General features: G+C 64.6%; 51 protein-coding genes (1 of these 51 running past the window's edge). 9 read left to right on the top strand and 42 right to left on the bottom strand.

The window, feature by feature from the left end:
* From MRBLMU1_RS29855 to MRBLMU1_RS29840, 4 genes are all read right to left on the bottom strand, one after another.
* A protein-coding gene (locus MRBLMU1_RS29855) for an aldehyde dehydrogenase (RefSeq protein WP_363510247.1) crosses the window boundary here: on the bottom strand, positions 1-149 show its start. The gene continues 1,339 nt to the left of window position 1, outside the view; the window shows 149 of its 1,488 coding nt (coding positions 1-149); it begins with the start codon at positions 147-149; its stop codon lies beyond the left edge, outside the window.
* 36 nt (positions 150-185) lie between these two features.
* Entirely contained in the window at positions 186-1,637 is a 1,452-nt protein-coding gene (locus tag MRBLMU1_RS29850; RefSeq protein ID WP_363509734.1) for an aspartate aminotransferase family protein, read from the bottom strand.
* A gap of 28 nt (positions 1,638-1,665) precedes the next feature.
* Positions 1,666-3,036, bottom strand: a complete 1,371-nt coding sequence (locus MRBLMU1_RS29845) for a glutamine synthetase family protein (protein WP_363509732.1) — start codon at positions 3,034-3,036, stop codon at positions 1,666-1,668.
* Between the two features lie 114 nt (positions 3,037-3,150).
* On the bottom strand, positions 3,151-3,909 hold the full coding sequence (locus MRBLMU1_RS29840) for a gamma-glutamyl-gamma-aminobutyrate hydrolase family protein (RefSeq protein WP_363509730.1): 759 nt from the start codon (positions 3,907-3,909) through the stop codon (positions 3,151-3,153).
* Positions 3,910-4,007: 98 nt separating this feature from the next.
* Here MRBLMU1_RS29840 and MRBLMU1_RS29835 point away from each other — a divergent pair, with 98 nt between their 5' ends.
* Entirely contained in the window at positions 4,008-5,525 is a 1,518-nt protein-coding gene (locus MRBLMU1_RS29835) for a PLP-dependent aminotransferase family protein (RefSeq protein ID WP_414646139.1), read from the top strand.
* A gap of 109 nt (positions 5,526-5,634) precedes the next feature.
* On the opposite strand, the gene MRBLMU1_RS29830 is transcribed toward MRBLMU1_RS29835, so the two are convergent.
* From MRBLMU1_RS29830 to MRBLMU1_RS29770, 13 genes are all read right to left on the bottom strand, one after another.
* The gene (locus MRBLMU1_RS29830; protein ID WP_363509726.1) at positions 5,635-6,480 is read right to left on the bottom strand and encodes an ABC transporter permease; all 846 of its coding nucleotides are present in this window, start codon (positions 6,478-6,480) and stop codon (positions 5,635-5,637) included.
* Positions 6,477-7,385, bottom strand: coding sequence for an ABC transporter permease subunit (locus tag MRBLMU1_RS29825; RefSeq protein WP_363509724.1), 909 nt, complete (start codon positions 7,383-7,385; stop codon positions 6,477-6,479). Before MRBLMU1_RS29825 ends, MRBLMU1_RS29830 begins: the two co-directional genes overlap by 4 nt.
* A 12-nt stretch (positions 7,386-7,397) precedes the next feature.
* On the bottom strand, positions 7,398-8,525 hold the full coding sequence (locus tag MRBLMU1_RS29820) for an ABC transporter ATP-binding protein (RefSeq protein WP_363509722.1): 1,128 nt from the start codon (positions 8,523-8,525) through the stop codon (positions 7,398-7,400).
* 101 nt (positions 8,526-8,626) lie between these two features.
* Complete coding sequence (locus MRBLMU1_RS29815; protein WP_363509720.1) at positions 8,627-9,997, bottom strand: glutamine synthetase family protein; 1,371 nt, start codon at positions 9,995-9,997, stop codon at positions 8,627-8,629.
* Between the two features lie 51 nt (positions 9,998-10,048).
* Positions 10,049-12,772: a molybdopterin-dependent oxidoreductase gene (locus MRBLMU1_RS29810; protein ID WP_363509718.1), complete on the bottom strand. Its 2,724-nt coding sequence runs from the start codon at positions 12,770-12,772 to the stop codon at positions 10,049-10,051.
* Between the two features lie 29 nt (positions 12,773-12,801).
* Positions 12,802-14,022 (bottom strand): NAD(P)/FAD-dependent oxidoreductase, encoded by a 1,221-nt coding sequence (locus tag MRBLMU1_RS29805; RefSeq protein ID WP_414646136.1) that lies wholly within the window; start codon positions 14,020-14,022, stop codon positions 12,802-12,804.
* Between the two features lie 14 nt (positions 14,023-14,036).
* On the bottom strand, positions 14,037-14,384 hold the full coding sequence (gene nirD, locus MRBLMU1_RS29800; RefSeq protein ID WP_363509715.1) for a nitrite reductase small subunit NirD: 348 nt from the start codon (positions 14,382-14,384) through the stop codon (positions 14,037-14,039).
* A gap of 11 nt (positions 14,385-14,395) precedes the next feature.
* On the bottom strand, positions 14,396-16,927 hold the full coding sequence (nirB, locus tag MRBLMU1_RS29795; RefSeq protein ID WP_363509713.1) for a nitrite reductase large subunit NirB: 2,532 nt from the start codon (positions 16,925-16,927) through the stop codon (positions 14,396-14,398).
* A gap of 18 nt (positions 16,928-16,945) precedes the next feature.
* On the bottom strand, positions 16,946-18,250 hold the full coding sequence (locus MRBLMU1_RS29790) for an MFS transporter (RefSeq protein ID WP_363509711.1): 1,305 nt from the start codon (positions 18,248-18,250) through the stop codon (positions 16,946-16,948).
* A 406-nt stretch (positions 18,251-18,656) separates the two neighbouring features.
* On the bottom strand, positions 18,657-19,328 hold the full coding sequence (locus tag MRBLMU1_RS29785) for a type IV pili methyl-accepting chemotaxis transducer N-terminal domain-containing protein (RefSeq protein WP_363509709.1): 672 nt from the start codon (positions 19,326-19,328) through the stop codon (positions 18,657-18,659).
* Positions 19,328-20,134, bottom strand: a complete 807-nt coding sequence (locus MRBLMU1_RS29780; RefSeq protein ID WP_315219336.1) for an ABC transporter ATP-binding protein — start codon at positions 20,132-20,134, stop codon at positions 19,328-19,330. Before MRBLMU1_RS29780 ends, MRBLMU1_RS29785 begins: the two co-directional genes overlap by 1 nt.
* An 11-nt stretch (positions 20,135-20,145) precedes the next feature.
* On the bottom strand, positions 20,146-21,042 hold the full coding sequence (gene ntrB, locus MRBLMU1_RS29775; RefSeq protein WP_363509707.1) for a nitrate ABC transporter permease: 897 nt from the start codon (positions 21,040-21,042) through the stop codon (positions 20,146-20,148).
* A gap of 29 nt (positions 21,043-21,071) precedes the next feature.
* A complete protein-coding gene (locus tag MRBLMU1_RS29770; RefSeq protein WP_363509705.1) occupies positions 21,072-22,244 on the bottom strand; it encodes a CmpA/NrtA family ABC transporter substrate-binding protein in 1,173 nt (390 codons plus the stop codon).
* Positions 22,245-22,522: 278 nt separating this feature from the next.
* Between MRBLMU1_RS29770 and MRBLMU1_RS29765 the strand changes: the two genes are divergently transcribed.
* Positions 22,523-22,666 carry a hypothetical protein gene (locus MRBLMU1_RS29765; RefSeq protein ID WP_363509703.1) on the top strand — a complete coding sequence of 48 codons (144 nt, stop codon included), beginning with the start codon at positions 22,523-22,525 and terminating at the stop codon, positions 22,664-22,666.
* A gap of 10 nt (positions 22,667-22,676) precedes the next feature.
* Here the strand turns inward: MRBLMU1_RS29765 and MRBLMU1_RS29760 are convergent, their stop codons facing one another.
* The 7 genes from MRBLMU1_RS29760 to MRBLMU1_RS29730 all read right to left on the bottom strand — a co-directional run bounded on the left by MRBLMU1_RS29760 (position 22,677) and on the right by MRBLMU1_RS29730 (position 27,920).
* On the bottom strand, positions 22,677-23,300 hold the full coding sequence (locus MRBLMU1_RS29760) for an ANTAR domain-containing response regulator (protein WP_363509701.1): 624 nt from the start codon (positions 23,298-23,300) through the stop codon (positions 22,677-22,679).
* A gap of 77 nt (positions 23,301-23,377) precedes the next feature.
* Positions 23,378-24,250, bottom strand: a complete 873-nt coding sequence (locus MRBLMU1_RS29755; protein WP_363509699.1) for an ABC transporter permease — start codon at positions 24,248-24,250, stop codon at positions 23,378-23,380.
* Entirely contained in the window at positions 24,247-25,104 is an 858-nt protein-coding gene (locus MRBLMU1_RS29750) for an ABC transporter ATP-binding protein (protein WP_363509697.1), read from the bottom strand. Before MRBLMU1_RS29750 ends, MRBLMU1_RS29755 begins: the two co-directional genes overlap by 4 nt.
* Before the next feature lie 4 nt (positions 25,105-25,108).
* Positions 25,109-26,128, bottom strand: a complete 1,020-nt coding sequence (locus tag MRBLMU1_RS29745) for an ABC transporter substrate-binding protein (protein ID WP_363509695.1) — start codon at positions 26,126-26,128, stop codon at positions 25,109-25,111.
* A 26-nt stretch (positions 26,129-26,154) separates the two neighbouring features.
* Complete coding sequence (locus MRBLMU1_RS29740; protein WP_363509693.1) at positions 26,155-27,024, bottom strand: TauD/TfdA dioxygenase family protein; 870 nt, start codon at positions 27,022-27,024, stop codon at positions 26,155-26,157.
* A gap of 152 nt (positions 27,025-27,176) precedes the next feature.
* On the bottom strand, positions 27,177-27,503 hold the full coding sequence (locus tag MRBLMU1_RS29735) for a nuclear transport factor 2 family protein (RefSeq protein ID WP_363509691.1): 327 nt from the start codon (positions 27,501-27,503) through the stop codon (positions 27,177-27,179).
* A 9-nt stretch (positions 27,504-27,512) separates the two neighbouring features.
* Entirely contained in the window at positions 27,513-27,920 is a 408-nt protein-coding gene (locus MRBLMU1_RS29730; protein WP_363509689.1) for a VOC family protein, read from the bottom strand.
* Between the two features lie 149 nt (positions 27,921-28,069).
* Here MRBLMU1_RS29730 and MRBLMU1_RS29725 point away from each other — a divergent pair, with 149 nt between their 5' ends.
* Positions 28,070-28,945: an AraC family transcriptional regulator gene (locus tag MRBLMU1_RS29725; RefSeq protein ID WP_363509687.1), complete on the top strand. Its 876-nt coding sequence runs from the start codon at positions 28,070-28,072 to the stop codon at positions 28,943-28,945.
* A 219-nt stretch (positions 28,946-29,164) separates the two neighbouring features.
* Here MRBLMU1_RS29725 and can read toward each other — a convergent pair whose 3' ends face one another.
* From can to MRBLMU1_RS29670, 11 genes are all read right to left on the bottom strand, one after another.
* Positions 29,165-29,842 carry a carbonate dehydratase gene (gene can, locus MRBLMU1_RS29720; RefSeq protein WP_363509685.1) on the bottom strand — a complete coding sequence of 226 codons (678 nt, stop codon included), beginning with the start codon at positions 29,840-29,842 and terminating at the stop codon, positions 29,165-29,167.
* A gap of 106 nt (positions 29,843-29,948) precedes the next feature.
* Positions 29,949-31,079, bottom strand: a complete 1,131-nt coding sequence (gene dnaJ / locus MRBLMU1_RS29715; protein WP_315219355.1) for a molecular chaperone DnaJ — start codon at positions 31,077-31,079, stop codon at positions 29,949-29,951.
* 127 nt (positions 31,080-31,206) lie between these two features.
* On the bottom strand, positions 31,207-33,156 hold the full coding sequence (dnaK, locus tag MRBLMU1_RS29710) for a molecular chaperone DnaK (RefSeq protein ID WP_363509682.1): 1,950 nt from the start codon (positions 33,154-33,156) through the stop codon (positions 31,207-31,209).
* 109 nt (positions 33,157-33,265) lie between these two features.
* The gene (gene grpE, locus MRBLMU1_RS29705; RefSeq protein WP_363509680.1) at positions 33,266-33,805 is read right to left on the bottom strand and encodes a nucleotide exchange factor GrpE; all 540 of its coding nucleotides are present in this window, start codon (positions 33,803-33,805) and stop codon (positions 33,266-33,268) included.
* Positions 33,806-34,074: 269 nt separating this feature from the next.
* Positions 34,075-35,184 (bottom strand): ferrochelatase, encoded by a 1,110-nt coding sequence (hemH, locus tag MRBLMU1_RS29700; RefSeq protein ID WP_363509678.1) that lies wholly within the window; start codon positions 35,182-35,184, stop codon positions 34,075-34,077.
* 315 nt (positions 35,185-35,499) lie between these two features.
* Positions 35,500-35,697, bottom strand: coding sequence for a hypothetical protein (locus MRBLMU1_RS29695; protein ID WP_363509676.1), 198 nt, complete (start codon positions 35,695-35,697; stop codon positions 35,500-35,502).
* A 166-nt stretch (positions 35,698-35,863) separates the two neighbouring features.
* Complete coding sequence (locus MRBLMU1_RS29690; RefSeq protein ID WP_363509674.1) at positions 35,864-37,807, bottom strand: PKD domain-containing protein; 1,944 nt, start codon at positions 37,805-37,807, stop codon at positions 35,864-35,866.
* A 95-nt stretch (positions 37,808-37,902) separates the two neighbouring features.
* A complete protein-coding gene (locus tag MRBLMU1_RS29685) occupies positions 37,903-39,831 on the bottom strand; it encodes a hypothetical protein (protein WP_363509672.1) in 1,929 nt (642 codons plus the stop codon).
* A 235-nt stretch (positions 39,832-40,066) separates the two neighbouring features.
* On the bottom strand, positions 40,067-41,719 hold the full coding sequence (gene recN / locus MRBLMU1_RS29680; protein ID WP_363509670.1) for a DNA repair protein RecN: 1,653 nt from the start codon (positions 41,717-41,719) through the stop codon (positions 40,067-40,069).
* 17 nt (positions 41,720-41,736) lie between these two features.
* On the bottom strand, positions 41,737-42,645 hold the full coding sequence (locus MRBLMU1_RS29675; RefSeq protein WP_363509668.1) for an NAD kinase: 909 nt from the start codon (positions 42,643-42,645) through the stop codon (positions 41,737-41,739).
* A 190-nt stretch (positions 42,646-42,835) separates the two neighbouring features.
* Entirely contained in the window at positions 42,836-43,834 is a 999-nt protein-coding gene (locus MRBLMU1_RS29670) for a DUF3667 domain-containing protein (RefSeq protein ID WP_363509666.1), read from the bottom strand.
* 133 nt (positions 43,835-43,967) lie between these two features.
* Between MRBLMU1_RS29670 and MRBLMU1_RS29665 the strand changes: the two genes are divergently transcribed.
* The 4 genes from MRBLMU1_RS29665 to gloA all read left to right on the top strand — a co-directional run bounded on the left by MRBLMU1_RS29665 (position 43,968) and on the right by gloA (position 46,597).
* Positions 43,968-44,219 carry a hypothetical protein gene (locus tag MRBLMU1_RS29665; protein WP_363509664.1) on the top strand — a complete coding sequence of 84 codons (252 nt, stop codon included), beginning with the start codon at positions 43,968-43,970 and terminating at the stop codon, positions 44,217-44,219.
* A gap of 52 nt (positions 44,220-44,271) precedes the next feature.
* Positions 44,272-45,603, top strand: coding sequence for a PQQ-dependent sugar dehydrogenase (locus tag MRBLMU1_RS29660; protein ID WP_363509662.1), 1,332 nt, complete (start codon positions 44,272-44,274; stop codon positions 45,601-45,603).
* Positions 45,604-45,697: 94 nt separating this feature from the next.
* Positions 45,698-46,129 carry an OsmC family protein gene (locus tag MRBLMU1_RS29655; protein ID WP_363509660.1) on the top strand — a complete coding sequence of 144 codons (432 nt, stop codon included), beginning with the start codon at positions 45,698-45,700 and terminating at the stop codon, positions 46,127-46,129.
* A gap of 60 nt (positions 46,130-46,189) precedes the next feature.
* Positions 46,190-46,597 carry a lactoylglutathione lyase gene (gloA, locus tag MRBLMU1_RS29650; RefSeq protein WP_330923657.1) on the top strand — a complete coding sequence of 136 codons (408 nt, stop codon included), beginning with the start codon at positions 46,190-46,192 and terminating at the stop codon, positions 46,595-46,597.
* 3 nt (positions 46,598-46,600) lie between these two features.
* Here gloA and MRBLMU1_RS29645 read toward each other — a convergent pair whose 3' ends face one another.
* The 4 genes from MRBLMU1_RS29645 to MRBLMU1_RS29630 all read right to left on the bottom strand — a co-directional run bounded on the left by MRBLMU1_RS29645 (position 46,601) and on the right by MRBLMU1_RS29630 (position 49,835).
* A complete protein-coding gene (locus MRBLMU1_RS29645) occupies positions 46,601-47,944 on the bottom strand; it encodes a TolC family outer membrane protein (RefSeq protein WP_363509658.1) in 1,344 nt (447 codons plus the stop codon).
* 86 nt (positions 47,945-48,030) lie between these two features.
* Positions 48,031-48,354, bottom strand: a complete 324-nt coding sequence (locus tag MRBLMU1_RS29640; RefSeq protein ID WP_363509656.1) for a rhodanese-like domain-containing protein — start codon at positions 48,352-48,354, stop codon at positions 48,031-48,033.
* A gap of 14 nt (positions 48,355-48,368) precedes the next feature.
* The gene (locus MRBLMU1_RS29635) at positions 48,369-49,022 is read right to left on the bottom strand and encodes a protein-L-isoaspartate O-methyltransferase family protein (RefSeq protein WP_363509654.1); all 654 of its coding nucleotides are present in this window, start codon (positions 49,020-49,022) and stop codon (positions 48,369-48,371) included.
* 168 nt (positions 49,023-49,190) lie between these two features.
* Positions 49,191-49,835 carry a TetR/AcrR family transcriptional regulator gene (locus tag MRBLMU1_RS29630; RefSeq protein ID WP_363509652.1) on the bottom strand — a complete coding sequence of 215 codons (645 nt, stop codon included), beginning with the start codon at positions 49,833-49,835 and terminating at the stop codon, positions 49,191-49,193.
* A 194-nt stretch (positions 49,836-50,029) separates the two neighbouring features.
* On the opposite strand from MRBLMU1_RS29630, the gene MRBLMU1_RS29625 reads away from it, so the two are divergent.
* Both MRBLMU1_RS29625 and MRBLMU1_RS29620 read left to right on the top strand, forming a co-directional pair.
* Complete coding sequence (locus MRBLMU1_RS29625; protein WP_363509650.1) at positions 50,030-50,860, top strand: hypothetical protein; 831 nt, start codon at positions 50,030-50,032, stop codon at positions 50,858-50,860.
* 490 nt (positions 50,861-51,350) lie between these two features.
* Complete coding sequence (locus MRBLMU1_RS29620) at positions 51,351-51,704, top strand: cupin domain-containing protein (protein WP_315219377.1); 354 nt, start codon at positions 51,351-51,353, stop codon at positions 51,702-51,704.
* 7 nt (positions 51,705-51,711) lie between these two features.
* Here MRBLMU1_RS29620 and MRBLMU1_RS29615 read toward each other — a convergent pair whose 3' ends face one another.
* The 3 genes from MRBLMU1_RS29615 to MRBLMU1_RS29605 form a co-directional block, all read right to left on the bottom strand.
* Entirely contained in the window at positions 51,712-54,195 is a 2,484-nt protein-coding gene (locus MRBLMU1_RS29615; RefSeq protein WP_363509647.1) for a glycoside hydrolase family 95 protein, read from the bottom strand.
* A gap of 68 nt (positions 54,196-54,263) precedes the next feature.
* Positions 54,264-56,231, bottom strand: coding sequence for a sialate O-acetylesterase (locus MRBLMU1_RS29610; RefSeq protein WP_363509645.1), 1,968 nt, complete (start codon positions 56,229-56,231; stop codon positions 54,264-54,266).
* Positions 56,232-56,285: 54 nt separating this feature from the next.
* Positions 56,286-56,570: hypothetical protein (locus MRBLMU1_RS29605; RefSeq protein WP_363509643.1), on the bottom strand; the 285-nt coding region annotated here is incomplete at its 5' end.

Genomic DNA, 56,570 nt, shown 5'->3' with positions numbered 1-56,570 from the left:
CGCGCCACCATGCCCAGCTTGCGGCCGTCGATCGGCGACAGGTTCTCGAACTGCTGCTCGTTCCTCGCCCATACGCGCTGGCCGCCGATAAAGGCGCGGCCATCCATCTGCAGGCTTGCCGCCCGCTCATGCCACGATGTTGCCACCATCTTTGTCGTCATTTTTCGCTCCAGTCCAATTCAGGTTTAGACCCAGCCGCGTTCCTTGATGTCCGCGTAAGTCAGATCCAGACACTTGCGGATCAGCGCCACCATCTCGTCGATCTGGGCCACGGTCATGACCAGCGGCGGCGCGATGATCATGCGGTCGCCGACGGCGCGCATGATCATGCCGTTGTCGAACATATATCCACGGCAGACCATCCCCACGCCCAGCGCCTCGTCGAACGACACGTTATCGTGCGGAACGGCGCCCTTGGTGCGCACCAGGTTGAGACCCGCGACAAAGCCGCAGCTGTCCGCGTATCCGACCAGCGGATGGTCGGACAGTTCCGCAAAGCGCTTCTTCAGGTACGGGCCGGTTTCGCCGGCGACGCGCTCGACCAGCTTCTCGTCTTCGATGATGCGGATATTCTCCAGTGCCGCCGCGCAGGCGACCGGATGGCCGGAATAGGTGAAACCGTGATTGAACTCGCCGCCCTGCCCGATGAGCACATCGGCCACGCGGTCGCCTACCAGCACGCCGCCCAGTGGCACATAACCGGATGTGACGCCCTTGGCGAAGGTGATCAGATCGGGCTTGATACCGAACAGCTCCGACGCGAACCACTTGCCGAGCCGCCCGAAGCCGCAGATCACCTCATCGGCGATCAGCAAGATGCCGTATTTGTCGCAGATGCGCTGGATCTCCGGCCAGTAGGTCGCGGGCGGGATGATCACGCCGCCAGCGCCCTGCACCGGCTCGCCGATGAAGGCCGCGACCTTGTCGGCGCCGACCTCCAGGATTTTCTTCTCCAGCCAGGACGCGGCCTCGATGCCGAATTCGTCCTCGGTCATGCCACGCCCCGCCTCCAGGTAGTTGGGCTGGCCGATATGCACGATGCCGGGAATCGGCAAGCCGCCCTGCGCGTGCATGCCGTCCATGCCGCCCAGCGATGCGCCGGCCACGGTGCTGCCGTGATAGGCGTTGTGGCGGCTGATGACGGTGTGGCGCTCCTTGTATCCCAACACGTCCCAATAGCGGCGGACCATGCGCAGATTGGTGTCGTTTCCTTCCGAGCCCGAGCCGGTGAAGTAGACGTGATTGAACTGCGGCGGCGATATCTTCGCCAGCTTGGCCGCCAACTGCACGGCCGGCACGTTTGTGGTGTTGAAGAAGCTGTTATAGAAAGGCAGCGTCTCCATCTGCCTGTACACCGCTTCCGAGATGCTGGTGCGGCCGTAGCCGACATTGACGCACCACAGGCCGGACATCCCGTCGAGAATCTTCTTGCCCTGCGAATCCCACAGGTAGATGCCTTCGCCGCGCACCATCACGCGCGCGCCTTTTTCGCCCAGCGCCTTGTGATCGGTGAACGGGTGCATGTAGTGGGCGGTATCCAGCTTCTGGATCGCGGCGGTGTCGTACACCTGCGGCGCGGCGGGACTTTTTACCGACGCGACCAGCGCGGCGCTTGGTGCCAATGAGTTGTTAGCCATAGTGATTCCTTGTTGGAGAGGTGGATGATCAGACGTGCAGCAGCAGGTGTTCGCGTTCCCACGGGCTGATGACGGTCATGAATTCCTGATGCTCCAGGTCCTTGATGGCGGCGTAGACGTCGATGAAGCGGCCGCCCAATACGCTGCGCAGTTTGTCCTCGGCACGCAGATGCTGAAGCGCCTCCGGCAAGCCTTGCGGCAGTTCGACCTTCAGGTCGTAGGCGCTGCCCACGGTCATCGGTGTCGGTTCCAGCTGCTCGGTCATGCCCAGATAGCCGCAGGCCAGCGTCACCGCCAGGGCCAGGTAGGGATTGGCGTCCGCGCCGATGATGCGGTTTTCGACGCGGCGATCCTGCACGCCCGATTCCGGCACGCGGAAGCCGACGGTGCGGTTGTCCATGCCCCACTGGATATTGATCGGCGCCGCCGTGTGGCGCACCAGGCGGCGGTACGAATTCACATACGGTGCGACGATCGCCATCGCCGATGGCATGTAGCGCTGAAGACCAGCGATGTATTGCTTGAAGATCGGCGCCGCCGATCCATCCTCGGCACTGAAGATGTTCATGCCCGTTTTGACATCGACCACGCTCTGGTGCACGTGCATCGCGGAACCCGGTTCGCCCGCCATCGGCTTGGCCATGAAGGTCGCGTACATGTCGTGCTTGAGCGCCGCCTCGCGCAAGGTGCGCTTGAAGAAGAACACCTTGTCGGCCAGTCCGAGCGGGTCGCCGTGCAGGAAGTTGATCTCCATCTGGCCGGCGCCGATTTCGTGAATCAAGGTGTCGACGTCAAGGTTCATCAGGTCGCAGTAGTCGTAGATGTCCTCGAACAGCGGATCGAATTCGTTGACGGCATCGATGCTGTAGACCTGGCGGCTGGTCTCGGCGCGGCCGCTGCGGCCGATCGGCGGTTTCAAAGGCAGATCGGGATCGGTGTTTTTCGCCGTCAGATAGAACTCCAGCTCCGGCGCGACGACCGGCTTCCAGCCCTTGTCCTCATATAGCTTGAGCACGCGGCGCAGCACGGAGCGCGGCGCGAAGTCGACCAGGCGGCCGTCGGAGAAATAGCAGTCATGGATCACCTGCGCAGTCGGATCGCTGGCCCATGGCACCATCGTGATGGTGGTCGGATCGGCCTTCAGGATCATATCGCGGTCGGTGCTGGAGATGGCGCGGTCGTAGCCCGCGTCCTCGGTGGGGTAATTGCCGGTCACGGTCATGCCCAGCACCGCCTCGGGAATGCGCATGCCGCGCTCCTGGGTGAATTTACCGCGCGGGAGGATCTTCCCGCGCGCCACGCCTGTCAGATCGGGCACCAGGCATTCGATTTCTGTGACGTGTTTTTCGTTCAGCCACAGATCCATGTCTGTGTACGTAAAGTTCTCGCGGATTGCCATGTAATTCTCTCATTGTTGTTTTGATCGTGCGCGGGGCCGCCTGTGGGGCGCCTGCTGTGGGATGACGCAAGAAGGGGCACTAAGGGACCCGCCGCGCCCACTGTTCGTAGGTCTTCATGCGTCTCTCCCTTGCTTGTAGATGCGGCAGGCCTCGCCGAAGGCCTGGAACAACTTGATCGAGTCGGGGTTCTCGGATAACCGCCACTCGGGGTGCCACTGTACCGCGAGCGTGAATCCCGTGTCGCCCGCCAGGCTGTAGGCCTCGACCAGGCCATCGTCGGCGCGGGCTTCAACCACAAGGGACGGCGCCAGTTTGGCGATGCCCTGCCCGTGCAGCGAATTGACCATGATCGTCGCTGCGCCATCCAGTATTCGCGCCAAACGGCCGCCCGCTTCCAAGGTCACGCGGTGCGACGCGGCGTACTGCTGCTCCAGCGTCAGCGTTTTTTGCTCGCGATGGTCGGACATGCCCGGGACATCGTGCACCGCCTGGTGCAGCGTGCCGCCCAGCGCCACGTTCATCTCCTGGAAGCCACGGCAGATCGCCAGCAACGGTATGCCACGCTCGATCGCGGCGCGTATCAGCGGCAGCGTGGTGGCGTCGCGCGCGGGGTCGCGCGGCAGCAGGGGATCGAGCACCGTCTGTCCGTACAGGGCGGCGTCCACGTTCGATGGGGAGCCGGTCAGCATGATGCCGTCGGCCAGGTCCAGCAGCGCGTCGAAATCGGTGGCCGCGCCCAGCGCCGGCACGATCAGCGGCGTGCAGCGTGCTCCGTCGGCCACGGCGGCGACGTACTTGAGATGCGCCGTGTGGCTGGCGTGGACGCCAACCAGATTGACGCAAGCGGGAACCAAAACGATGGGGCTGCGCATATTTATCGATTTAACATGAATTACATTTGATCATAGTCCTATTTTGGTATCATGGTGAGCACCACTTGTTGATATTTATTAGAACCACTTTGCGTTCCATCTCCCCCACTTCCGACCTGCTGGCCCAGACGCTGGCGCAAACCGGCTTCCATCCACGTTTGCCCCAGCAGCGCCGCCTGTACGAGGCGGCCAAGGCCGCGATTCATCAGCAGCACCTGGGCGCAGGCAGCAAGCTGCCGTCCAGCCGCGACCTGGCGGCCGACCTGCGCATCGCCCGCAACACCGTCATCGCCGCCTTCGAGCAGCTGGCGGCGGAGGGCTACGTCACCAGCCGGCTCGGAAGCGGCACTTATGTCGCCGATTTGCAAGCGCACAGCGCCAGCATGCGCGGCGGCCAGTCGCCCGTCCCGCATGGTGCGCGGGTGGCGCAGAGGATGCAGCGCGCCGCCAGACTGTCGAAGCGCGGCCAGGAAGTCGCGCGCATCGCGGCCGGCCCCAAATTCGAGATACAACCGTTCGCGCCGGGCGATCCGGACTTCTCATCGTTTCCGCTCAAGCTGTGGCACCGGCTGCAAAACCGCGTGTGGCGCGAGGTGGGTAGCGACCTGCGTTCCGACCTGCTGGATTACGGACAGGCCGGCGGCCATGCGCCGCTGCGCCAGGCCATCACGGAGTATCTGCGCTTATCGCGCTCGGTCAAGGTATCGGTGGAACAGGTGCTGATCACCGGGGGCACCCAGCAATCGCTCGACCTGTGCGCACAGCTGCTGGCCGATGCCGGCGATACCGCCTGGATCGAGGACCCCGGCTACTGGGGCGCGCGGCGCGTGTTCCAGGCGCGCGAGCTCAAATTGCATCCGGTGGCGGTGGACGGCGAAGGCATGGCGATCAAGGCGGCGGACCTGGCGACGAAACCACGCCTGATCTACGTGACGCCCTCTCACCAGTATCCGACCGGCGCGGTCATGAGCCTGGCGCGCCGGCGCGAGCTGCTCGATGTCGCCGTGCGCAAGGACGCCTGGATACTGGAGGACGACTACGACAGCGAATTCCGCTACACCGGCCGGCCGCTGGCGGCGCTGCAAGGGCTGGATAACGATGACAGGGTGCTTTACATGGGCACCTTCTCCAAGGCCCTCTACCCCGGCATCAAGATCGGCTACCTGGTGGTGCCGCCGGCGCTGATCGACGGCTTCAAGTCGGCGCTGTACGACCTGCAGCGGCCCGGCCAACTGATGGTGCAGGCGGCGCTGGCCGACTTCATCTCTCTCGGTCACTTCACCACGCACCTGCGCAAGATACGCCAGACCTATGGCGCGCGGCGGGAGCTACTGCGCCGCACGCTGGTGAACCAGTTCGGCCCCCGGCTGGGCGGCAGCGTCACCATCTCCCGCGAGGAATCGGGACTGCATCTCGTGGTCCAGCTGCCGGACGACGTCGACGACGTGGCGCTGGAGCGCAAGGCGGCGGAAAAGGGAATCCAGGTGAAGGCGCTGTCGACCTATTATCTGTCGCAGCCGGTGCGGCGCGGCCTGCTGGTCGGCTATGCCTATTGCACGCCGGAGCAGATCACCCATTACGGCAGACTGCTGGCGAGGATCATCATAGATACGTAAACACGCAATCACGTAGGGCGGATTAGCGAAGCGTAATCCGCCAATGCGTGCGCCGTCGGCGGCGCAACCATGGCGGATTACGCTTCGCTAATCCGCCCTACGTGTTATGTCAGCCTTTCGCAGCCGATGAGATCTGTTTCTGCCGCAGCCGCTCGTTGCGGGCGATATAAAGGCTCGATGCGATCACGCCGATGGTGACGACCAGGATGGTCAGCGCGGCCACCGCGTTAACGCGCGGGTCCAGTCCCAGACGGGCGCGCGAGAAGATCACGATCGGCATCGTCGACGAGCCGGGGCCGGACAGGAACGCCGACAACACCACGTCGTCGAGCGACAAGGTGAACGTCAACAGCCACGCGGAGCCCAGCGCCTGCTTGATGTTCGGCAGCGTCACCAGGAAGAACACCTGATAAGGCTTGCAGCCCAGGTCCATCGCCGCCTCTTCCAACGACTTGTTCATCTCCTGCAGACGCGATTGCACCACCACCGCCGCATAGGCCATGCCCAGCAAGGTGTGGCCGATCCAGATCGTCATCAACCCGCGCTCGGGGAAGCCGAACACCTTCTGCACCGACACCAGCATCAGCAGCAGCGATAGGCCGATGATCACCTCCGGCATCACCAGCGGCGCGCTGACCATGCCGGCGAACAGCGTGCGGCCCGTGAAGCGGTGATAGCGATCGAGCACGAAGGCGGCGAAGGTGCCCAGCACCACCGAGGCGCAAGCCGTCATCAGCGCGATCCTCAGCGACAGCCCCAGCCCGCTGATGATCTCCGCGTCGTTCATCAGCGCCGCGTACCACTGCAGCGAGAAGCCGCTCCACACCATGTCCTGGCGCGAGCTGTTGAACGAGAAGACCACCAGCACCACGATCGGCAGGTACAGGAACAGATAGCCCATCGACAGCCAGCCGCGCCCGAACCAGCGCTGCATAAAGGTGGTATTGCTTTTCATGAGCGGGCCTCCTGCTCTGCCTTGTACTTATTGAAGATCGCCATCGGCACCAGGATCAGCAGAATCACCACGACCGTCACCGACGACGCCAGCGGCCAGTCGTTATTGGTGAAGAATTCGTCCCACAGCTGGCGGCCGATCATCAGGGTCTCGGGACCGCCCAGCAATTCCGGGATCACATATTCGCCGATGGCCGGAATGAACACCAGCATCGAGCCGGCGATGATGCCGGACTTCGACAACGGCACGGTGATGCGCCAGAAGGCTTGCAGCGGCGTCGCCCCCAGATCGGCGGCGGCCTCCAGGAAGCGCGTGTCCATCTTCACGAGATTGGCGTACAGCGGCAGGATCATGAACGGCAGATAGGCGTACACCATGCCGATGATTAGCGAGAACTGGGTGTTCATCAGGTGCAGCGGCTCGCCGATGGCGCCGATCCCGATCAGGAAGTTGTTGACGATGCCGTTGTTGGCGAGGATGCCCTTCCAGGCGTAGATCCGCAGCAGGAAGGAAGTCCAGAACGGCAGCATCACCAACATCAGCAGCACCGGACGGACGGTCGGTTTGGCGCGCGCCATGAAGTAGGCGAACGGGTAGCCGATGATCAGGCATAGCGCGGTGGTGATAGCGGCGAACTTGATTGAGCTGAGATACGTCAGCACATACAGCTCGTCCTCCGCGATGAACAGGTAGTTCGAGATCTTGACCTTGAGCGTGATGACCCCGTCGGCCAATGTCATCAGCGTGCCGAACGGATTGCCCATGTCCGACTCGGTGAAGCTGATGCGCAGGACGATCAGGAACGGCACCAGGAAGGCGAACGCCAGCCACAGGAACGGCACGGCGATGACGACGCGGCGGCCGGTCAGCCATCGCAGGGTCAGTAAATTCTTCAGGAAGTTCATGACCACCCCACCTTAGCTGGTCAGCACGACGACGTCAGCGCCGTCCCACCAGGCGTAGACGCGCTGGTCGCGCTTAAGCGCGGCGTCGTCGTGACGGGCGGCGTTGGTGCGCGAGACCTTGATCTCCATGCCGCTGTCCAGACGCACGTGGTACAGCGTCTCGTTGCCGAAGTAGGCCATCGCGGTGATCGCGCCCTGCACGCAGTTGTATCCATGCTCGCTGGCGTTGGCGCGCTGCTCCAGCAACGGCGCCTCCGTTTGCAGGGCGATCTTCTCGGGCCGCACGGCCACCGCCACCGGCATGCCCATCGTGCCGGTGATGCCGTGGGTGACGTAGTGGCGCCCCTCGGGCGTGTCGATGATGACGTGGTCCGGTTCGTCGACCGCCACGCTGCCGTTGAACAGATTGACGCTGCCGATGAAGTCCGCCACGAATCGGCAGTTCGGCGTTTCGTAGATCTCGCCCGGCGGGCCGACCTGCAGGATGCGGCCTTCGCTCATGACGGCGATGCGGGTCGCCATGCTCATCGCCTCGTCCTGGTCGTGGGTGACCATCACGCAGGTGACGCCGACTTCCTCGATGATGCCGACCAGTTCCATCTGGGTACGCTCGCGCAGCTTCTTGTCCAGGGCGCCGAGCGGCTCGTCGAGCAGCAGCAATTGCGGCCGCTTGGCCAGGCTGCGCGCCAGCGCCACGCGCTGCTGCTGGCCGCCGGACAGCTGGTGCGGCTTGCGCTTGCCGTAGGCGGCCAGTTGCACCAGATTGAGCATCTGCTCCACGCGCGCGGCGATTTCGTCCTTCGGCAGGCCGTCGCGGCGCAGGCCGAAGGCGATGTTGTCCCACACCGACAGGTGCGGGAACAGCGCGTACGACTGGAACATCATGTTGATCGGGCGCTGATACGGCGGCACGCTGACGATGTCCTTGCCGGCGAGCGTGATCTGGCCCTGGGTCGGCGTTTCGAAACCGGCCAGCATCCGCAGCAAGGTCGATTTTCCGCAGCCGGAGCTGCCCAGCAACGCGAAAATCTCGCCCTTGTCGATGGCTACCGAGACATCATTGACAGCGCGGACACCGTCGAATTCCTTAACCAGATTGCGGATCAGGAGGAAGGGTTCAGCAGCTCGCTCTATGGTCATGTTATAGAAAGATAAATGATATTAATAATATATCCGAGCGGCCATCCGCCGGCCGCCCGATTTTTGGACACGTGATTATAAATGCTGCCACTTATTGTCGCCTATACATGCAGCAATAAGTGTTCCCGTTCCCATGGGCTGATGACGGTCATGAACTCCTGATGCTCGACTTCCTTGATCGCCGTGTAGACGTCGACGAAGCGTTCGCCCAGCACCTCGCGGATGCGGTCCTCGCGGCGCAGCCATTCCAGCGCCTGGGGCAACCCCTGCGGCAGCTCGGACACGTGATCATAGGCGCTGCCGGTGATCATCGGCGTCGGCTCCAGCTTGTCGACCATGCCAAGGTAACCGCAGGCCAGCGTCACCGCCATCGCCAGGTAGGGATTGGCGTCGGCGCCGATGATGCGGTTCTCCACGCGCCGCTGCTCGACGCCGGAGATCGGAATCCGGAATCCGACGGTGCGGTTGTCGTTACCCCACTGGACATTGATCGGCGCCGCCGTGTGACGCACGATGCGGCGGTACGAATTGACGTACGGCGCCATGATCGCCATGACCGCCGGCGTATAGCGTTGCAGGCCGCCGATATAGTGGCGGAAGTTCGCCGACGGCGAGCCGTCCGGCGCGCTGAAGATATTGCGGCCGGTGGCGGCGTCGCTCACGCTCTGGTGCACATGCATCGCCGACCCGGGCTCGTTGGCCATGGGCTTGGCCATGAAGGTGGCGTACATGTCGTGCTTGAGCGCCGCCTCGCGCAAGGTGCGCTTGAAGTAGAAGACGTTGTCGGCCAGCGCCAGCGGATCGCCGTGCTGGAAGTTGATGCCCATCTGGCCGGCGCCGGTCTCGTGGATCAGCGTGTCGACGTCGAGGTTCATCAGCGCGCAGTAGTCGTAGATATCCTCGAACAGCGGATCGAACTCGTTGACGGCGTCGATGCTGTAAACCTGGCGGCTGGTCTCGGCGCGGCCGCTGCGGCCGACCGGCGCCCGCAACGGCAGATCGGGATCGATGTTCTTCTCGGTCAGGTAGAACTCCAGCTCCGGGCCGACCACCGGCTTCCAGCCACGTTCCGCGTACAGCTTCAACACGCGGCGCAGCACGGAGCGCGGCGCGAAGTCGACCAGGGTGCCGTCGGCGAAGTAGCAGTCGTGGATCACCTGCGCGGTCGGATCGACCGCCCAGGGCACGGTGGTGATGCTGCCGGGGTCCGCGCGCAGGATCATATCGCGGTCGGTGGAGGAGATGGCGCGGTCGTAGGCCGCGTTCTCGATCGGGTAGTTGCCGGTGACGGTCATGCCCAGCACCGCCTCGGGAATGCGCATGCCGCGCTCCTGGGTGAATTTCGCGCGCGGCAGGATTTTCCCGCGCGCGACGCCCGTCAAGTCGGGCACCAGGCATTCAATTTCAGTGACTCGGTTCTCGTTGAGCCACTGATCCATATCGGCATCGGAGAAGTTTTCACGGATAGACATGTTCGCTCTCTGTAGTCATGATCAAGCGATCGATAGTCTAATTTACCATATTTACAACCTTGCCTCCGCCGCCTCCACACGCGTTTGTACAAGAATCTTCTTGATTTCGGGGACGCAGGAGCCGCAATTGCCGCCCGCCTTGAGGCAGGAGGTCACCTGCGCCACCGTCTGCAGGTCCTTCTCGACGATGGCGTTGCAGATCGTGTTGCGGCCCACGCCGAAGCACGAGCACACGGTCGGTCCGGTGTCGGCGCCCTTCTCCACCGGCATGCCGACCAGCAGGCCGACGCGGTCGATTTCGCTCAACTGCTCCTTGACGAACAGGCTGGCGAGCCAGGCGCGCGACGGCATGTCCTGGCGCGGGGAGAGGAAGATGCACTGCTCGATACGGTCGTTCACCACGTGCACGGCGCGGTACACGCCGGCGGTGCGGTCCTCGTATTCGAGCCAGTCGGCGTCGAGATCCTGCACACCGAGCACGCCGCGCGCCCACTGGCCGAAATCGGAGATGGTGTTGCGGCCGGCCAGCTCATAGCGGGCGAATTCGCGGCCCTGGATGCGGGTCCAATGGGCCACGCTGTCCAGATCGACCTCGGTGCGGCTCAGGATGAAGCTGTGCCAGTTGACGCGGAACTGCTCGATGCGCACCGGCGTATGCTTGAATTCCGGCTCGCCCGACACCGGATCGACCACCGGGTTGACTAGCGCGCCGACGCGGGCGTCGGACGAGGTCTGGCCCGACCAGTGGATCGGAATGAACACCGTGCCGCGCGGGATGCCGCCGCCGTGCTGCACACGCGCCACCATTGCGCCCCACTCGGAGCTGACGCGCGCCAGCTCACCTTCGCGCACCCCGTGCAGCAGCGCGTCCTGCGGATGGATGTCGACGAACGATTCGGAGATGTGATCGGCCAGGGTGAACGATTTACCCGTGCGCGTCATCGTATGCCACTGGTCGCGCACGCGGCCGGTGTTGAGCGCCAGCGGGAAGTCCTCGCTGATGGCGTTGACCGGCGCGCGCGGGGCGGTGACGATGAAGCGCGCCTTGCCGTCGGCGTGGGCGAAGCGCTTGTCGGCGAACAGGCGCTCTTCCACCTCGATGCCGCCGGCGGCGCCACGGCGCACCGGCCATTGGACCGGTTCCAAACCATCGTACTCGTTCTTGCTCAACCGCGCCAGGCCGGACATGTCGAAGGCGCGCGGCACGTCGGCGGCGCTGTTGCGGAAGCCGCTCAGGCGCGCATGTTCGTCGAAGACGCTGTTGGCGCCGGCGAAATCGAAACCGCTGAAGCCCATGCGCTGCGCGAACAGCGCCAGGATCTTCCAGTCTGCCATGGCCTCGCCCGGCGCCGGCAAGAAGGCGCGCTGGCGCGAGATGCGGCGCTCGGAGTTGGTGACCGTGCCCTCCTTCTCGCCCCAGCCCAGCGCGGGCAGCAGCACGTCGGCGTAGGCGTTGGTGTCGGTGTTCTGCATGATGTCGGTGGCGACCACCAGCTCGCACTTTTCCAGCGCGCGCCGCACCTGGTCTGCATCCGGCATGCTGACCACGGGATTGGTGGAGATCACCCACACCGCCTTGACCTTGCCGTCCTCGATCGCCTTGAACAGGTCGACCGCTTTCAGGCCAGGCTTGTCGGCCATCGCCGGCGATTCCCAGAACGTCTGCACGACCTCGCGGTGGTCGGCGCGGTCCAGGTCCATGTGCGCGGCCAGCATGTTGGCCAGGCCGCCCACTTCGCGCCCGCCCATGGCGTTCGGCTGGCCGGTGATCGAGAAAGGCCCCATGCCCGGCTGGCCGATGCGGCCGCCGATCAGGTGGCAGTTGATGATGCTGTTGACCTTATCGGTGCCTGAAGAAGACTGGTTCACGCCCATCGAATAGGCGGTGATGGTCTTGTGCGTGGCCGCGAACAGTTCGTAGAACTCCATCAGCACCGGCAGTTCGATGCGGCAGATCTTCGCCACGACCGCCGGATCGCTGCAATCGGCGTTGGCGGTGGCGAGCGCCGCGTCGAAGCCGTTGGTGTGGCCGGCGACGAAGGCCGGATCGACGGCGCCGATGCGGTTCAGATAACTGAGCAAACCGTTGAACAGCCAGACATCGGTGCCCGCCTTCACCGGCAGATGCAGGTCGGCCAGCTCGCAGGTCGCGGTGCGGCGCGGGTCGATGACGACGATCTTCATCTCCGGGCGGCTTTCCTTGGCCTTCAGGATGCGCTGGAACAGAATCGGATGGCACCACGCGGTGTTGGAGCCGACCAGCACCACCATGTCGGCCAGTTCCAGGTCGTCGTAGCACAGCGGCACCAGGTCTTCGCCGAAGGCGCGCTTGTAGCCGGCCACCGCCGACGACATGCACAGGCGCGAATTGGTGTCGATGTTGGCGCTGCCGATGTAGCCCTTCATCAGCTTATTGGCGACGTAGTAATCCTCGGTCAGCAGTTGGCCCGACACGTACAAGGCTACGGCGTCCGGGCCATGTTCGTCGATGATGGCGCGCCAGGTGCCGGCGACCTTGTCGAGCGCCTCGTCCCACGAGACGCGGCGCAGGCCTTCATCGCCGCGCACCTGCGGGTACAACAGGCGGCCGTCCAGGCTCACCGTCTCGCCCAACGCGGAACCCTTGACGCACAGGCGCCCCTTGTTCGCCGGGTGCAGCTTGTCGCCGGCGATGGAGACCGTGCCGTCGCCCTTGGGGGTGGCGCTCACACCGCAACCGACGCCGCAATATGCGCAGGTGGTGCGGACTGACAGATGGTCTTGGGACAGGTTCAAAATTCGCTCGCTTAGACTATGGACTTAAATCATGCGGCTCTGGCGCTGAGCGCCTCGCCGAATAACAGGGTTTGCCGGATCGAGGCGATGTCGGTGTTGTTCTGGATCAGGCCGAAATACCAAGGGCCGTCCTTGACGTCGCCATACAACACGGCGCCGGTGACGCGGTTATTCTTCAACACCAGCCGCTTGTAAACGCCGCGCCGGGCATCGCGCAGCACCAGGTCCTCGGTCCCCTCGCCACCGATAAAATCGCCGACCGAGTACAAGTCTACACCGGTGACCTTCAAGCGTGTGGGCGAAGTTTGCTGCACGTAGCGGCGCACGCCGGCGCCGGCCAGATGGGCGCCGCAAACGCGGGCCTGGTCCCAGATCGGCGCAACCAGCCCAAACGTCGCGCTGCGGTGCTGCACGCACTCCCCGACGGCGTAGATGCGCGGATCGTAGGTTTGCAGCGTGTCGTCGACGATGATGGCGCGGTCGCAGTGCAGGCCGGCCGATTTGGCCAGCTCGATGTTCGGACGCACGCCGGCGGTCATCACCACCAGGTCGGCCGGAATCTCGCTGCCGTCCTTGAAGCGCACCGCCGTGGCACGGTCGGTGCCGACGATTTCGGCGGTCTGCGCGTTCAGCATGAACGTCATGCCCTTGTCTTCCAGCGCCTTTTGCAGAAGCTGGGCGGCGGGCTTGTCGAGCTGCTGGTTCATCAGCGCGTCGGTCACATGCACCACCGTGACGGACATGCCCTGGCGCTGCAGGCCATTGGCCGCCTCGAGCCCCAGCAGGCCGCCGCCGATGACCACCGCGTGCTTGTGGTTGCGCGCCGCCTCCAGCATCGATTCCACATCCTGGATATCGCGGAAAGCCAGTACGCCCGGAAGCTGGTGGCCCGGCACCGGGATGATGAACGGTTTGGAGCCGGTGGCGATCAGCAAACGGTCGTAGCGTACTTCCAGGCCGGAGCGGGCGCGCACGATGCGCTTGCGGCGATCGATATGCTCGACCGGATCGCCCGCGTGCAGGGTGATGCCATGCTGGACGTACCACTCACGCGTATTGAGCATGATGTCGTCCATGGTCTTTTCGCCGGCCAGCACCGGCGACAGCAGGATGCGGTTGTAGTTACCATGCGGCTCGGCGCCGAACACGGTGATGTCGTACATGTCCGGATCGAGCTTGTGTAACTCCTCGACCGTGCGCATGCCGGCCATGCCGTTGCCGATGACGACCAGCGCAGGCTTCGATTCCACGCGCTCCGGGGATTTCATAGGCCTACCCAGACTTTGCCGTCGGCCACGCGGGCCGGATAGGTGCCGACCGAGTTGGCCGGGGCCTCCAGGCATTCACCGGTTTGCAGGTCGAAGTGCTGCTTGTAGATCGGCGAAGCGACGACGATGCGTTCGCCCAGACTGCCCACCAGGCCGCGCGACAGCACCGCCGCTTCCGAGTTCGGATCGTAGTTATCGATGGCGAACACGCGCGGGCCGCCGTCGTTGACGTGGAAGACGGCGATCTGCGCATTGTTCAGCAGGGCGCACACGCCGGTGTTGGGCACGATGTCGTCCAGGTCGCAGACGGCGATCCAGTTATCAGTTTGAATATCGCGATGCATTTGTATTCTCCTCAAGCTGCGCTGACGGCGATCGGAATCACGCGTTTGCGTTCTTCCACGGTGGCCGGACGAATCTGGCCGCGTTCTTCCATGAAGACGACGTTGTCGTCGCCCTTCTCGCTGTTGACGAAGGTGCGGAAGCGTTTGCGGGTTTCCGGATTCTCGACGGCCTCTTTCCACTCGCACGCGTAGGTGTTGACGACGTGCTGCATGTCCGCTTCCAGGTCGGCGGCGATGCCCAGCTTGTCCTGCACGACGACCTGCTTCAGGTAATCGAGGCCGCCTTCCAGGTTCTCGCGCCAGGTGCTGGTGCGCTGCAGGCGGTCGCCGGTGCGGGTGTAGAACATCAGGAAGCGGTCGATATACTGGACCAGCGTGGCCTTGTCCAGATCCGTCGCCAGCAGCTCGGCGTGGCGCGGCTTCATGCCGCCGTTGCCGCACACGTAGAGGTTCCAGCCCTTCTCGGTGGCGATGATGCCGACGTCCTTGCCCTGCGCCTCGGCACACTCGCGGGTGCAGCCGGACACGCCGAACTTGATCTTGTGCGGCGTGCGCAGGCCCTTGTAGCGGTTTTCCAGCTCGATGGCCAGGCCGATCGAATCGTCGACCCCATACCGGCACCAGGTCGAACCGACGCAGGATTTGACCGTGCGCAGCGACTTGCCGTAGGCATGACCGGATTCGAAGCCGGCGGCGATCAGCTCTTCCCAGATCAGCGGCAGTTGCTCGACGCGGGCGCCAAACAGGTCGACGCGGGCGCCGCCGGTGATTTTGGTGTACAGCTTGTACTTCTTGGCGACCATGCCGACCGCGATCAGGCCATCGGCCGTCACCTCGCCGCCCGGCATGCGCGGCACCACCGAATAGGTGCCGTCCTTCTGGATATTACCGAGGAAGTAGTCGTTTGTGTCCTGCAGGCTGGCGTGTTCCTTCTTCAGCACGAAGTCGTTCCACACCGACGCCAGGATACTGGCGGCGAGCGGTTTGCACACGTCGCAACCAAGGCCCTTGCCGTGCTTCGCCAGCAGATCGTCGAAGGTCTTGATCTGGCCGACTTTAATCAGGTGGAACATCTCCTGGCGCGAGTAGGCGAAGTGTTCGCACACGTGGTTGTTGACGGCCATGCCGAGCTTTTTCATTTCGGCCTTCATCACCTGCGTCACCAGCGGCACGCAGCCGCCGCACGAGGTGCCGGCGTTGGTGCAGCTTTTCAGATCGCCGATGGTGCAGGCGCCGGCGGCCACCGCTGCGCACAGCGCGCCCTTGGAGACATCGTTGCAAGAGCAGATCTGCGCGCTCTCGGGCAGTGCGTCCACGCCGAGACCAGGCTTGGCGGCACCGTCCGACTGCGGCAGGATCAGGAACTCCGGCGATTCCGGCAGCTCGATTTTGTTCAGCATCATCTGCAGCAAGGTGCCGTATTCGGCGGCGTCGCCGACCATCACCGCGCCTTGCAGGTATTTGCCGCAGTCGGAGACCACGATCTTCTTGTAGATCTGTTTGCGCTCGTCGGTGAACTGGTACGAGCGGCTGCCGGCCACGCTGCCGTGCGGGTCGCCGATGCTGGCCACGTCCACGCCCATCAGTTTCAGCTTGGTGCTCATGTCGGCGCCGGCGAATTCGCCCGCCTCGCCCAGCATGTGCTTGGCCGCGACGCGCGCCATTTCATAGCCCGGCGCCACCAGGCCGAAGATCAAGCCGCCCCACAGCGCGCATTCGCCGATGGCGTAGACGTCCGGGTCGGAGGTGACGCAGTTGTTGTTGATCTCGATGCCGCCGCGCGGGCCGACGCTCAGGCCGCATTCGCGCGCCAGCATGTCGCGCGGACGGATACCGGCCGAGAAGACGATCATGTCGGCGTCCAGGTGGCCGCCGTCGGCGAACTCCATGCGGTGCGTGCCATCGACGCCGTCGACGATGGCGGTGGTGTTTTTGCCGGTGTGGACGGTCACGCCCAGGTCTTCGATTTTACGGCGCAGAACGCGCGCGCCGCCATCGTCGACCTGCACCGCCATCAGGCGCGGCGAGAATTCGACCACGTGGGTTTCCAGCTTCAGGTCGCGCAGCGCCTTGGCGCATTCGAGCCCCAGCAGGCCGCCGCCGATGACGACGCCGGTCTTCGAGCGCTGGCCGCATTCCATCATCGCTTCCAGATCCTCGATGGTGCGGTAGACGAAGCAATCCTTGCGCTCCTTGCCCGGCAGCGGCGGCACGAATGGATAGGAACCGGTCGCCATCACCAGCTTGTCGTAAGGGAGCACGTCGCCATCGCCGGTGGTGACGGTCTTGGCGGCGGTATCGATGGCGGTGGCGCGGGTGTTCAGGCGCAGCACCATGTCGTCGCGTTCGAAGAAGCCCGGCTTCACCAGCGACAGGTCTTCCGCCGTTTTACCGGAGAAGAATTCCGACAGGTGCACGCGGTCGTAGGCGGGACGCACTTCCTCGCACAGCACCGTCACCTGCAGGTTGGTCTTGCCGCTGGCGGCCAGGCTTTCCAGGAATTTGTGGCCGACCATGCCGTGGCCGATAACGATGATTTTCATAGCGGGTTCCTTTGAACTTTAAGCTGCCAGTTTGTTGGCGATTGCGGATTCTTCGATGGCTGCGCTGCTGAAGCGGGCGGCCAGTGCGCACAGCGCGGTCGCGGCGACGACGATGCCCAGGATGCTCAGCGTCTGCTGCGTGTCGCCCAGGCCCTTCATCAGGAAGCCGGCGGCCACCGCGCCGACGTTGCCGCCGGCGCCGATGATGCCGGCCACGCCACCCAGGGCGCGCTTGTCGACGAACGGCACCACGGCGTAGGTCGCGCCGCAAGCCATGTGGGTGAACAGGCCGAAGATCAGCATCGCGCCGATCGCCAGCGTAGCGGTGCCGGCGTGGGCGAACATCAGCAGGCCGGCGCCTTCGCCCAGCATCAGCACGAACAACAGCGTGACGCGGTTATTCAGGTTGCCCTTGGCGGCGAATTTGTCCGAGGTCCAGCCACCCAGTGCGCGGGCGAACAGCGCCAGCAAGCCGAAGCTGCCGGCGGCCATGCCGGCCTGGCCCAGGGTCAGTTTGAAATGGTCGACGTAGTAGATCGCCGCGATGTTGTGGATGAAGATCTCGATACCGAAGCAGGCGCCGTAGGTGATGAACAGCAGCCATACGCGGTAGTTGGCGGCGGCCAGCTTGAAGCTCTCCCAGCCACCCTTCTTGCCGCCCTCGATCGGAATGCCGGCGGCGCGCAGGTCGCTGTAGTTACCTTGCGGGCAGTCCTGGGTGTAGCGGTAGTAGACGCCGGCCATGATGATCATCAGGATGCCCGGCACGATCAGCGCGGCGCGCCAGCCGAAGGTCTCGCTCACGCCCAGCATGACCATCGCGGTCATCAGCAGCGGCATGACAGCCTGCGCGACACCGCCGCCGGCGTTGCCCCAGCCTGCGGCCGCCGCGTTGGCGGTGCCGACCACTTTAGGGCCGAACATCACGGATGTGTGGTACTGCGTGATGACGAAGCTGGCGCCGGCCGCACCGATCCCGAGGCGGAAGAACAGGAAGCTCTCGTAGCTCTGTGCGAAGGCGACGCCGATCACCGGGATGGAGCCAAGCAGCAGCAGGCCGGTGTAGGCTTTGCGTGGGCCGAAATGGTCGCACAACGGGCCGACGATCAGGCGCACCAGGATCGTGATGGCGACGGCGGCGATGTTGATGTTGGCGATCTGCGAGACGCTCAGGCCGAATTCGCCTTTAATGACCGGCATCAGCGGCGCGCAGGCGAACCAGGCGAAGAAGCAGACGAAGAACGCCATCCAGGTCAGGTGGAACGCGCGCATTTGCGGCGTCGAGATCGAGAAGAGCTTGATGCTGGTAGCTTTGCTGGCCATTTTTTATCCCGTTCAGAAAACAAAAAGGCGTCCGCGCAACCAAGGTGTTCTAAACCAGGTCGGGCGGACGCCGTTGTCCTGCCGGTCCGTCTTTGGACCAGCGGTATGTATTTGGGAGGGATCGCCGTTGATCCCCTGCTCCTTCTAATGCAAGAGGCGTGCCAATGGTCGGGAGAGGGGTGCTACAGAGGGAGAATGCGGTTTTGAGGTTTCAGTAAAGAAATTACAAGCTTATCGTGGTGCGATGTTGCGGTGCATGACGCACGCTCACGGTGCGCGATGGCGGTGCGTTGTCTTATTCGCATCCCTAAGCGGGGGTCAAGTCTGGCATTCGGACAGGAGCACATCCGTAAAGGCCGCGATACGGTCAAGCCCGTGTCCGAATGTCAGACTGGACCCCAGGGGGTTAGCCGGCGGCGGCCAGCGCGGCAGCGACCATTTCGTCGATTTCGCCGCTGATGCTGGACAGGACGCCCGCCACCACCGAGAACTCCTTGCCGGCCGCCCCGGCGCGCGCGGCGACAGTGCGGGCGTTGAAGGCCACCATCCGTGCCTGGCGGTTGATCGTCTCTATATCGGTGATCACGCCGCGCAGCTGCTTGCGCACCAGGCGGGCATTCTGCTTGGCCTGCTCTTCGTAGATGCCGGTGATCTGGTTCAGTATTCCCAACGTGGGTGTTGTGATACGCACCAGTTCCGCCAGCAGTTCGGCAGCCTGCCCCGAACCCCGCGCGATCGCGTTCAGCGTGCGCTCGCCCAAGTCGGCGAAAGCGGCGATCCGGCGGTCGCCGTCCATCTTGCCGTAGTAGGCTTCGCGCAGCTCCGGGCAGAACACGCCCGGCAGGCCGTCCGCCTCGCCCAGCAGCGACTTGTGGGCGCCCCGGAACAGCGCCAGCGCCTCCCGCGCCGTCGCCGCGCCCTCTTCCTGCCCCTGCGACGCCAGCAGCGCGTACAGCACGATGCGCTGCGACGTGAAACGGCGCCGCCCCGACAGGTTGATCAAGGCGCTGAACACCTCGCCGCTCAGCGCCTTGCCGGCGACAACGGGCGGCGCCAGGGCGGGCGTGGACATGTCCATTACGCGGCTTCCTTCGCGGGATGCGCCTGTTTTCGGTACAAGAACTCCAGCACGGCGGTACGGTACTCGGTGTAGCGCGCGTCCTGCGCCAGCGCGACGCGGTCGCGCGGGCGCTCCAGCTGAACGTCGACGATCTCGCCGATGGTGGCGGCCGGGCCGTTGGTCATCATGACAATCCGGTCCGACAGCAGCACCGCCTCGTCGACATCGTGCGTGACCATCACCACGGTGGACTTGGTGGCGGCGACGATCTTGAGCAGTTCGTCCTGCAGGTGGGCGCGGGTCAGCGCGTCTAGGGCGCCGAACGGTTCGTCCATCAGCAGCACTTTCGGCTCCATCGCCAGCGCGCGGGCGATGCCGACGCGCTGTTTCATGCCGCCCGAGATCTCGTGCGGACGCTTGGTTTCGGCGGCCGTCAGGCCCACCAGCGCCAGGGCCTGCATGGTGCGCTCGCGCAGCTGCGCCTTCGATTCGGTCTTGCCGAACACCCGTTCGACACCAAGATGGATGTTCTCATAACAGGTCAACCAAGGCAGCAGCGAGTGGTTCTGGAATACCACCGAGCGCTCCGGCGACGGCCCGGCGATCTCGCGGTTGGCGCACAACAGCACGCCGTCGGTCGGCTTGAGCAGCCCGGCGATCAGGTTGAGCAGGGTCGATTTGCCGCAGCCCGAGTGCCCGATCAGGGTGATGAATTCGCCCTTGCGCACCGTCAGGTCGATTTCGCGCAGCGCGTGGAACACACCTTTTTTGGTGTGGAAGACCATCTCCACGCCTTCGACATCGATGAATTTTGGATCGTCCATGACAGTGCTCCTTAGTTGGATACTTGTTCGTAGGTGAAGGCGCGGGCCAGCGCCATCAGCGCCTGCTCCAGCAGCAGACCGACAAAACCGATCGCCACGATCGCGATGATGATGTGCGGGACGTTCAGGTTGTTCCATTCATCCCAGACCCAGAAGCCGATGCCCACGCCGCCGGTCAGCATCTCGGCCGCGACGATGACCAGCCACGCGGTGCCGATCGACAGGCGCACGCCGGTCAGGATGTAAGGCAGCGCCGATGGCAGCAGGATCTTGGTCAGCACCTTCCACTCCGACAGATTGAGCACGCGCGCGACGTTCATGTAATCCTGCGGCACGCGCTGCACGCCGACGGCGGTGTTGATGATCATCGGCCAGATCGAGCAGATGAAGATCGACCAGATCGCGGCCGGATTGGCCGACTGGAACACCAGCAGTCCGATCGGCAGCCAGGCCAGCGGCGACACCGGCTTGAGCAAACTGATAATGGGGCTGAACATATTGCCGATGAACTGCACGCGGCCGATCAGGAATCCCAGCGGGATGCCCACCAGCGCCGCCAGCCCGAAGCCGATCGCCACCCGCTGCAGGGACGCCAGCAGGTTCCAGCCGATGCCCTGGTCGTTCATGCTGTTGCGGTAGAACGGGTCGGAGAACAGCTTGATCGCCTCCTGCAAGGTCACCAGTGGGGTCGGGAAGGAGGTGTTCTTCACGGTGATGATCTGCCACACCAGCACCAGCAGCGCGGCGCCCAGCAACGGAGCGGCGATCTTCAGGGCGGTGGCGGAGACCTGCTTGCGCGCCCGCGCCGTCGAATTGGCGGCGAGCGGGCGGCGTGGACGGCGCGCCGGTTTGGTGTCGAGTGCAGCCGCTACCGGGGCGGCGCTATCGGGTTTGAGCATGGCGTTCATGGCATTCCTCTATCTGGCTAGGGAAGAAATCAGGCTTTGATCTTGAACGAGGCGGCGTACGCTTTCGGGTCTTTGCCGTCCCACACCGAGCCGTCCATCAATTTCGACGCGCGCAGCGGGCTTTTCGGAACCGGCGTCTTGGTCATCGTCGCCGCATCCTTGTACAAATCGATCTGGTTGACCGAGGTGGCCACGGCCAGGTAGTTCGGATCGTCCTTCAGCAGGCCCCAGCGGCGGTGCTGCGTCATGAACCACATGCCGTCCGACAGATAAGGGAAGTTCACCAGGCCGTCGTTATAGAACTTCATGTGATTCTGGTCGTCCCAGGTCTTGCCCAGGCCATTCTGGTAGCGGCCCATGATGCGCTGGTCGATCGCGTCCTTGCTGGTGTTGACGTAGGATTTGTCGGCGATGACCTCGGCCATCTTGTTCTTGTTGGCCAGCGAGGCGTCGATCCATTTGCTCGCCTCGAGGATGGCGGCCATCATCGCGCGGCAGGTGTTCGGGTTCTTCTTGGCGAATTCCAAGGTTGAGCCGAGCACCTTCTCCGGATGGTCCTTCCAGATGTCCTGGGTGGTGGTGGCGGTGATGCCGATGCCGTCCATGATGGCGCGGTGGCCCCACGGCTCGCCCACGCAGAAGCCGTCCATGTTACCGACCCGCATATTGGCCACCATTTGCGGCGGCGGCACGGTGATGACCTTGGCGTCCTTCATCGGATTGATGCCGTTGGCCGCCAGCCAGTAGTACAGCCACATGGCGTGGGTGCCGGTCGGGAAGGTCTGGGCGAACGTGTATTCGCGCTTGTCGTTGTTCATCAGCTTCGCCAGCGAGGCGCCATCGACGGCGCCCTTGTCGGCCAGTTTCTTGGACAGCGTGATCGCCTGGCCGTTGTTATTGAGGCCCATGAGCACCGCCATGTCCTTCTTCTGGCCGCCGATGCCCATCTGGACGCCGTACAGCAGGCCATACAGCACATGCGCCGCATCGAGGTCGCCGTTGGCCAGCTTGTCGCGCACACCGGCCCACGAGGCCTCTTTACTGAGCACGAATTTGACGCCGTACTTCTTGTCGAAGCCCAGCACCGACGCCATCACCACCGACGCGCAATCGGTCAGTGGGATAAAGCCGATCTTGATTTCTTCCTTCTCCGGCTTGTCCGAACCCGCCGCCCACACGCCACCCGTCGATAAACCCAACATACTTCCTCCCGCTACTAAACCCGCACCATGAATCACTTTTTGAATTGCCGCCCTGCGCGAAACATTAACGTCGCTGGCGGCTGGTGGCAAGGCGGAATCTGCTGGTAGCTTCTTATCGTTCATGACTATCCCTCTGTAGACAGTAAAACCGTTCGGACAAAAAAAACGCCTACCCCGCATGAACGCATTCATGTTTGGTAGACGTCGTTGTCTGGTGTGCCCCACCGCCGTTGGCAGGGCTCATCGGCGCATCATTGCGCTTGCCTACAGACTATGCAATGTCCGTGCCAGCACTGTGTACAGAGGGAGGAAAAGAAAGCGGCATCGGCCCGCGCACCGCCAAATGGCTGGCGCGCGGCGAAAAAAGCGCAGCGGCGGTGCGCATCGCATCATTTTGGACGGAGAATAAAATAAAGTACTAACACGGCGCGGTCAGCCGAGCAAATCCTCGACGTCGAGGATGCGCTGGGCGACCTCGGAGAGCTTGAGGTTCTTGCTCATCGCCATACCGCGCAGCTTCTGATAGGCTTGTTCCTCGGTGAAGCGCTGGCGCTCCATCAGCAGGCCCTTGGCGCGTTCGATGACCTTGCGCTCGGCCAGCTTGCTCTTGGTGTCGGACAGCTCGTCGAGCAGCTTCTGCTCGCGTTTAAAGCGCGCCAGCGCCACCTGTAGCACCGGTTTGATGCGCTCGCCCTGCAGGCCGGCCACGATATAAGCCGACACGCCGGCCGCCATCGCCGCCTCCATGCTCTCGGTATCCGCGCTCTCGGTGAACATGACGATGGGGCGGCGCTCGTCGCGGGTGGCGATGACGATGTGTTCGAGGACGTCGCGCGCGTCCGATTCGGCGTCGACGATGATCATGTCGGGCTGCAGCTGGGCGATCCGCTCGGGCAGGTACATGTCCGGCGGCAGCGAGGCGACGATGTCGTAGCCCGCTTCCAGCAGGCCGATACGCAGCACCCTGGCCCGTTCGACCTGGGCGCGCAACGACTCATCATCCTCGTCGCCGGCGTGGATGATGGCGTTGACAACCACGATACGTAAATTACGCATGGTCATACCAAACCGATAATTTTGATGTGCATGCGCAGATTCTAAGGCACAAAGGCCAAATCCTGCCAGCGTTCAAATTATCGTTGCATGCCCCAGCGCTTGACGGTGACGCTTTCGAGTGGTCGGAATACCACGTTTTCCACCAGCAGTCCGATGAGGATCACGGCTGCCAGCCCGGCGAACACCTTGTCGGTGTAGAGCTCATTGCGGTTCTGGAAAATGTACCATCCAAGCCCGCCCTGGCCGCCGGTGGTGCCGAATACCAGCTCGGCGGCGATCAGGGTGCGCCAGGCGAACGCCCAGCCGATCTTGAGTCCCGACAGGATGGACGGCAGCGCGGCCGGCACCAAGATGTGCAGCACCAGCCGCAGGCCGCTCAAGCCATAATTGCGGCCGGCCATGCGCAACGTCTCCGGCACGCTCTGGAATCCGGCATAGGCGCCCAGCGCCAGCGGCCACAGGACCGCATGGACGATGACGAAGATCAGGCTGCCCTTGCCCAGCCCGAACCACAGCAGCGCCAACGGCAGCAGCGCGATCGCCGGCAGCGGATTGAACATCGACGTCAGGGTCTCCAGCAGGTCGCGGCCGACGCGGGTGGACGCGGCCAGCGCCGTCAGCACGAAGGCGGCGGCGACGCCGGCCGCATAGCCCTGCAGCAGAACGGCCAGCGAGATGCGCACGCGGTCGAGCAACTCGCCGCTGGCGACGCCGTTGACGAAGGCGTGCGCCGTCTGCACGAAGCCCGGCAGCAGCAGGTCGTTGTCCTGCCAGCGGGCGACGCCTTCCCACAGCACCGCCAGCAGGATCAGGATGAGGCTCTTGCGCAGCCATGCCTGTTGCCACAGGCGGCGCGGGAACGGCAGCGGGATGTCGACGGCGCGCGGGGCGGCCGTGTTGGTGGCGTAGACGTACTCCTGGCGCACCGGCGGATCGAGGACGAGACTCATGACACGTGGCTCCTCTCATGCGGCGCGCCGGTGACGGCGGGCGCGGTCGCCGGCACGGCGGCCGGCTGCCCCTGCGCGGGAGCGCCGAACAGCAGCCCGTGGATGCGCTGCGTCGCCGCCTGGAAGTCGGCGCCGCCGGCGCTGTCCAGGCCGAACTGGTGGCTGTTCAGTTCCGCCCTCACCTGCCCCGGGTGCGGCGACAGCAGCAGGATGCGGTTGCCCACCACCAGCGCCTCCTCGATCGAATGGGTGACGAACAGCAGCGTGAAACGCAGCTCTTCCCACAACCGTCCCAGCTCCTCCTGCATATTGCGACGCGTGAGCGCATCCAGCGCGGCGAAGGGTTCGTCCATCAGCAAAATCTCCGGCTGCATCGCCAGCGCGCGCGCGATCGCCACGCGCTGCTTCATGCCGCCGGACAGCGTGTGCGGATGCGCGTCCTCGAATCCGCCCAGTCCCACCTTGGCGATCCAGTGCCTCGCGCGCTCCTCGGCGTGGTGGCGGTTCAGCCGCTTGGTCATCAGCAGCGGGAACATGACGTTCTCCTTGACCGTCTTCCACGGCGGCAGTTGGTCGAACTCCTGGAACACGACGATGCGGTCCGGCCCCGGCCCGTCGATCCGACGGCCGTCGATGCTGATGCTGCCGGCGGCGGGCTTGATGAAGCCCGCCGCAGCCTTCAACAAAGAGGACTTGCCGCAGCCCGAAGGCCCCAGCAGCACGAACCGGTCGCCGCGATAGACGTTGAAGCTGACATCGTGCGTGGCGCGCGTGGCGCCGTATTCAAGGCTCACGCCATCGGCGATCAGCAGCGGCGCGATGCCGGTGTTGGGACGAACCACCTGGAAGGCCATGACGTCACCCGCCTTTCGTGATGACGGGATCATCGAAGAAGTAATCGCGCCAGCTGGCCGGTTTCTTCTTGATCGCGCCGACGCGGTGCAGGAACTGCGCGAGGCCGAGCGTATTCTGCGGCTCGACGCTGAAGCGCACCTCCGGGTTCTTGAAAATCTTCAGCAGCAGATCGCGATCGACCTTGCTCTTCGAGACGCGGATGTAGGCATCGGCCGCGCCTTCCGGATTGGCGCTCGCATACTTCGCCGCCTCGGCCAGCGCGCCGGTGAACGCGCGATAGGTCTTCGGATTCTCGTTGCGGAATTTCTCGGTCGCGTACAGCACGGTGGCCGAACTCGGACCGCCCAGCACATCGTAGGAGTTGAGGATGATGTGCGCGTTCGGATTGCCGGCCAGTTCCTGGTCCTGGTACGGCGGGCTGCCGAAGTGGCCGTTGATCTCCGTACCGCCGGCGATGACGGCGGCCGCCGCATCCGGGTGCGGCAAGGTCTGGGTGAATTTATCGAGCCGCGCGAACTCCTTGTCGCCCCACTGCTTGGCCGCCGCGTACTGCAGGATGCGCGACTGCACCGACACCGTCACCGCCGGCAGGCCGATGCGGTCCTTCGCGGTCAGGTCGGCGATCGTCTTCACTTGGGGATTGGTGCTGACCAGGTAATAAGGGAAGCTGCCCAGCGACGCCACGCCCTTGACATTCTGCCGGCCGGCGGTGCGGTCCCAGATCGTCAGCAGCGGGCCGACGCCGGCGCCGGCGATATCGACCGCGCCGGACAGCAGCGCGTCGTTGACGGCGGCGCCGCCGGACAGCTGCTTCCACTCGACCTTGACGTCGACGCCGTGCTTCTTGCCTTCCTTCTCGATCAGCTGCTGGTCCTGCGCGACGTTGAGCAGCAGGTAGACCACGCCGAACTGCTGGGCGATGCGGATACTGCCCTCGGCCCGCGCGCTCGAGGTGGCCGCAAGGCTCAGGACAAGGGTGGATGCGACAGCGGCTGCAAGGGTGCGGGAAGTAAGTCTGGACATCGGATTCCTCTAAATATGTGGAGATATCAGAAAGGCGCGTCGCCCTCTATGGTGGTGCGATAGAGCTTGCGGCGCAGATGGTCCGGCGTGCCGCCAGCCAGGTGCATCAGCGAGCGGTTGTCCCAGAATACCAGATCGTGCGGCGCCCACCGGTGGCGGTAGATATGCGCCGGCAGCACGCTGTGCGCGAACAGCTCGGCTAGCAGCGCGCGGCTTTCGTCCTCGGGGATGCCGACAATGCGGGTGGTGAAATGCTCGCTGACGAACAACGCCTTGCGGCCGGTTTCGGGATGGGTGCGCACCACCGGATGCGTCACCGGTTTGACCTCGTCGATCTGCGCCTGCGTCAGCGCCGGGCGGAACGGACTGCGGCGGCGCAGTTCATCGTACTGGGCCAGGTAGCTATGCTCGGCGCGCGCGTCCTGCACCGCGTGGCGCAGCGCGGCGGGCAAGGTGTCCCACGCCAGATGCATATTGGCGAACAGCGTATCGCCGCCCTCCGCCGGCAGCTCCTGCGCGTGCAGCAGGGAACCGAGGCTGGGTTTCTCCTTGTACGATAGGTCCGAGTGCCAGAAGTGGCCGGCGTCGCCCAGGCCGATCGGCTGGCCGTCCTCGATGATGTTGGAGATGATCAGCACCTCGGGGTGCGAAGGCAGCTGGAAGTTGCGCAGCACGTGGATCTGCAGCGGCCCGAAACGGCGGCTGAAATCGACCTGCTGCTGTGGCGTGATGCGCTGGTCGCGGAACACCAGCAAGTGGTGATCGAGATGGGCTTTGTGGATGCGCTGGAACTGGCGCGGCGACAGCGGACGGCTCAGGTCCAGGCCGAGGATCTCGGCGCCGAGCGGCGCATCGAACAATTCGATGTCAAAAGCGGATTGGAGAACGGCAGACATGGCACACGCCCATTCAATGAGTAGTCGCCCAGTCTATGCCGTCCTCCATATAAACAAAACGAAGCTTATCCGATATCCATATGCGGTTAACGCTGGATGACAGAAAGAGCAGCGGGATCGCCGGTGCGCCAGATGTTATCGGCACCACCGCGCTATTCGAGATCCGCGTCGATACGCCCGATCAGACCGTCGGCGTCGGCCTGGATCTTGAGGGACCCGATCTCATGGCCAAAGTCGCCAGTGAAATCGACGCGTGCGATGGCCGCGAAATCATCCAGTCGCTCGAGCGACAGAAGCTGGCTGGAGGTTTTATAGCCAACGAAGAAGCGCTCGAGGTAAAGGCGAATTCCATCTGTGCCGACAAAGGCCTCGCCAACCGAAACGTCTTCGATGACAGCATCGGACGCGAAGAGGGCCAGCGCGCCGTCGACGTCGAAGGCGTTGGCGGTCCGGATGAATGTGTCAACGAGCTTTTTCATGGGTGATCCTCAGGCGTCGGCAACGTGCTGCCATTCCTTGTAGACGAATTCCAGGCTGTAGCCGTCCGGGTCGCGCACCTGCGCCGCGTAATAGCGCGGGTCATAGTGAAGCTGCGCTCCCGGTGGGTGGATTTCGGTGGCGCCCGCGGCCATCGCCGCCGCGAAGGCCGCGTCGACAGCGCGCTTGTCATTCGCGACGAAGCCCACGTGCGCGGCGCGGCCTTCCACCGTACCTTCGCGCAGCCAAAAGAACACGCGGCCGTTCGCGCCGAACCCTTTCAGATCGGGGTGGCCGGCGGGGCCCTGCCGGCCGTCGTAGTCCAGCGCATGGGTGATGCCGAGCGGCGCGAGCGCCTGCTCATAAAAGGCGAGCGAGCGATCGATATCGCCGACGGAGATGAAGATGTGGTCGAGCATGGTGTTCCCGCCTGTTTGTCCAATGAGAGAGTGATGGTACGACCGCCAACCACGGCGCGCCCACCCGATCCTCCTCGAAGCTTGCCTATTTCTGCTTTCGCGTTGCACGTCCAGGCGGCCTCTGTTAGTGTCTGACCATGGAACAGCAAATGCAAGAACTGAGGCGGCTGGCCTCCCGGGCCGAGAACCGGCGCACGGAGACCGGCATTCCGCGCGTCGCCATGGTGCAGGGTGAAATCCCCGAGCACCTGCTGGCCGCCGTCTACGATCCGATGATCAACCTGATCCTGACGGGGTCCAAGACGATGACGGTCGGCGAGCGGACCTTCCACTATGACCCGGCGACCTATTTCGTCATGTCCGTGGGACTCCCGGCCGTCGGCGCCGTCCACCCGGCGGCGACGGGCGAACCGTATCTGGCGGTCAGCCTGACGCTCGATCCCGCTATCGTCGCGGCGCTGATCTGCGACTTGCCGGTGGACGTCTGCCGCACGCTATCCGGTTCGGGATTCTCGGTCGCGCCGGTCAACGGCGAGCTGCTCGATGCCTGGGTTCGTATGCTGCGGCTGATCGACCGGCCGGACGAGATCGCGGTGCTCGCCCCCGCCTACGAGCGCGAGATCTTGTTCCGCGTGCTGCAGGGGCCGCTCGGCTGGATGCTGCGGGACGTCGCGTCGCCGGACACGGCACTTTCGCGGATCGGTGTCGCCATCGACTGGATACGCCGCAACTTTACCGAGCAGATCAGGGTGGAGGCGCTGGCTGACATGGCGGCGTTGAGCGTGTCGGCATTCCATCGTCATTTCAAGGCGGTGACGGCGCTGAGCCCGTTGCAGTACCAGAAGCGCATCCGTTTGCTGCACGCGCGGTCGCAACTGATCGCCGGCCAGGGCAGCGCGACGTCGATCGCCTTCAGCGTCGGCTACGAAAGTCCGAACCAGTTCAGCCGGGAATACGCCCGCCTGTTCGGCCTGCCGCCTTCCAAAGACCTGGTGAACGCCGCGCGGGCGCTTCGCGACGCATAGCGGGCGCGCCGAAAACGGCGGCCTCGCGGCGCGTCCAAGCCATCCCACCCAGCCCGGATGCCTTTCCGGGAAATCCTGGCTTACCTGATATCGATATGCGGACCGCTTCGTTGACGCAGGCCTGCAAATGAGGCACGCGAATGCCTGTCTCCATGCAACGACATTACGTTGCAAATCAGCGCTACCAATGACCTGACGCATTGCGTCAGGTCACCCAACTTAGCTCAACTGATCCTCATACTTACCCAGCCTGACGGCCGAACGCGGCGCCAACTCGTGGGCAGCGGTGACGGTCATGCCCAGGTCATGCAGCTTGCCGTCCTCGATACCGTAGACCCAGCCATGCACGGTGACGTCCTGGCCGCGATCCCACGCATCCTGCAAAATCGTGGTCTGGCAAACGTTCGACACCTGCTCGACCACGTTGAGCTCCACCAGCCGTTTCGACCGCTCCTGGCTCGGCATCACATCGCCCATATAGCGCCCGTGCTTCTGGTTGACGTCCTGCACGTGGCGCAGCCAGTTGTCGACCAGGCCGAAACGCTGGCCCGTCATCGCCGCGTGCACGCCCTTGCAGCCGTAGTGGCCGACGATGATCACATGCTTCACCTTCAGCACATCGATCGCGAACTGCAGCACCGACAGCGCGTTCAAATCCGAATGCACCACCACGTTGGCGATATTGCGGTGGACGAAAACGTCGCCCGGCGCAAGGCCCAGCAGCTCATTCGCCGGCACGCGGCTGTCCGAACAACCGATCCACAGATATTCCGGCGCCGCTTGCGTGGCGAGCCGGTTGAAGAAATCCGGATCGCGTTCCACTTCCGATTCGGCCCATTTGCGGTTGTTTTCCAACAGGCCGCGCAACGGGGAATTGCTGATGTCTTGATCGCTCATGAATGCTCCTCTTGTACATAAGAAGACCGCCGAGCCGCCCAAAAAATGGGCTGCACGGCGGTCCGATATTACGCGTCCTGTGTGACGACGGGGTTACACAAAACGGTTATTCAAAAAAGTCCTTCACCTTGTCGCGCCAGGTTTTGCTTTGCGGGCTGTGCTTGGCGCCGCCCTCGGTGGTCAGCTTCTCGAAATCGCGCAGCATGTCCTTCTGCTTCTCGGTCAGCTTGACCGGGGTCTCGACCGCCACGTGGCAGAACAAGTCGCCCGCGAAGCCGGAGCGCACGCCCTTGATGCCCTTGCCCTTGAGGCGGAAGGTCTTGCCCGATTGGGTGCCCTCCGGGATCGTGAACGATACTTTACCAGAGAGCGTCGGCACTTCGATCTCGCCGCCCAGCGCCGCCTTGGCGAAGGAGATCGGCATCTCGCAGTGCAGGTCGTCGCCCTCGCGCTGGAACACCGTGTGCGGCTTGATGTGGATCTCCACATACAAATCGCCCGACGGTCCGCCGTTGGTCCCCGGTTCGCCGTTGCCGGACGAGCGGATGCGCATGCCGTTGTCGATGCCGACCGGGATCTTCACTTCCAGCGTCTTGTTACGCTTGATGCGGCCCTGGCCCGCGCACGCGGCGCATGGCTCGGGGATGATCTTGCCGGTGCCGTGGCATTTCGGGCAGGTCTGCTGGATGCTGAAGAAGCCCTGCTGCATGCGCACCTGGCCGTGGCCCGCGCATGTGGTGCAGGTGACCGGCGAGGTGCCCGGCTTGGCGCCGGAACCGTGGCAGGTGTCGCACTTGTCCCACGACGGCACGCGGATGGTCGTGTCGAAGCCGTGCGCCGCCTGCTCCAGCGTGATCTCCAGGTTGTAGCGCAGATCGGCGCCGCGATAGACCTGCGGGCCGGCGCTGCGGCCACGGCCGCCACCACCGAAGATGTCGCCGAAGATGTCGCCGAAAGCGTCGCCGAAACCGCCGGCGCCGCCGCCAAAGCCGCCACCGCCGCCCATGTTCGGATCGACGCCGGCGTGACCGTAACGGTCATACGCCTCGCGCTTTTCCGGATTGGTCAGCATCTCGTAGGCTTCTTTGACTTCCTTGAATTTTTCTTCCGACTCTTTGCTATCCGGATTGCGGTCCGGATGGTATTTCATCGCCAGTTTGCGATAGGACTTCTTGATCTCGTCTTCCGACGCGTTTTTTGCGACACCAAGTGTCTCGTAGAAATCACGCTTTGCCATTTTGTCGGGACCTTGCTGTATTTATACTGTGTGCTGATTACGCTAAAAAGCCGAGCCGGCACCGCTTACACGGCCGCACGGCTCGGCGCTCGCCGCTTCGTAGGGGAAGCGGCGCTCTTGCTGACGATTACTTGCTGTCTTTGACTTCCTTGAAGTCGGCGTCGACCACGTCGTCCTGTGGCTTGGCCTGCTCCGCGCCGGCGCCCGGAGCACCCTGGCCAGCTTCGCCACCGCCGGCCGCAGCCTGCTGCGCCTGCATGTCGGCGTACATCTTCTCGCCCAGCTTCTGCGAAGCGGTCGACAGCGATGCGACCTTGGCGTCGATGTCGGCCTTGTCGCCCGACTTGATCGATGCTTCCAGTTCGGTGATCGCGGCTTCGATCTTCTCTTTCTCGCCCGCTTCCAGCTTGTCGCCGTATTCGGTCAGCGACTTGCGGGTCGAGTGCACCAGCGCGTCGGCCTGGTTGCGCGATTCGGCCAGTTCTTTCACTTTCTTGTCTTCTTCGGCGTTGACTTCGGCGTCCTTCACCATCTTCTGGATTTCCGCTTCGGTCAGGCCGGAGTTGGCCTTGATCGTGATCTTGTTCTCTTTACCGGTGGCCTTGTCCTTCGCGCCGACGTGCAGAATGCCGTTGGCGTCGATGTCGAAGGTCACTTCGATCTGTGGCGTGCCGCGCGATGCCGGCGGGATGCCTTCCAGGTTGAACTCGCCCAGACCCTTGTTGCCGGCGGCGATTTCGCGCTCACCCTGATAGACCTTGATGGTCACGGCAGGCTGGTTGTCGTCGGCCGTCGAGAACACTTGCGAGAACTTGGTCGGAATCGTCGTGTTCTTGTGGATCATCTTGGTCATCACGCCGCCCAGGGTTTCGATACCCAGCGACAGAGGCGTCACGTCCAGCAGCAGCAAGTCCTTGCGCTCGCCCGACAGCACGGAGCCTTGAATCGCTGCGCCGACGGCGACCGCTTCGTCCGGATTCACGTCTTTGCGCGGATCCTTGCCGAAGAACTCTTTCACTTTTTCCTGCACCTTCGGCATACGGGTCATACCGCCGACCAGGATGATGTCGTCGATGTCGGACACTTTGACGCCGGCGTCCTTGATCGCGGTGCGGCATGGCTCGATGGTCGCGTTGATCAGTTCCTCGACCAGCGATTCCAGCTTGGCGCGGGTCATCTTCAGGGTCAGGTGGACCGGCGCGCCGTTCGCCATGGCGATGTACGGCTCGTTGATCTCGGTCTGCTGCGACGACGACAATTCGATCTTCGCGCGCTCGGCCGAAGCCTTGATGCGCTGCAGGGCGATCGGATCTTTTTTCAGATCCAGGCCGTTGATCTTCTTGAACTCGTCGATGATGTAGTCGATGATGCGCTGGTCGAAGTCTTCGCCGCCCAGGAAGGTGTCGCCGTTGGTCGACAGCACTTCGAACTGCTTCTCGCCGTCCACGTCGGCGATCTCGATGATCGACACGTCGAACGTACCGCCACCCAGGTCATACACGGCGATCTTGCGGTCGCCCTTGTCGGTCTTGTCCAGGCCGAAAGCCAGCGCGGCGGCGGTCGGCTCGTTGATGATGCGCTTGACGTCCAGGCCGGCGATGCGGCCGGCGTCCTTGGTCGCCTGGCGCTGCGAGTCGTTGAAGTACGCCGGCACGGTGATGACCGCCTCGGTGACTTCTTCGCCGAGGTAGTCTTCGGCGGTTTTCTTCATCTTGCGCAGCACTTCGGCCGAGATTTGCGGCGGCGCCAGTTTCTTGTCGCGGACGCCGATCCATGCGTCGCCGTTGTCGGCTTTCATGATCGAGTAAGGCATCAGGCCGATGTCCTTCTGCACTTCTTTTTCGTCGAACTTACGGCCGATCAGACGCTTCACCGCGAACAGGGTGTTCTTCGGATTGGTCACTGCCTGACGCTTGGCCGGCGAGCCGACGAGAATTTCACCATCTTCTTGGTAAGCAATGATCGATGGCGTCGTACGCGCGCCTTCGGCGTTTTCGATTACCTTTGGCTGACCATTTTCCATGATGGAAACGCAGGAATTTGTGGTTCCCAGATCGATACCGATAATTCTACCCATGATTTTTCTTCCTCTTTGCTAAGTTCAGATGGTACTAATATGTGGAAAAGCTGTATGTTTTCAAGTGCTTAAGTTCGGCTGACGGCGAAAATATTTTTCGCCCCGGACATTACTTCGCTTGCGCGGCGGTCACGATGGCGGGACGCAGCAGGCGGTCCGCGATCATATAACCTTTTTGCAGCACGGAAACTACGGTGTTGGCTTCCTGGTCCGCCGGCACCACGGCGACGGCCTGGTGCTTGTTTGGATCGAGCTTCTCGCCCTGCGCCGGCTGAATTTCCAGCAGACGGTTTTTCTCGAACGCCGCGGTCAGCTGCTTGAGCGTCATTTCCACGCCTTCCTTCAGCGACTCGACCGATGGCGTTTCGACCTTCAAGGCCATTTCCAGGCTGTCTTTGACCGGGACCATGGCTTCGGCGAAGCTTTCAACGGCGAACTTATGGGCCTTGGCCACATCTTCCTGGGCGCGGCGGCGGATGTTCTCGCCGTCGGCCTTGGCGCGCATGAAGGCATCGTGCATTTCCGCAAGACGCGCTTCGGTGCTGGCCAGCTGTTCTTCCAGGGAAGGCTGCTGGTCAGGAGTCGATGGCGCGGCCGGCTCGGCGGCCGCTTCCGGATTAGGTACTGCTTGATTTTCCTGATCTTGCATCTAAAGACTCCTACTATCGTATTTGTTTGACATTACTTTTCTTACCGCACTGGCTGCAAGTGGGGCGATATCCTATGTTTTCAAGGGTTATTCTGCCCACGGTTTAATCAGCTTCGGCGCGGGCCCGCGCCGCGCATGGGCGACATCGGGCTGATCCAACAGCTGGCTATTTTAACAGGCTGGCACTCACCGACCGCAAGTGCTGATTGTCGCGGAACAGGGCGGGTGTGGTGTAGTTGTCACTTTTTCAGCAATTAGGGGACGCTGAATTACTCGGCGGCGCCCAGTTGCAAGGCGGCGGCGCGGCCGGTTTCGGCGTCCTTGCGGCGTTCCTCGTGCTGGACGGGCGACATCTGGGTCGGCCAGCCGATCATGTGCTGCTCGGCGATCTCGCCCAGCGCGGCGATCCACTCGGGCGACTCGTTCAGGCAGGGGATGTAATGGAACTCTCTGCCGCCGGCCTGCTCGAAGTCGTGCCGCACCTCCATCGAGATCTCTTCCAGCGTCTCCAGGCAATCGCTGATGAAGCCCGGGCACATGATGTCGACGCGCTTGACGCCGTCGCGCGCCAGCTGGGCGACGGTCGGCGCCGTGTACGGCTGCAACCACTCGGCCTTGCCGAAGCGCGACTGGAAGGTGACCATGTACTGCTCCGGCTTCAACTTCAACGCGGCGGCCAGCAGGCGCGCCGTCTTGAGGCACTCGCAGTGGTAGGGGTCGCCCAGCATCAGGGTGCGTTTCGGCACGCCATGGAAGCTCAGCACCAGCTTGTCGGGACGGCCGTTGGCCTCCCAGTGGGCCAGCACCGAATGCTGCAGCGCGCGGATATAAGCGTCGTGGTCGTGGTAATTGCGCACGAAGCGCAGTTCGGGGATGTTGCGCACCGAGCCGTAGTGCTGGAACACGGCGTCATAGATCGAGCCGGTGGTGGTGCCGGAATACTGCGGATAGGCCGGCAGCACCAGGATGCGCTCGCAGCCGTCGGCTTTCAGCTTGGCCAGCACCTCGGGAATCGACGGCGAGCCGTAGCGCATGGCCATGGCGACGGTCAGGTTTTCGTGGCCGCGTTCGCCGAGCGCGCCCAGCAGGTACATCGCCTGGGCGGCGGTGTGGGTTTTGAGCGGCGAGCCCTCGCGGGTCCAGATGGTGGCGTACTTCTTGGCCGACTGGCCGGAGCGGAACGGCAGGATGATCAGGTTCAGGATGAACCACCAGACCGCGCGCGGGATTTCCACCACGCGCCGATCGGACAGAAACTCCTTCAGGTAGCGGCGCACCGCCGAGCGGGTCGGGGCGTCGGGCGTGCCCAGGTTGACCAGCACGATCGCGCTGCGGCCGACGGTGCCGTGCTTGTAGGGAGGTTCTTTGGAAAAGGTCATGGGGGCCAATGGCGGTTTGAATAGGACAGGCCGCCATTATAGATAAGAAACCCGCTGGGCTGTGTTGCCCGCCGCCCCTACCGTCTAAGCAATCCAGGGATTAATGACGTGCACACCCACGGCTTCAAATGGCTTGGTATCCCGCGTGGCCACCGAGAACCCGTGGACGAACGCAATTGCCGCTATCTGGCCATCCGCGACCGAGACGGGACGGCCCAAAGCGCGTGCGCCGCACATGCTGATCAAGCCATTGTTGAACGCGGACATCTCCATTTGGCTTCAGCGGCTCCGAAACGACGTTGGTATCCAGGATGATCATTCAACCTCTGCGGGCTCAGGCGGAGTTTGATCGCGCAGGTTTTTCAGATCGATGCCGCCGTGGAGCCGTCCAAAAGCGGCGAGTTCGGTTCCTGCCTTTAAACGCCGTCGTTCGGATTTACCGCGCTCTTTGGGAAGGTCTGGCCGGTCGCGCTGCGGTTCACGCGGTGGTTTGGGATCGGTATCTGAGCTCATGTCGTCACCTCTCTAGCAAGTGCATATGATAGCGCGTTCCTCATTGAGAAAAGTCATCTTGAATTGAGTTACCTCAATCGGTATGGTGAATGCATTGCCCTCGCAAGCTAGTCGAAAAACCTGCACGGTCGAGCGCCACGATGGCTCCCGATCTGCCGCTCTCCCCTTATCGCCGCAGCGTCAGCCCGCCCTCCACCACGACGGTGCGATCGGCGCCGGCCAGCGGCCGCGCCGGCTCGTTGTCGTAATCGACCACTTCGGCGCCGGTGGCGGCGTCGGCGTGCGTCACCCGCAGCCGCAGGCGGTCCAGCCCCGCGCCCTGCACGGCGCCGCCATCGACGGCTTCGAGCACGAAACGATAGCCCGCCCGGCCATCGAGCCGACCCGTGCCGGCCACCCGCACCCGCCCCTCGCCGGTCCGGATGGCGCGCGTCACCGACTCGCTGCGGAAGTGGAAGGGGCCGGAGAACCAGGCCACGGGCGGGCCGGCGGCGGCGCCGTCGGCGGGCGCCGTCCCGTCCAGCGGGGCCCATAGCGCGAACCGCAACGGCGCCTGTTGACGCCCGTGGCGCCCGCGCCCGGCCGGCGCCGCGCCGCCGGCCAGCGCGCCCTCGCCGCTGAGCGCGGCCAGTCCGGGCGCATCGACGTAGACGTGGCGCCGCAACTCGGTGGCGCGCCCGCCCGAATCGGTGACCACCACCGTGACGGTATACACCCCCGCCGCGCAGAACCGGTGCCGCAGCCGCACCTGGCCGTACCCGCCGGCCTCGCTGACCGTGGGCGCCGGCGACGCACAACCGTCGGTCCAGACCGCGCTGGCGTTGTGGGTTTGCGCCCGGGCGTTGTCGACGAAGTTGATCGTCAGCGCCAGCTCCTGGCCCAGTTCGACCACGGTCGGCAAGCCGGCGATCGGGCCGAGCACCGGGGCGTCGGTGCCGCGCAGGCCGGGACGCAACATGACCAGGCCGGCGTTCGAGTTCGCCAGGATCGTGCCGCCGTCGTTGATCGCCAGGGCCTCCAGCAACTCCAGTCCCGCCGGCGCGCGGTACAGCCGCGTGTTCAGGTCGACCGGCATGGCGGCGAACGACGGCCAGCGCACCGCGCGCCGGCCCTCGCCGGTCGGGCGCAAGGTCACGCCGACGATTTCGCCGCGCTCGTTGATGTCGGCCGCGTGGCTGAACAGGCTCGCGTCCACCGGCAACCGCACCACCCCGCGCCCCACCGTCCACTGGAACGCCTTGCGCTGCTCGCCGGTCTCGCCGCTGCCGACCAGCTCGCCACGGTTGTTCAAGTCGCCCAACCGATGGTCGATGCCGGCGTCGATCCGCAGCGCGCCCGTGGCGCGGCTCCAAAATAAGCCGTTGAAGTCGGCGAAAGGCATGTCGGCGATGATGCCGGCCACTTCGTTGCGGTCGTTGATGCGCAAGCCGTACGCCAGGCCGCCGGCGAACGGCGTCAGGTCGGTCTGGCCGCCCGTTCGGTCCCACAAGACGGCGTGCGGCAAGGTATCTTCGCTGGCGCCGCTGGTGACGCCGGTCGAGTACCCGAGCAAGTTGATAGCGTTGGCCTGGGCGTACGGCGCCAGCGGCGGCCCGAGCTGGGTGACGCTGCCGTCCGGATTCCAGCGCAGCGCGCGCGAGGCGACATCCGGCCCCGACACCTGGCCGACGATCTCGTTGCGGTTGTTGACGTCCCGCGCCGCCGCCGGCGGCGGTCCCGGCAGCGCGCGCATGCCGCCGGCCAGCGTCCAGGCGTAGGCGAACGGGCCGGTTTCAGCGGCGTCGGTCGAGGCGCCCACCACCACGCCACGGCTATTCAAGCCGATCACGGACGTGAAGCCGCCGCCGAGCGAGCCGATCGGCCGGATGCGGTCGCCGTCGAAGAAGTGGCTGTTAGTGTCGGGAAAATTTTCGTCGGTGAACGCCGCCTGGCCGCGCTCGTTGAGCCGCGCCGCGGTCGGCTCCGGGCCCAGGTTGATCACCGTGTAGAGGCCGAACAGCGGTTGACCGGCCTGACTGGTTTGCGGATCGGCCGGCGTGGCATGCGCAGCGGCCCAGAACGGCAGCGGCGCGCACAACGCGGCGATGGCGCGTATCGATGGAAATTGCATGATGGCTTCTCCTTGCAAGAAGTTGGCGCGAGCGGGCGCCCGCGCTGACGGGACCGGGCCCGGCGCAACGGGAGGGCCCGGCCCATTCGATGCCGTTAGCGGCGCAGCGTCAGGCCGCCCGCCACCACGGCGGCGCGATCGGCGCCTGCGCCCGGTCCCGGCGCGCCGTTGTCGTAATCGACCACCTCGGCGCCGGTGGCGGTGTCGGCGTGCGTGACGCGCACCCGCAGGCGGTCGGCGGCGGCCGGACCGCTACCGCCATCGACGGCCTCCAGCACGAAGCGGTAGCCGTCGCGGCCGTTGAGCCGCCCCGTGCCCTCCACCCGCGCCCGGGCTTCGGTCGAGGTCGCGTGCGTCACCGTCTCGCCCTGGAACTGGAACGGACCGGAGAAGCGGACCACGGACTTGCCGGCGGCGGCCGCCGGCGCCTCGCCGAGCGGCGTCCACAGCGCGAAGCGCAACGGCGCTTGCCGATGCCCGGGGCCGGCGGTTGCCGCGCCGGCGGCCAGCACGCCCTCGCCGCTGAGCGCGGCCAGCGTCGGCGACACGACCAGGAAGTTGCGCCACGTTTCGGTGGAGCGCCCGCCCGAATCGGTCACCAGCACCTTGACGGTGTAGTAGCCGGCAGCGCAGAAATCATGTTGCAGCCGAACCTGGCCGGTGCCCCCGGCCCCGCCGACCGTCGACGACGACGACGGGCAGCCGTCGCTCCAGACGGTGCTGGCCGTGTGGGTTTGCGCGGCGTTGTTGTCGGAGAAGTTGAGCGTCATCGTCAGCTCCTGGCCGAGCTCGACCATGGCCGGCAGCCCGATGATGGGGCCGAGCACCGGCGCGTCGGTGCCGCGCCGGCCGGGGCGCAGCAAGACCAGGCCGGCGTTGGAGTCGGCCAGGATGTCGCCGCGTTCGTTGATGCGCCAGGCCGCGCGCAGTTCCAGGCCCGCCGGCGCCCGGTACAGTTGCGTGTTCAAGTCGATCGGCACGGCGGTGTACGACGGCCACAGCGCCGCGCGCCAAGGGGCGCCCTCGGCCGCGGCGATCGCGCCCACGATCTCGCCGCGGTCGTTGATGTCGTACGCCTGGCTAATGGTGCCGAAGCCGAGCGGTAACGGCACCACGCCGCGCCGCGCGGTCCAATAGAATCCCCGGGGCCGGCCGCCGATCTCGGCGCTGCCGACGATCCCGCTCCGGTTGTTGAGGTCGCCGAGGGCGTGTCCGGGGCCGGCGTCGATGCGCACCGTGCCGGTGTCACGGCTCCAGAAAAACCCCACGGTGCGGCCGGGGTAATTGAACACGCCGGCCACTTCGTTGCGCTCGTTGATGCGCAGGCCGAAGCCGTCGCCGCCGTCGAACGGGCCGAGGTCGGTCTGGGCGCCGGCCCGGTCCCACAAGGTGGCGTGGGCGCGGATATCGCCGTTGGCGACGCTCGTGTAGCCGGTCGCGTCGCCCCGGTTGTTGATGGCGGTGCCTTCCGACGACGAGGCTGGAAGCGGCCCCAACAACGTCGTGCCGCCGTCCGGATTCCAGCGGATGGCGCGCGCGGCCACGCCGGGCGCCGACACCCAGCCGACGATCTCGTTGCGCTCGTTGATGTCGAGCGCCGTCGACGGCGCGCTGCCCGGCAGCACGCGCAGGCCGCCGGCCAGCGTCCAGGAGAACGCCCGCGCATCGGTCTCGCCGGCGCTTCGCGTCGCGCCCACCGCCACGCCACGGTCGTTCAATCCGGTCACCAGCGTGAGGCCGCCCTCGGCCGGGCCGATCGGCCAGATGCGCTCGCCGTCGAAGAAGCGGCCGACGGTGTCGGAGGCATTGAAAGCAGTGAACGCCACTTGGCCGCGCTCGTTGAGCGCGGCGTTGGCCAGCTCCGGCCCCAGGTTGATCACCGTGTAGAGGCTGGCGCGCTGCTGGTCGACCGGCTTGGCTTGCGGCTCGGCGGCCGAGGATTGCAGCGACGTGAACAAGGCGCCGATGGCGGCGGCGACGAGGCGGCGGCGCGCGCCGGTGTTGCGGATCGATTGAGGTTGCATGATGGCTTCCCTTTGCAAGAAAGTAAGCGCAAGCAGGCGCTTGCACTGGTGCCACACGGATCGCGTCGGGCACGCGTGTCCGGTGCTGCCTCCAACTCTAGGCGCACGCGGCGGCGCGGCGCTGACGAGGCGCAAACGTACCGGCGACAGCGGCGCCGGTCTTTCGGGCAAGGTTGGAGAAGGGAATTTCGTCGGGCGGATGAGCCCGTGTAGAAATGGTGGACCTGACCCCGGATCAGGAGGCGAGCAGCTCGCGGGCGTGCTTGCGCGTGGTGGCGGTGATCTCCAGGCCACCCAGCATGCGCGCCACTTCCTCGACGCGCGCCTTGGCGTCGAGCACGTCGATGCGCGAGGCGGTCTTGCCGTTGTCTAAGGTTCCCTTGGCGACCTGGAAGTGCTGGCCCGCCTGGCTGGCCACTTGCGGCAGGTGCGTGACGCACAGCACTTGCCGCTCCTGCCCCAGGCGGCGCAGCAGCCGGCCGACCACTTCGGCCACGCCGCCGCCGATGCCGCTGTCGACCTCGTCGAAGATCAGGGTCGGCGTGGTGGTGGCGTTGGAGGTGATGACGGAAATCGCCAGCGAGATGCGCGCCAGTTCGCCGCCCGAGGCCACCTTGGCCAGCGGCCGCGCGGCCACGCCGGCGTGGCCGGCCACCAGGAATTCGACCTGCTCCAGGCCGTGCGCGCCCGGTTCGCCGGCGTTGAGCGCGACCTCGAAACGGCCGCCCGTCATGTTCAGTTCCTGCATCGCCTTGGTGACGGCCTCGCCCAGCTGGCGCGCGGCCCGCGCGCGCGTGGCGCTCAGGCGCCCGGCCACGTCCATGTAGGCGGCCTTGAGTTTTTCCTCCTGCTTGCGCAGGCCTTCGATGTCGCTGGCGTCGGCGATTTGCGACAGGCGCTCGGCCAGCTTCACGTGCTCCTCCGGCAGCTGTTCCTCGGTGACGCGGAACTTGCGCGCGGCCGAGTGGATCGCCTCCATCCGCGATTCCACTTGGCGCAGCCGCTCCGGGTCGAGGTCGACGCGGTCGAGGTAATCGTTGATCGCGTACACCGCCTCCTGCAGCTGGATGCGCGCCGGTTCGATCAAGTCGACGATGGCCTGCAGGCCGGTGTCGATGTTGGCCAGCTTGCCGAGTTTTTGATTGAGCGACGACAGCTGCGACAGGATCGGATGGTCCTCCGATTCCGACAGCGCCGCCAGCGCCTCCTGCGCGCCTTCGAGCAGGCTGGCGGCATGCGACAGGCGGCTCTGCTCATTGCTCACCTCGGCCCATTCGCCCGGCTTGACGGCCAGCTTTTCCAGCTCGTTGACCTGCCACTCGAGCCGCTCGCGTTCGTACAGCACGTTGGCGGCGTTGGTTTCGAACTCCTGCAACTGCCTGGCCAGCGCGCGCCACGCCTTGTGGCTGGCCGCCACCGCCTTGACGTCGGCGCCCGCGCCGGCCTGGCCGTCGAGCAGTACGCGCTGCGCCTCGGTTTTCATTAGCGACTGGTGCGCGTGCTGGCCGTGGATGTAGACCAGCATGTCGCCCAGCTCGCGCAGCTGCGACGCGGTGGCGGCGATGCCGTTGATGTAGGCCTTGCTGCGGCCGGCGTTGTCGATCACGCGGCGCAGCAGCGCGCCGCCCTCCTCCACCGAAAACTCGTTGGCGGCGAGCCAGTCGCGCGCCTGTTCGCTGACGGCGAAATCGGCCGTGATGTCGGCCTTGGCCGCGCCTTCGCGCACCACGCTGGCGTCGCCGCGACCGCCCAGCGCCAGGGTCAGCGCGTCGATCAGGATCGATTTGCCGGCCCCGGTCTCGCCGGTGAAGACGGTGAAGCCGGCGGAAAATTCCAGTTCTATCGAGTCGACGATGACGAAATCACGGATGGACAGGGTACGGAGCATGGATGCCTGGAGAGTGGTTAATTGAGTTTGCCTTCGCCCGACGGATACTCGTTCCAGTGGAGCTTGTCGCGCAGCGTGTTGAAGTAGTTCCAGCCCTCCGGATGCAGGAAGGTGATCGCGTGCGGCGAGCGCTGGATCAGGATCTGGTCCTGCGTTTGCAGGCTGGCGAAGGTCTGCATGTCGAAGTTGACGCTGCAGTCGCGCCCGCGCACGATCTCGATGACGATCTGGCTCGATTCGGGCAGCACGATGGGCCGGTTCGACAGCGCGTGCGGCGCGATCGGCACCAGCACCACGCCGCCCAGGCTCGGGTGCAGCAGCGGGCCGCCGGCCGACAGCGCGTACGCGGTCGAGCCGGTCGGGGTGGAGATGATCAGGCCATCGGAGCGCTGGTTGTACATGAAGTGGCCGTCGACGTCGACCCGCAGTTCGGCCATGCCGGCGCCGGCACCGCGCGCGACGACGACGTCGTTGACGGCCAGGCCGAAGTGGATGTCCTTGCCATCGCGGCGCACCCGCCCCTCGAGCAAGGTGCGGCGTTCGGCCTTGTAGCTGCCGCCGAGGATCTTGGCCAGCACGTCGAGCATGCCCTCGAGCGGGATGTCGGTCATGAAGCCGAGCCGCCCCTGGTTGATGCCGATCAGCGGCACGTCGAACGGCGCCAGCTGGCGCGCGATGCCGAGCATGGTGCCGTCGCCGCCCATGACAATGGCGGCATCGCATTCGGCGCCGATCTCGCTGGCGCTGAGCGCGCAAACGCCGTCGAAGGCGCCCGCCAGATGCTCGGCGGTCTGCTCCTCGAACACCACCGTGCGCCCGCCCCGGCGCAGGAAGTCGACCACGCTGCCCACCGATTCGGAGATGCCGTCGGTGTTCGGGCGCACGACCAGTGCTATGGTTTGAAAATCGGCGTGCATGGCGGGCATAAAAGTCTCGGCAAAAAGGTGGAATCGACGACACGCAGCAGAGTAACCCATAACGCCGGCTTCTGCCATCACCCGTCGGCCCACCCGTTACTGTACGTTTAGACAGTATTTTCCGCAGTATAGTGCGCGGGCCGCCAGACTGCAAGCACCGGCCCGCATTTGAACCGCCGCCATCTCGCCGCGGGGCCGCTCAGTGCAAGGTCATGATGCCGCTGGCCGCGCTCAGGGCGCTCGCCAGGAAGATGCAGATCATGAAGGACGTCATCAGCACCGCCCAGCGCCAGAAAGTGCCGAAGCGGCTGCGGTGGTAGACGCGCCGCATCGCCCACGGCAGATAGGCCAGCAGCCAGCACCACAGCACGAAGTCGATGATGCCCACATTGATCAGCAACATGGCGCAGAAGATGAAATAGGCGAAGGCGTTGGTGTGCAGTGCGAACAGCACGTGCTCGCCGAAGCGCCGTCCCGATCCAAGGTACAGGATCTTGAGGAACAGCGCGAACACCGGCATCAGGCAGAAAATCGCGTACGGCGCGTAGCGGTAAAAGGCGTCGGCGAACACTTTTTTCTGCTGCTCCTGCGGCAGCGCGGTGAACATATGCCATTGGTGTCGCACGCGCGGCCAGCCGCTCAGCAGGTCGTCGAACTCCTTCGGGCCGAACTCGTTGTCGGCCTCCGTCTTGCCGGCCTTGCGCTCGTTATTGTCGGGCGTGCCGGCTTTGAGCTCCTGTTCCATGTCGGCGATGGCCGCTTCGGCCGCCGCCTTGCCCCGCTGCGCGTCCGGCGCGTCGCGCCCGGCGGTGTGCGCCACCTCGGCGCCTGTCGGTCTTGCCTTCTCGTCGATCACCGGCTCGAAACCGCCGGTGAACTTGAGCACCGCGAAAAACAGCAGGCTCAAGGTGAGGTAGATGCGCAGCGGCTGCACGTAACGCACGCGGCGGCCACGGATGTATTCGTTGGTCAGCGCGCCCGGACGGAACAGCAGGCGCGACATCGTGCCCCACAGCTTGCCCTCGATCGCCACGTAATGGCCGATGAATTCGTGCAGGAATTCGCGCGTGCTGGCGTGGTGCAGGTGGGCCTCCTGGCCGCAATTGGCGCAAAACGCGCCGGTGAGCACCGCCTCGCAGTTGGGACAGCGGGAGGCCGGGGCGTGGCTGTCCGGGACGGAATGTGCGGCAGTGCTCATGCGTTCAACCCTGGTGGAAAAGTAGACTAAATGATAAACGAGTTCACCCTAATGTTGTCGATATTCAATCTAGCGACCGATGCAAAACCAACTCGTTACTATCGTTAAAACAACGATTCGAGGGAGAACCATCATGAAGGACCAACAAGTCAATACCGACGCCAAGGTGAAAAACGACGGCCAGAAGCGCATGCCGCACGAGCGCGACGAGTCGCCGGACAGCCAGGACATCGAGCCGCGCAGCGTGGGCAAACAGGCCGCCGCCGACGTCGACAGCGGCATGGTCGATACCGACGCACGCAACAAACCGGGCGTCGAGCATGTCAAGACGCCGGTGCCGCGCGAGGCCACGGCGCGGCCGCAACCGAACACCAAGCGCGACTGAGCCGCCGGCTCATCCGCCAACCATACAAATTACCAGGGTAACGAACATCATCATGAAAAACACCACCGCAGGCGCACTTCTGATCCTTGGCGCGGTGCTGGCGCCTCAAGCGGCGCTGGCGCAAGGCGCCTCCTATCCGGTCGGCTACGGCCCGAATCCGGCGCTGCCGGAGCCGGAGAAATCGCTGATCCCCACCGTCAACGTCGCGCCGGTGGACCGCTGGACCGCGCAGGAAACCCCGCAGCCGGCCGCCGGCTTCGCCGTCACCGCCTATGCGCGCGGGCTCGACCATCCGCGCTGGGTCTACACCCTGCCCAACGGCGACGTGCTGGTGGCCGAGACCAACGCCCCGCCCAAGCCGGACGACAGCAAGGGCATCAAGGGCGCCGTCATGAAGCACCAGATGAAGAAGGCCGGCGCGGTCACCGAGTCGGCCAACCGCATCACCTTGCTGCGCGGGCTCGACGCCAAGGGCGTGGCGCAGACCCGCACGGTCTTCCTCAAGGGCTTGAATTCGCCGTTCGGCATGGCGCTGGTCGGCAACAACCTGTACGTGGCCAACAGCGACGCCATCGTGCGCTTCCCGTACAAGGAAGGCGAGACCAGCATCACCGCGCCCGGCGTCAAGGTCATGGACCTGCCGGCCGGCACCTTGAACCACCACTGGACCAAGAACATCATCGCCAGCCCGGACGGCAAGTTCCTCTATGCGACGGTCGGCTCGAACAGCAACGTCGCCGAAAACGGCATGGAGGCCGAGGAAGGCCGCGCCGCGATCTGGGAGCTGGACCTGGCCACCAACAAGTCGCGCCTGTTCGCCACCGGCCTGCGCAACCCCAACGGCATGGGCTGGGAGCCGCAAACCAAAGCCCTGTGGACCGCCGTCAACGAGCGTGACGAGCTGGGCAACGACTTGGTGCCCGACTATATGACGTCGGTCAAGGACGGCGGCTTCTACGGCTGGCCGTACAGCTACTTCGGCCAGAAGGTCGACGCCCGCGTCAAGCCGCCCAAGCCGGATCTGGTGGCCAAGGCCATCGCGCCCGACTACGCGCTGGGCGGGCACACGGCCTCGCTGGGGCTGGCGTTCTACGAGGCCAAGCTGTTCCCGCAGAGCTACCAGGGCGGCGTGTTCATCGGCCAGCACGGCTCGTGGAACCGCAAGCCGCACAGCGGCTACAAGGTGGTGTTCGTTCCATTCAGTAACGGCAAGCCGTCGGGGCCGCCGCAGGATTTCCTGTCCGGTTTCCTCGACAAGGACGGCAAGGCGCAGGGCCGGCCGGTCGGCGTGGCCGTCGACAAGGCCGGCGCGCTGCTGGTGGCCGACGACGTGGGCAACATCATCTGGCGCGTGGCGCCGGCCGCCAAGACGGCCGCGCGCTGACGGCCGGACGCAGTGTGCGCCAGCGAACGGACCGGGCCGCACACTGCCGCCATGATGAGACTTCTATGTACAGACCCACCAAACGGAGATCACCATGAGCAACGAACGCGCAGGATCAGCAGTCTGGAGCGGCACCCTGAAGGACGGCGCCGGTAAGATTTCCACCGAGAGCGGCGCCATGGATGGCGTGCAATACGGCTTCCACACCCGCTTCGAGGACGGTCCCGGCACCAATCCGGAAGAGCTGATCGGCGCGGCCCACGCCGGCTGCTTCACGATGGCGCTGTCGGGCATCCTGGCCGACGCCGGCATGACCGCCAAGCATCTGGCGACCACGGCGACGGTCACGCTGGACAAGGTCGACGGCGCCTTCGCCATCACCAAGGTGCACCTGAACCTGATCGCGACGATTCCCGGCGCCGACCAGAAGAAATTCGACGAGGCGGCGTTGAAGGCCAAGCTGAACTGCCCGGTGTCGAAGCTGCTCAACGCCGAGATCACGCTCGACGCCCAGTTGCAGGGCTGAGCAAGAATGCGGCAAAACGCATAGAATCCCGGTTTCTCACTTCACCAACGAAAGACCACGATGCGTATTTTGCACACGATGCTGCGGGTCGGCGACCTTCAGCGCTCGATCGATTTTTACACCAAGGTGCTGGGCATGAAACTGCTGCGCACCAGTGACAACCCCGAGTACAAGTACACGCTGGCGTTCCTGGGCTACGGTTCCAATCCCGACCATGCCGAGCTGGAGCTGACGTACAACTACGGCACCACCAGCTACGACATGGGCAACGCCTACGGCCACATCGCCATCTCGGCCGACGACATCTATGCGGCGGCGGCGGCGGTGCGCGCCAACGGCGGCACCGTCACCCGCGAACCCGGCCCGGTCAAGGGCGGCTCGACGGTGATCGCCTTCGTCACCGACCCGGACGGCTACAAGATCGAGTTGATCGAGCGCAGTTTCGACGGCCAGGGCGCGGGGCTGTAAGGTTTAACGCGCCAACAGCGCGTTGACCGGCGCCAGATCCTCTTCCTTCAAGGTGCCGGCCGCCGACTTCAGGCGCAGGCCGTTCATGATGGTGTCGTAGCGCGCCTTCGACAGGTCTTTCTGCGTCGCGTACAGCTGGCGCTGCGCGTTCAACACGTCGATGTTGATCCGCACGCCGACCTGGTAGCCCAACTTGTTCGAATCGAGCGACGATTTGCTCGACACTTCCGCCGCCTCCAGCGCCTTGACCTGGGCCAGGCCGCTGTTCATGCCGAGGAAGGCCTGGCGCGCGTTTTGCGACGCCAGCCGCTTGGTCGATTCCAGATCGTTGCGAGCCTTGTCTTCCAACGCGATGGTTTCGCGCACCTTGCTGGTGATGGCGAAGCCGTTGAAGATCGGGATGTTCCAGGTCAGGCCGATGGCATTGGTCTTTTGCGTGCCGGACGCGGTCTGGCTGGTGTGCTGGGTGGCCGCCGTCAGGTTCGCGGTCGGCATGTGGTTGGCGCGGTTGCGCGAGATCTCGCGCTTGGCGATCTCCAGCGACAGCTGGGCCGAGATGACGGCGAAGTTCTGGCCTTCCGCCGAGCTGATCCACGGATCGACGGCGGCGGGCTCCGGCGCGGCGATCGTCACGCCGGCGCGCAGCGGCGCCAGTTCGCCCGGCGCCTGGCCGATGATGACCTGGAGCGCCGTGCGCTTGTTGTCGAGGTCGTTGATGGCGGCGAATTCCTGCGCCACCACCAGATCGTAGGCCGCCTGCGCCTCATGGGTGTCGGTGATGGTCTGGGTGCCGACCTCGAAGTTGCGCTTGGCCGAGGCCAGCTGCTCGGTGGTCGCCACCTTTTGCGCCTGGGTCGAGGTGAGGTTGTCCTGCGCCGTCAGCACGTCGAAGTACGCTTGCGCGACGCGGGTGATCAAATCCTGGCGCGCTTGGGCGAAGGTGGCCTCGGCCTGCGCCTGCGCCAGCTTGCTCTGCTCGTAGCTCTGCCACAGGCCCCAGTTGAACAGCGGCTGCGTCAGCGCCACGGTGTAAGTGTTGGTGTGGAAATCGGTGTTGCGCTTGTTGGCGACGACCGGCACGCCGCCGATGACGTCCACCTGGCCGACATTGAACGGCGTGAAATCGCCCGTGTTGCGGGTGTTGGAACCGTTGGCGCTGATGGTCGGCAGCAGGCCGGAGCGCCCCTGCGTGATCCGCTCGCGACCAGCTTCAACCGAAGAGCGGGCGCTGGCGTACGTGGCGTCGTTCGCGAGCGCTTGCTGATAGACTTGAAGAAGATCGGCCGCCTGTGCGTTGAGCGTCAAAAAGGCGCTGGTGATCAGCACGGCGATAAGGGGTCTCTGCATTGCATTCTCCGTTGGAGTCGTCAAAAAAAGTTGATCAAATCAAAAACAGTGCCGCCTCGGCGCCGCCGGCTGCGTCCCGCGCGGCCTTAGTACTTCGCCATCGCGGGATCGACCTGCAGCGCCCAGGCGTGGATGCCGCCGGTCAGGTTAACCGTCTTGCCGAAGCCGTTACGCTCCAGGAAGGCGGCCACCTGCAGGCTGCGCGCGCCGTGGTGGCAGATGCAGACGATCTCGGCGTCCTCATCGAGGTCGTCGATGCGCGCCGGTATCGTGTTCATCGGGATCTGTACCGAGCCGTCGATGCGGCAGGTCTCGAATTCCCAATTCTCTCGCACGTCCAGCAACACCGGCCGGGGACGCGCCTCGTCGGCCAGCCACGCGGCCAGTTCCGGAGCGGTAATATGCTGCATACGCCGCCCGCCGCTTAAAACTGGAAGGCCGACGGCGTCGTGGCCGAGGCCAGCGGTTTGACGCTGGTCTCGAACAAGGTGCGCGTGTCGTAGCCGGCTTCGCCGGTACGGGTAATCAATTGCGCCTTCATCGCCGGCGCCTGGCCGATGATGACGGCCAGGCGTCCGCCCACCTTCAGTTGCTGCAGCAGCGACTCCGGCAGCACCGGCAGCGAGCCCGACACGACGATCACGTCGTAGGGCGCGCCGTTCGGCCAGCCCTGCGCGCCGTTGCCCAGCTCGACCGTCACATTGGTCACGCCGTTGTCGGCCAAATTCTTTTCCGCCAGCGCCTTCAGTTCCGGCGAGATCTCCACCGTCGTCACGTGGCGGCCCTTGTGCGCCAGCAGCGCGGCCATGTAGCCGGAACCGGTGCCGATCTCGAGCACGTTTTCGTGCTTTTTCAGGTTCACGTCCTGCAACAGGCGCGCCTCGATCTTAGGCATCAGCATCGATTCGCCGCCCGGCAGCGGGATCTCGGCGTCGACGAAGGCCAGCGCCTTGTGCGCGGCCGGGACGAAATTCTCACGTTTAACCACGTGCAACAGCTCCAGAACGTCCGGGTCGAGGACGTCCCAGGGACGGATTTGCTGTTCGATCATGTTGAAACGGGCTTGTTCGATATTCATCTTATGACTCGGTCGGGATTAAATAATCCGTCATTTTATCGTTGAACTGGCATGGAGGCACATATTAACGAGTTGACGGCCGTATCGCGGGAAATTGCGACAGTCTGCAGTTTAAGGGGGATGAACCTACCAAATTGGCAACTTGGACGGAAAACGCCACGGGGCCGCTCACGACGCGACCGCCTCCAGGCCGCCCAGCGTGGTGCCGATGAAGGTGTCCATGAAAGCGTGCGGATCGATGGCCGGCATCTCGCAGGCCGGCATGAAGGAGTTGGTCCACATCATCAGCATCATCACCGGCGCGATCAACACCGGCGTCATGACGGCCGGATCGACCAGCCGGAACTCGCCCCGGCCGATGCCGCGCACCAGCACGCTGGTGATCAGGTCGCTGCCGCGCTTGACCACCTCCTCGTTGTAAAACTTGGCAAGTTCGGGGAAATTCTGGCCTTCGGAGAGCATCAGCTTGGTAATGCCGGCCAGGTGCGTGGTGCAGATCTCGTCCCACCAGGCCATCAGGATGGTGCGCAGCAGCTCGCCGCTGTGGCCTTCGAACACGGCCGCGTCCTGTTCGGCCTCGCCGATGGCTTGCACGATGTTCTCGCGCACGACGGCCTTGAATAGCTCTTCCTTGTTGGTGAAATACAGGTACAGCGTGCCCTTGGACACGCCGGCGCGCTTGGCCACGTCTTCAAGACGGGTGGCTGCGTAGCCACGTTCGACGAACTGCTCCAGCGCGGCTGCCAGCAACTCCTGCGGCCGCGCGTCCTTGCGTCGCTCCCAGCGTGGCTTGGTGTCTTGAGGGGCTTGCATGGGTGGGTTTCATATTAACTTACTTGTAAGTCATTAATATAAGCGCAAGCCCCCCCAGCGTCAAGCCAAGCGTCATTGTTACGGTGTCCGTTAACGGTGCATTGAGGCTCCAGCATCGATTTACTGGGGTACAATTGAACGTAACTGTACTGAACTGTACAGTTCAATTTCTTTTACCCTCACTGGAGCTAACTATGAACCACAGTAATTTCCGCGTTAACGAATATAAGTTCGATATACCAAATAGTGTGATCGCCGGTGCGCAACGCGCCTACGAAAGTTACGTAGCAAATACACCGATACCATCCGTGACGAACTTGACGACTGAAATTGTCAGCACCGCCGCGTTGACGGCCTCGACCGCCACCGCCTGGGACGCCTCGAACGCACGCGCGACATCGGTGCCGCCGGCGCTTGGCTATCCACACCCGGCCGGCGCCTTCGACGACCACGTCGGCTACAGCTTCACGGTCGAAGACGGCGCGGTCACCGCGGTGCAAATCACAACAAAGTTCGGCACCACGGCACTCAGTTCCACTTTGCCTATCGGGCCAACCACCACTTTCTCGATCGGCGCGGACGGTACCGTGACGGAGAATTCCGTGTATGGACACACCATCGAGCGTACCGATTTCAAGCTATCGAGCGAGACAGGCCTGTACACCAAAACCGACGTGATGGTGAGCGATATCCCTGCGAACGGTGCGGCCACGCTGCTGGACGTGGCACCATATGCCCGCGCCACGTTCACTTTCGACGCCAACGGCGCCATCAGCGCCGCGCAGCAGGTGCTACCTGACGGCAATAAGCTAACGATTACCCCCGGCGGCGGCCTCGCCTACAGCTCACTCGAGCCAGGTTATGTGCTGGAAACGCGCTCCGTGGGCGGTTACACCTTCAATGAGGTTTATCACGACGGCAATGGGGACGGGATCTATACAGCGGTAGCGCACGGCAGCGGCAATACGGTCGACATTGTCGGGCTGAAGGCGCAAATTACCGGCGCCATCGATAGCGTGCTCTGACACGACGGCGCTGTACGGCGGTCGGATATTCTCTCAAGCGCCTGGGGGAGCGGCACGGTCCTGGGCCGCCTCCCCATGCTTGGGAGATGCTTCGCCCTTCGGCGGCCGCGCGGCGGCTGAAAGAGGAGCACGAAGGTTGCTGGAACGTGCAGCCTTTTGCTTAACTGCGGCTACGATTACTTGCTGAAAATCGTGGCGCCGAGCGTGGCCCATTTCCAGGCGCTTGGAGCGGCTCCTGGAAGACGATATCGGGATCGAAAAGTTTTCCAGCCGAATCGTCCCGCGCGAGCCGTTCGCGGCGCGCAACGTCCCGCCGAGCGGGATCGAAACCGGAAAAACCGCTGGACGTGACGCTCGGTGCGCCGCCGCATATTCTGGCATGGAACGCCCCGTGTTAAACCGATTGTGTCGCTGCCGATGCATATACGGCAGCGCGCGCCGATCGCGCGCGCCTATACTTTGTGGACATTCTATTCAAGGGAGAGGCGGCATGACGCGACTGTTAGTGAAATTCGAACTGGACCAACTCGGCGAAGCGCGTGAATACCAGCCGCCGGCCGAGCGCGTCATCGAGGGCGACATCCGGTGCAAAAACTGGGATATCGACAGCGCCAAGGACGGACTGGTGCGTGCCGGTGTATGGGAGTCCTCCCCCGGCACCAACCGCTCGATCAAGGGCGAAACCTGGGAGTATTGCTGCATCCTGGCGGGCGTCGCGGAAATCACCGAAGACGGCCACGCGCCCATCATCGTCAAGGCGGGCGACCATTTCATCATGAAGCCCGGCTACACGGGGACCTGGCGCACACTCGAAACCATCCGCAAAATCTGGGTGCTCGCCTGATCGACCGCTACATCACCGCCCCAGCCCCTTTCTTATCCAGCACAACCTGGATCAAGCGGTCGCGGTAGCGCACCCGCACCTTGTCGTGCGGCTTGCCGCGCAGGCGCAGGCGGTGCATCCGGCCGTCGGCCCAGTCCAGATCGAGCTCGACGCCGCCCTTGGCGCGCACGCCGCGCAGCGAGCCTTCCGGCCACGCCTTGGGCAGGGCCGCGAGGATGTGGATCTCGCCGCCCCACGACTGCACCAGCATGTCCAGGATCGCCGCCGCGCCGCCGAAGTTGCCGTCGATCTGGAACGGCGGATGGGAGTCGAACATGTTCGGATAGGTGCGCTCCGGCCCCAGTAGTCCTTGAAGGATCGCATAGGCGCGCTCGCCCTCGCCCATGCGCGTCCACAGCGCCAGCCGCCACGCCGTCGCCCAGCCGGTCGATTTGTCGCCACGCGTGTTGAGCGTCACTTTCGCGGCGGCGATCAACTCCGGCGTGTCGCGCACGTTGATTTGCTCGCTCGGATACACCGCGTACAAATGCGAGACATGGCGGTGCTGCTGCTCCGGCGCGCCGGCGTCCCAATCCTCCAGCCATTCCTGCAACTGCCCCTGCGCGCCGATGCGGTCCGCCGGCAAGCGGGCGCGCATCGTCTCCAGGGTGGTGGCGAAGGCGCCGTCGCCATCCTTGAGCAGCGCATGGGCCTTGAGCGTCCAGCCAAACAGGTCGCGCACGATCTGGCGGTCCATGGCCGGGCCGGCGCAGGTGGCCACGCCTTTGTGATGCTCATTCTCGGGCGAGATCGACGGCGATGTGACCAGTCCCCTGCCCTGAGGATCTTCGACCAGCGTATCGACGAAGAACAACGCCGCCCCTTTCAGCAGCGGATAAATCCGGCGCAGCCAGGCCTGGTCAGGATTGTATTCGTAGTGCTCCCACAACGCCTGGCACAACCACGCGCCGCCGCACGGCCACATGCCCCATTTCGGGCCGTCGATGGGCGCGGCGGCGCGCCATAGATCGGTGTTGTGGTGCGCCATCCAGCCGCGCGCGCCGTAGCCCTTGCGCGCGGTGACGGCGCCGGTGACCGACAAATCCTCCACCATGCGCACCAGCGGCTCGACGCACTCGCCCAGGTTGGCCGATTCGGCCGGCCAGTAATTCATCTGGGTGTTGATGTTGATGGTGTACTTGGAACCCCACGGCGGATTGGTCCCTTCGTTCCAGAGGCCCTGCAGGTTGGCCGGCTGGCTGCCGGGGCGCGAGGACGACATCAGCAAATAGCGGCCGTACTGCACGTACAGCGCCGCCAGCGCGGCGTCGGGGCGCGCCTCGACGGCGGCGATGCGTTCGTTGGTCGGCGCGGCCGCGGCGGCATTGGCGCCCGCGCCGGAGCCGATGCGCAGCGACAGCCGGCGGAACAACTTCTGGTGCGCGGCGAGGTGCGCGGCGCGCAGCCGCGCGTACGGTTTGGCGGCGGCCGCCTCGGTTTGCGCGCGCACGGTCTTGAGCGGATCGCCACCGACATCGGCGTAGTTGACATAGCTGGTCGCCGCCGCCACCAGCAGCGTCACCGTGCGTGCGCCGCGCACTTCGATGCGGTCGCCGCGCGGCGTGATCGTGCCGTCGCCGACGGCCTTCACGCGCACCGCGTAGCGCAGCGCCGCCGGAATGCCGGCCGCCTCGATATTGCGCCCTTCGACCAGCAGCGCGTCGCCGCCATCGGCGCGCACGGACAGGGTGGTCGGGCGCTCCCCGGCGCGCGGCGGTTCACGGTAGTCCCACGCCACGCCTATCGGCGCCGCAGCCTCTTTCTGGCGACCGTCATAATCGGTGTCGCCGTACTTGGCGGCGGCAGGATGACGATAGCCGAGATCGAAATCGAGCGTGCCGCCCTGGGCGGTCAGGCGGATCACGAGCACCTGGTCGGGCGCGCTGGAAAACACTTCGCGCAGATGCCGCGCCTTGCCATCACTGAAGCGAGTGGTGGCGATGGCGGTGTCCAGTTCGAGGGAACGCCGGTAGTTGTCGGCGCCCGCCATGCCCACGAAGTCGAGCAACAGGTCGCCGGCCGCGCCGTAAGGCATCTGTATCAACGGTTTGGCCATCATCGAGGAGGAGATCATGTCCGCCGCCTCGGCCAACTTGCCTTGATCGACCAGCTTCCTGATCTCCGGCAGCGCCTCCAGCGAACGCGGATTGTTCGGGTCATACGGCCCGCCAGCGAACAGCGTGTCCTCGTTCAGCTGGATACGCTCCTGCGCGACCCGTCCGAAGCACATCGCTCCCAGGCGGCCATTACCCACCGGTAGCGCTTCGACCCAAGCGCCGGCCGGGCGCTGATACCACAATTCGAGGTTTTCGCGGCCGCCGCCCGCCGTGGTGGCGACCACCGTGGCGCCGGCCAGTCCCGGAAACGCCATCGCCAAACCGGCCGACACCAACAACTGCCTGCGGCCTTCCGAGATACCTTTGTCCACACCGTTCGTCTTCTTCTTGTTCAAGTCATCCTCCAGATGGATCTGATTACCATTTATTGAGACGCGGGCGGCGCCGGGCCGCCCGTCGGCGCTTATTTGACCTCCAGCTCGAACGGCGCCGCCGGCAAGTCTTCGGCGCTGTAGAGATTCACGTAGGGCGCATCGGCCCAGGCATAACGGACACGCGTGGTGCCTGGCAGGTTGGCCCCTTTCAAAGTCACCGTATCGCCTTGCGGCACCGCCAGCACATACCGGCATTCGGCGCCGGCGCACGCCTCGAAACCGGTCGCGTGGCCGGCGCCATAGCTGCGCAAACCGCCGCCGGCGTTCTTGAATTTGACCACCAGATCCTCGCCCGTCCGCGCCACGCCGACCGCCTCGGGTCCGCCGGGCGCGATCGCCTCGCCGTACGCCAGCGCGCGCGCCGCCAGGGCCAGGCGCTCCCCCACGACCGCTTTCTGCGGCGGATGAATATCGGTGCGGTCGCCGACATCGATGGTGACGGCCAGGCCGGCATGCGGGTCGTTGCGCACGGTTTTGGCCTGGGCCTCCCGCAAGCGCGCCCAGTTCGAATCGACAGGCTTGGTCGGGACCTGGCCGAACGCCGACAGCTGGGCGACCAGGAAAGGCAATTGCGGCTGGCCGAAGGTCTTGCGCCAATCGGCGATCAGCAGCGGCAGCAGGGTCTCGTATTCCTTCGGTTCGCCCGCGTTGGACTCGCCCTGATACCACGCCGCCAGTTTGAACTTGTAGCCGGCCAACGGCGCGATCATGGCGTTGTGCAGAGTCGACAGGCTGGTCGGAATATCCCACGGCGCCGGCGGTATCGACAGGCCCTTCAGACGCGTGCCCGCCTGGTATTTCCATGGCGCCGACAAAGCGATGAACTGGCCATCGCCGGTTTTGACGCCGCGATATTCCGGCTGCCCGGTCAACCCGCCTCCCGTGCCGCCGCCGAGCACGTGGACCGCGATCACGTTGCGGCCCGGTTTGAACACGCCGGCCGGCACCGGATAATCGCGCCACACCCAGGCGGTGCTGCCGCCGCCGACGCGCACGCCGTTGACCCAGGTACTGTCGTACGTGTCGATGGGGCCCAGCTGCAGCGTGTTCGCCGCCCGCGCCTGCGCCTCGTCCAGGGTTACCGTGGTACGGAACCACGCGGCGCCGTCGAAGTCCGCCAGCGCGGGGATGCCGGCATCCTTCCACGATCCCTTCGGTGTCAGGCTCGGCCACGCGGAGTCGTCGAAGTCCGGCGCGCTCCACTTGCGCTGTGCCTTGGCCTGCGGGTCATGGGCCTCCCACCATTGCTGGTGCCGGCGCGCCTCGCCGGCCATCGCCTTGGCCGGATTCGACGCCATCCCGGCCAGCGCATCGAGCCGTCCGGCATAGGCCGGCAGCGTCTTCAGCGATGAAGCGCCGATCCAGCCCTGGATGGTCGTTCCGCCCCAGCTTGAATTAATGAAGCCGACCGGCACCTTTTGGCGCTGTTGCAGCGTGCGCGCCATGTAGTAGCATACCGCCGAGGCCTCGCCGGCGGTCTTGGGCGACACCACCTGCCATTCCAGCGGCCGCTTCAGATCGTCCTGGACGGCGGCTTCGCTGACGTTTTGAATATTGACGAAGCGCAGGTCCGGATTGGCGGGAAAGTCCGGCCACGCGCCGGTCGACAGCCGCGCCGGGAACGCCATGTTCGACTGGCCGCCGCACAGGTAGACGTCGCCGATCATGATGTCCTTGAGGGTGGCGCCGCCGCCATTGCCGGCGACCGACAGGGTATGCGGTCCGCCGGCCGGCATCGCCGGCATGGTCAAGCGCCATCGGCCGTTCGCCCCCGCGCTCGCTTCGACGGTCGTGCCGGCCAGGCTCACCGTCACGCGTTGGCCGGGGCTTGCCGTGCCCCATACGGTCAGCGGCTCGCCGCGCTGCAACACGGCGTGGTCGCCGAAGATGGCCGCGAAGGCAGGTGGCGTGACCTGCGCCATCAGCGGGGCGGCGACCGACGAGGCAAGCACAAGGATGAGCATGCCGGCGATGCGGCGGCGGGATGGATTTTTCATGTTGTCGCCTGGAATAAGCAAAAGTTATCGTGGCATGAAGTGTCGCCGGATTTCCTATTGTGCAATAGCCCGTTTCAATAACGAAAACCGCCATTTACCGTTATATTTTTTACCAGGCTGTTTCAGCCGCCAAAACAGTTCTTGATGGTGAAATCCGCCAACTCGTATCGCGTCGCGCCGCGCGAGGCCGGAGCGACCTTGAAATGCCCCATGGTAATCCCCCCTGCAAATGATCGCCATCAGAAGTAGAATTTTCTCAATTAGCTTTTTGAAAGTTCTGCAATGAAGACTTCCCGATTCACCGACAGCCAAATCATCGCCATCCTGAAGCAGGCAGAA

Origin of the sequence: Burkholderia sp. LMU1-1-1.1, from assembly GCF_040675865.1 — a bacterium.
Taxonomy (GTDB): domain Bacteria; phylum Pseudomonadota; class Gammaproteobacteria; order Burkholderiales; family Burkholderiaceae_D; genus Rugamonas.
Note: the sequence above shows the minus strand (reverse complement) of the source record. Positions and strands in the feature narration are given on the sequence as shown.

Excerpts from the sequence above, each read along its gene's own strand:
- MRBLMU1_RS29850 (WP_363509734.1), bottom strand. The coding sequence starts at position 1,637 with ATGGCTAACAACTCATTGGCACCAAGCGCCGCGCTGGTCGCGTCGGTA.
- MRBLMU1_RS29845 (WP_363509732.1), bottom strand. The coding sequence starts at position 3,036 with ATGGCAATCCGCGAGAACTTTACGTACACAGACATGGATCTGTGGCTG.
- MRBLMU1_RS29840 (WP_363509730.1), bottom strand. The coding sequence starts at position 3,909 with ATGCGCAGCCCCATCGTTTTGGTTCCCGCTTGCGTCAATCTGGTTGGC.
- MRBLMU1_RS29830 (WP_363509726.1), bottom strand. The coding sequence starts at position 6,480 with ATGAAAAGCAATACCACCTTTATGCAGCGCTGGTTCGGGCGCGGCTGG.
- MRBLMU1_RS29825 (WP_363509724.1), bottom strand. The coding sequence starts at position 7,385 with ATGAACTTCCTGAAGAATTTACTGACCCTGCGATGGCTGACCGGCCGC.
- MRBLMU1_RS29820 (WP_363509722.1), bottom strand. The coding sequence starts at position 8,525 with ATGACCATAGAGCGAGCTGCTGAACCCTTCCTCCTGATCCGCAATCTG.
- MRBLMU1_RS29815 (WP_363509720.1), bottom strand. The coding sequence starts at position 9,997 with ATGTCTATCCGTGAAAACTTCTCCGATGCCGATATGGATCAGTGGCTC.
- nirD (WP_363509715.1), bottom strand. The coding sequence starts at position 14,384 with ATGCATCGCGATATTCAAACTGATAACTGGATCGCCGTCTGCGACCTG.
- nirB (WP_363509713.1), bottom strand. The coding sequence starts at position 16,927 with ATGAAAATCATCGTTATCGGCCACGGCATGGTCGGCCACAAATTCCTG.
- MRBLMU1_RS29790 (WP_363509711.1), bottom strand. The coding sequence starts at position 18,250 with ATGGCCAGCAAAGCTACCAGCATCAAGCTCTTCTCGATCTCGACGCCG.
- MRBLMU1_RS29785 (WP_363509709.1), bottom strand. The coding sequence starts at position 19,328 with ATGGACATGTCCACGCCCGCCCTGGCGCCGCCCGTTGTCGCCGGCAAG.
- MRBLMU1_RS29780 (WP_315219336.1), bottom strand. The coding sequence starts at position 20,134 with ATGGACGATCCAAAATTCATCGATGTCGAAGGCGTGGAGATGGTCTTC.
- ntrB (WP_363509707.1), bottom strand. The coding sequence starts at position 21,042 with ATGAACGCCATGCTCAAACCCGATAGCGCCGCCCCGGTAGCGGCTGCA.
- MRBLMU1_RS29770 (WP_363509705.1), bottom strand. The coding sequence starts at position 22,244 with ATGTTGGGTTTATCGACGGGTGGCGTGTGGGCGGCGGGTTCGGACAAG.
- MRBLMU1_RS29765 (WP_363509703.1), top strand. The coding sequence starts at position 22,523 with ATGTCCGTGCCAGCACTGTGTACAGAGGGAGGAAAAGAAAGCGGCATC.
- MRBLMU1_RS29760 (WP_363509701.1), bottom strand. The coding sequence starts at position 23,300 with ATGCGTAATTTACGTATCGTGGTTGTCAACGCCATCATCCACGCCGGC.
- MRBLMU1_RS29755 (WP_363509699.1), bottom strand. The coding sequence starts at position 24,250 with ATGAGTCTCGTCCTCGATCCGCCGGTGCGCCAGGAGTACGTCTACGCC.
- MRBLMU1_RS29750 (WP_363509697.1), bottom strand. The coding sequence starts at position 25,104 with ATGGCCTTCCAGGTGGTTCGTCCCAACACCGGCATCGCGCCGCTGCTG.
- MRBLMU1_RS29745 (WP_363509695.1), bottom strand. The coding sequence starts at position 26,128 with ATGTCCAGACTTACTTCCCGCACCCTTGCAGCCGCTGTCGCATCCACC.
- MRBLMU1_RS29740 (WP_363509693.1), bottom strand. The coding sequence starts at position 27,024 with ATGTCTGCCGTTCTCCAATCCGCTTTTGACATCGAATTGTTCGATGCG.
- MRBLMU1_RS29735 (WP_363509691.1), bottom strand. The coding sequence starts at position 27,503 with ATGAAAAAGCTCGTTGACACATTCATCCGGACCGCCAACGCCTTCGAC.
- MRBLMU1_RS29730 (WP_363509689.1), bottom strand. The coding sequence starts at position 27,920 with ATGCTCGACCACATCTTCATCTCCGTCGGCGATATCGATCGCTCGCTC.
- MRBLMU1_RS29725 (WP_363509687.1), top strand. The coding sequence starts at position 28,070 with ATGCAAGAACTGAGGCGGCTGGCCTCCCGGGCCGAGAACCGGCGCACG.
- can (WP_363509685.1), bottom strand. The coding sequence starts at position 29,842 with ATGAGCGATCAAGACATCAGCAATTCCCCGTTGCGCGGCCTGTTGGAA.
- dnaJ (WP_315219355.1), bottom strand. The coding sequence starts at position 31,079 with ATGGCAAAGCGTGATTTCTACGAGACACTTGGTGTCGCAAAAAACGCG.
- dnaK (WP_363509682.1), bottom strand. The coding sequence starts at position 33,156 with ATGGGTAGAATTATCGGTATCGATCTGGGAACCACAAATTCCTGCGTT.
- grpE (WP_363509680.1), bottom strand. The coding sequence starts at position 33,805 with ATGCAAGATCAGGAAAATCAAGCAGTACCTAATCCGGAAGCGGCCGCC.
- hemH (WP_363509678.1), bottom strand. The coding sequence starts at position 35,184 with ATGACCTTTTCCAAAGAACCTCCCTACAAGCACGGCACCGTCGGCCGC.
- MRBLMU1_RS29695 (WP_363509676.1), bottom strand. The coding sequence starts at position 35,697 with ATGAGCTCAGATACCGATCCCAAACCACCGCGTGAACCGCAGCGCGAC.
- MRBLMU1_RS29690 (WP_363509674.1), bottom strand. The coding sequence starts at position 37,807 with ATGCAATTTCCATCGATACGCGCCATCGCCGCGTTGTGCGCGCCGCTG.
- MRBLMU1_RS29685 (WP_363509672.1), bottom strand. The coding sequence starts at position 39,831 with ATGCAACCTCAATCGATCCGCAACACCGGCGCGCGCCGCCGCCTCGTC.
- recN (WP_363509670.1), bottom strand. The coding sequence starts at position 41,719 with ATGCTCCGTACCCTGTCCATCCGTGATTTCGTCATCGTCGACTCGATA.
- MRBLMU1_RS29675 (WP_363509668.1), bottom strand. The coding sequence starts at position 42,645 with ATGCCCGCCATGCACGCCGATTTTCAAACCATAGCACTGGTCGTGCGC.
- MRBLMU1_RS29670 (WP_363509666.1), bottom strand. The coding sequence starts at position 43,834 with ATGAGCACTGCCGCACATTCCGTCCCGGACAGCCACGCCCCGGCCTCC.
- MRBLMU1_RS29665 (WP_363509664.1), top strand. The coding sequence starts at position 43,968 with ATGAAGGACCAACAAGTCAATACCGACGCCAAGGTGAAAAACGACGGC.
- MRBLMU1_RS29660 (WP_363509662.1), top strand. The coding sequence starts at position 44,272 with ATGAAAAACACCACCGCAGGCGCACTTCTGATCCTTGGCGCGGTGCTG.
- MRBLMU1_RS29655 (WP_363509660.1), top strand. The coding sequence starts at position 45,698 with ATGAGCAACGAACGCGCAGGATCAGCAGTCTGGAGCGGCACCCTGAAG.
- gloA (WP_330923657.1), top strand. The coding sequence starts at position 46,190 with ATGCGTATTTTGCACACGATGCTGCGGGTCGGCGACCTTCAGCGCTCG.
- MRBLMU1_RS29645 (WP_363509658.1), bottom strand. The coding sequence starts at position 47,944 with ATGCAGAGACCCCTTATCGCCGTGCTGATCACCAGCGCCTTTTTGACG.
- MRBLMU1_RS29640 (WP_363509656.1), bottom strand. The coding sequence starts at position 48,354 with ATGCAGCATATTACCGCTCCGGAACTGGCCGCGTGGCTGGCCGACGAG.
- MRBLMU1_RS29635 (WP_363509654.1), bottom strand. The coding sequence starts at position 49,022 with ATGAATATCGAACAAGCCCGTTTCAACATGATCGAACAGCAAATCCGT.
- MRBLMU1_RS29630 (WP_363509652.1), bottom strand. The coding sequence starts at position 49,835 with ATGCAAGCCCCTCAAGACACCAAGCCACGCTGGGAGCGACGCAAGGAC.
- MRBLMU1_RS29625 (WP_363509650.1), top strand. The coding sequence starts at position 50,030 with ATGAACCACAGTAATTTCCGCGTTAACGAATATAAGTTCGATATACCA.
- MRBLMU1_RS29620 (WP_315219377.1), top strand. The coding sequence starts at position 51,351 with ATGACGCGACTGTTAGTGAAATTCGAACTGGACCAACTCGGCGAAGCG.
- MRBLMU1_RS29610 (WP_363509645.1), bottom strand. The coding sequence starts at position 56,231 with ATGAAAAATCCATCCCGCCGCCGCATCGCCGGCATGCTCATCCTTGTG.